46 protein-coding genes, 3 pseudogenes, 2 riboswitches and 2 other annotated features (2 of these 53 running past the window's edge) are annotated in these 57,671 nt (G+C 32.6%); of the genes and pseudogenes, 35 read left to right on the top strand and 14 right to left on the bottom strand.

Annotation, left to right across the window (positions count from 1 at the left end; genetic code table 11):
* On the bottom strand, nt 1–298 hold the 5' end (the start) of the coding sequence (locus CPG45_RS04390) for an IS110 family RNA-guided transposase (RefSeq protein ID WP_096230805.1). 896 nt of this gene lie to the left of the window's left edge; 298 of the gene's 1,194 nt are visible here — the first part of the coding sequence; it begins with the start codon at nt 296–298; the stop codon falls past the left edge of the window.
* A gap of 291 nt (nt 299–589) precedes the next feature.
* Between CPG45_RS04390 and CPG45_RS04385 the strand changes: the two genes are divergently transcribed.
* The 8 genes from CPG45_RS04385 to CPG45_RS04350 all read left to right on the top strand — a co-directional run bounded on the left by CPG45_RS04385 (nt 590) and on the right by CPG45_RS04350 (nt 11,077).
* Nucleotides 590–949 (top strand): LysM peptidoglycan-binding domain-containing protein, encoded by a 360-nt coding sequence (locus CPG45_RS04385; protein ID WP_096230804.1) that lies wholly within the window; start codon nt 590–592, stop codon nt 947–949.
* 196 nt (nt 950–1,145) lie between these two features.
* Nucleotides 1,146–2,486: a PhoH family protein gene (locus tag CPG45_RS04380; protein ID WP_096230803.1), complete on the top strand. Its 1,341-nt coding sequence runs from the start codon at nt 1,146–1,148 to the stop codon at nt 2,484–2,486.
* Nucleotides 2,487–2,709: 223 nt separating this feature from the next.
* Nucleotides 2,710–4,500 (top strand): sensor histidine kinase, encoded by a 1,791-nt coding sequence (locus CPG45_RS04375; protein WP_096230802.1) that lies wholly within the window; start codon nt 2,710–2,712, stop codon nt 4,498–4,500.
* A gap of 20 nt (nt 4,501–4,520) precedes the next feature.
* Nucleotides 4,521–6,170, top strand: coding sequence for a response regulator transcription factor (locus CPG45_RS04370; RefSeq protein WP_096230801.1), 1,650 nt, complete (start codon nt 4,521–4,523; stop codon nt 6,168–6,170).
* Nucleotides 6,171–6,383: 213 nt separating this feature from the next.
* The gene (locus CPG45_RS04365; protein ID WP_096230800.1) at nt 6,384–7,904 is read left to right on the top strand and encodes a sugar ABC transporter ATP-binding protein; all 1,521 of its coding nucleotides are present in this window, start codon (nt 6,384–6,386) and stop codon (nt 7,902–7,904) included.
* Nucleotides 7,888–8,874 carry an ABC transporter permease gene (locus CPG45_RS04360; RefSeq protein ID WP_096230799.1) on the top strand — a complete coding sequence of 329 codons (987 nt, stop codon included), beginning with the start codon at nt 7,888–7,890 and terminating at the stop codon, nt 8,872–8,874. The genes CPG45_RS04365 and CPG45_RS04360 overlap by 17 nt, the downstream gene beginning before the upstream one ends.
* Before the next feature lie 95 nt (nt 8,875–8,969).
* Nucleotides 8,970–10,007 (top strand): arabinose ABC transporter substrate-binding protein, encoded by a 1,038-nt coding sequence (locus CPG45_RS04355; RefSeq protein ID WP_096230798.1) that lies wholly within the window; start codon nt 8,970–8,972, stop codon nt 10,005–10,007.
* A 140-nt stretch (nt 10,008–10,147) separates the two neighbouring features.
* Nucleotides 10,148–11,077, top strand: coding sequence for an aldose epimerase family protein (locus CPG45_RS04350; RefSeq protein WP_096230797.1), 930 nt, complete (start codon nt 10,148–10,150; stop codon nt 11,075–11,077).
* 336 nt (nt 11,078–11,413) lie between these two features.
* Here CPG45_RS04350 and CPG45_RS04345 read toward each other — a convergent pair whose 3' ends face one another.
* Complete coding sequence (locus tag CPG45_RS04345) at nt 11,414–12,259, bottom strand: AraC family transcriptional regulator (protein WP_096230796.1); 846 nt, start codon at nt 12,257–12,259, stop codon at nt 11,414–11,416.
* 147 nt (nt 12,260–12,406) lie between these two features.
* Between CPG45_RS04345 and CPG45_RS04340 the strand changes: the two genes are divergently transcribed.
* The 9 genes and pseudogenes from CPG45_RS04340 (at nt 12,407) to CPG45_RS04300 (ending at nt 26,066) form a co-directional block, all read left to right on the top strand.
* Entirely contained in the window at nt 12,407–15,733 is a 3,327-nt protein-coding gene (locus CPG45_RS04340; RefSeq protein ID WP_096230795.1) for a DUF5107 domain-containing protein, read from the top strand.
* 79 nt (nt 15,734–15,812) lie between these two features.
* Nucleotides 15,813–16,046, top strand: a binding site (T-box leader).
* A 188-nt stretch (nt 16,047–16,234) separates the two neighbouring features.
* Complete coding sequence (locus CPG45_RS04335; protein ID WP_096230794.1) at nt 16,235–16,768, top strand: tryptophan transporter; 534 nt, start codon at nt 16,235–16,237, stop codon at nt 16,766–16,768.
* Nucleotides 16,769–16,971: 203 nt separating this feature from the next.
* Nucleotides 16,972–17,169: pseudogene (locus CPG45_RS17355) on the top strand (D-xylose ABC transporter ATP-binding protein); the annotation flags it as partial.
* A 117-nt stretch (nt 17,170–17,286) separates the two neighbouring features.
* Entirely contained in the window at nt 17,287–17,508 is a 222-nt protein-coding gene (locus CPG45_RS04325; protein WP_231968998.1) for a hypothetical protein, read from the top strand.
* A 470-nt stretch (nt 17,509–17,978) separates the two neighbouring features.
* A complete protein-coding gene (gene glgB / locus CPG45_RS04320; protein WP_096230792.1) occupies nt 17,979–19,931 on the top strand; it encodes a 1,4-alpha-glucan branching protein GlgB in 1,953 nt (650 codons plus the stop codon).
* On the top strand, nt 19,882–21,045 hold the full coding sequence (locus CPG45_RS04315; RefSeq protein ID WP_157732329.1) for a glucose-1-phosphate adenylyltransferase: 1,164 nt from the start codon (nt 19,882–19,884) through the stop codon (nt 21,043–21,045). The genes glgB and CPG45_RS04315 overlap by 50 nt, the downstream gene beginning before the upstream one ends.
* A gap of 18 nt (nt 21,046–21,063) precedes the next feature.
* Nucleotides 21,064–22,203 carry a glucose-1-phosphate adenylyltransferase subunit GlgD gene (glgD, locus tag CPG45_RS04310; RefSeq protein ID WP_096230790.1) on the top strand — a complete coding sequence of 380 codons (1,140 nt, stop codon included), beginning with the start codon at nt 21,064–21,066 and terminating at the stop codon, nt 22,201–22,203.
* 2 nt (nt 22,204–22,205) lie between these two features.
* A complete protein-coding gene (gene glgA, locus CPG45_RS04305; protein WP_096230789.1) occupies nt 22,206–23,633 on the top strand; it encodes a glycogen synthase GlgA in 1,428 nt (475 codons plus the stop codon).
* A 21-nt stretch (nt 23,634–23,654) separates the two neighbouring features.
* Nucleotides 23,655–26,066, top strand: coding sequence for a glycogen/starch/alpha-glucan phosphorylase (locus CPG45_RS04300; RefSeq protein ID WP_096230788.1), 2,412 nt, complete (start codon nt 23,655–23,657; stop codon nt 26,064–26,066).
* 49 nt (nt 26,067–26,115) lie between these two features.
* Here CPG45_RS04300 and gcvPB read toward each other — a convergent pair whose 3' ends face one another.
* The 4 genes from gcvPB to gcvT are packed head-to-tail and all read right to left on the bottom strand — an operon-like array spanning nt 26,116 to nt 30,441.
* On the bottom strand, nt 26,116–27,567 hold the full coding sequence (gene gcvPB, locus CPG45_RS04295) for an aminomethyl-transferring glycine dehydrogenase subunit GcvPB (RefSeq protein WP_096230787.1): 1,452 nt from the start codon (nt 27,565–27,567) through the stop codon (nt 26,116–26,118).
* Entirely contained in the window at nt 27,564–28,907 is a 1,344-nt protein-coding gene (gene gcvPA / locus CPG45_RS04290) for an aminomethyl-transferring glycine dehydrogenase subunit GcvPA (protein WP_096230786.1), read from the bottom strand. The genes gcvPB and gcvPA overlap by 4 nt, the downstream gene beginning before the upstream one ends.
* Before the next feature lie 36 nt (nt 28,908–28,943).
* Nucleotides 28,944–29,327: a glycine cleavage system protein GcvH gene (gene gcvH, locus CPG45_RS04285; RefSeq protein WP_096230785.1), complete on the bottom strand. Its 384-nt coding sequence runs from the start codon at nt 29,325–29,327 to the stop codon at nt 28,944–28,946.
* Nucleotides 29,328–29,340: 13 nt separating this feature from the next.
* Nucleotides 29,341–30,441 carry a glycine cleavage system aminomethyltransferase GcvT gene (gene gcvT, locus CPG45_RS04280; RefSeq protein ID WP_096230784.1) on the bottom strand — a complete coding sequence of 367 codons (1,101 nt, stop codon included), beginning with the start codon at nt 30,439–30,441 and terminating at the stop codon, nt 29,341–29,343.
* Between the two features lie 88 nt (nt 30,442–30,529).
* Nucleotides 30,530–30,600, bottom strand: a riboswitch (glycine riboswitch).
* A 3-nt stretch (nt 30,601–30,603) separates the two neighbouring features.
* Nucleotides 30,604–30,702: riboswitch (glycine riboswitch) on the bottom strand.
* Nucleotides 30,703–30,781: 79 nt separating this feature from the next.
* Here gcvT and lplA point away from each other — a divergent pair.
* From lplA to CPG45_RS04255, 5 genes are all read left to right on the top strand, one after another.
* Complete coding sequence (lplA, locus tag CPG45_RS04275; protein WP_096230783.1) at nt 30,782–31,762, top strand: lipoate--protein ligase; 981 nt, start codon at nt 30,782–30,784, stop codon at nt 31,760–31,762.
* Between the two features lie 222 nt (nt 31,763–31,984).
* Nucleotides 31,985–33,151 (top strand): pyridoxal phosphate-dependent aminotransferase, encoded by a 1,167-nt coding sequence (locus CPG45_RS04270; protein ID WP_096230782.1) that lies wholly within the window; start codon nt 31,985–31,987, stop codon nt 33,149–33,151.
* 176 nt (nt 33,152–33,327) lie between these two features.
* Nucleotides 33,328–35,913: a transglycosylase domain-containing protein gene (locus CPG45_RS04265; protein ID WP_096230781.1), complete on the top strand. Its 2,586-nt coding sequence runs from the start codon at nt 33,328–33,330 to the stop codon at nt 35,911–35,913.
* A gap of 107 nt (nt 35,914–36,020) precedes the next feature.
* Nucleotides 36,021–38,291: a TolB-like translocation protein gene (locus tag CPG45_RS04260; protein WP_096230780.1), complete on the top strand. Its 2,271-nt coding sequence runs from the start codon at nt 36,021–36,023 to the stop codon at nt 38,289–38,291.
* 59 nt (nt 38,292–38,350) lie between these two features.
* A complete protein-coding gene (locus CPG45_RS04255) occupies nt 38,351–39,526 on the top strand; it encodes a M28 family peptidase (protein ID WP_096230779.1) in 1,176 nt (391 codons plus the stop codon).
* Nucleotides 39,527–39,556: 30 nt separating this feature from the next.
* On the opposite strand, the gene CPG45_RS04250 is transcribed toward CPG45_RS04255, so the two are convergent.
* Complete coding sequence (locus tag CPG45_RS04250) at nt 39,557–40,069, bottom strand: ECF transporter S component (RefSeq protein WP_096230778.1); 513 nt, start codon at nt 40,067–40,069, stop codon at nt 39,557–39,559.
* 159 nt (nt 40,070–40,228) lie between these two features.
* Here CPG45_RS04250 and CPG45_RS04245 point away from each other — a divergent pair, with 159 nt between their 5' ends.
* The 3 genes and pseudogenes from CPG45_RS04245 to CPG45_RS18435 form a co-directional block, all read left to right on the top strand.
* Nucleotides 40,229–40,957, top strand: a complete 729-nt coding sequence (locus CPG45_RS04245) for an ABC transporter ATP-binding protein (protein WP_096230777.1) — start codon at nt 40,229–40,231, stop codon at nt 40,955–40,957.
* Nucleotides 40,954–41,700: an ABC transporter permease gene (locus CPG45_RS04240; protein ID WP_096230776.1), complete on the top strand. Its 747-nt coding sequence runs from the start codon at nt 40,954–40,956 to the stop codon at nt 41,698–41,700. Before CPG45_RS04245 ends, CPG45_RS04240 begins: the two co-directional genes overlap by 4 nt.
* Nucleotides 41,701–42,009: 309 nt before the next feature.
* A pseudogene (locus CPG45_RS18435) lies at nt 42,010–42,159 on the top strand (alpha-amylase family glycosyl hydrolase); the annotation flags it as partial.
* 144 nt (nt 42,160–42,303) lie between these two features.
* On the opposite strand, the gene CPG45_RS17350 reads toward CPG45_RS18435, so the two are convergent.
* From CPG45_RS17350 to modA, 5 genes and pseudogenes are all read right to left on the bottom strand, one after another.
* Nucleotides 42,304–42,546 (bottom strand): hypothetical protein, encoded by a 243-nt coding sequence (locus CPG45_RS17350; protein ID WP_231968997.1) that lies wholly within the window; start codon nt 42,544–42,546, stop codon nt 42,304–42,306.
* A 6-nt stretch (nt 42,547–42,552) separates the two neighbouring features.
* A pseudogene (locus CPG45_RS18140) lies at nt 42,553–42,843 on the bottom strand (ATP-binding cassette domain-containing protein); the annotation flags it as partial.
* Between the two features lie 172 nt (nt 42,844–43,015).
* Entirely contained in the window at nt 43,016–43,288 is a 273-nt protein-coding gene (locus tag CPG45_RS04230; protein ID WP_096230775.1) for a hypothetical protein, read from the bottom strand.
* A 53-nt stretch (nt 43,289–43,341) separates the two neighbouring features.
* Nucleotides 43,342–44,022, bottom strand: a complete 681-nt coding sequence (modB, locus tag CPG45_RS04225; protein WP_096230774.1) for a molybdate ABC transporter permease subunit — start codon at nt 44,020–44,022, stop codon at nt 43,342–43,344.
* Between the two features lie 27 nt (nt 44,023–44,049).
* The gene (gene modA, locus CPG45_RS04220) at nt 44,050–44,862 is read right to left on the bottom strand and encodes a molybdate ABC transporter substrate-binding protein (RefSeq protein ID WP_157732328.1); all 813 of its coding nucleotides are present in this window, start codon (nt 44,860–44,862) and stop codon (nt 44,050–44,052) included.
* Nucleotides 44,863–45,349: 487 nt separating this feature from the next.
* On the opposite strand from modA, the gene CPG45_RS04215 reads away from it, so the two are divergent.
* The 5 genes from CPG45_RS04215 (at nt 45,350) to CPG45_RS04195 (ending at nt 50,574) form a co-directional block, all read left to right on the top strand.
* Nucleotides 45,350–45,751: an arsenate reductase ArsC gene (locus CPG45_RS04215; protein WP_096230772.1), complete on the top strand. Its 402-nt coding sequence runs from the start codon at nt 45,350–45,352 to the stop codon at nt 45,749–45,751.
* A 753-nt stretch (nt 45,752–46,504) separates the two neighbouring features.
* Nucleotides 46,505–46,708 (top strand) — a binding site (T-box leader).
* 45 nt (nt 46,709–46,753) lie between these two features.
* On the top strand, nt 46,754–49,198 hold the full coding sequence (gene leuS / locus CPG45_RS04210; RefSeq protein ID WP_096230771.1) for a leucine--tRNA ligase: 2,445 nt from the start codon (nt 46,754–46,756) through the stop codon (nt 49,196–49,198).
* An 85-nt stretch (nt 49,199–49,283) separates the two neighbouring features.
* A complete protein-coding gene (locus CPG45_RS04205; protein WP_096230770.1) occupies nt 49,284–49,985 on the top strand; it encodes an AzlC family ABC transporter permease in 702 nt (233 codons plus the stop codon).
* A complete protein-coding gene (locus CPG45_RS04200; RefSeq protein ID WP_096230769.1) occupies nt 49,967–50,290 on the top strand; it encodes an AzlD domain-containing protein in 324 nt (107 codons plus the stop codon). The genes CPG45_RS04205 and CPG45_RS04200 overlap by 19 nt, the downstream gene beginning before the upstream one ends.
* Nucleotides 50,291–50,364: 74 nt before the next feature.
* Nucleotides 50,365–50,574: a hypothetical protein gene (locus CPG45_RS04195; RefSeq protein ID WP_096230768.1), complete on the top strand. Its 210-nt coding sequence runs from the start codon at nt 50,365–50,367 to the stop codon at nt 50,572–50,574.
* A gap of 30 nt (nt 50,575–50,604) precedes the next feature.
* On the opposite strand, the gene tlp is transcribed toward CPG45_RS04195, so the two are convergent.
* Nucleotides 50,605–50,874 (bottom strand): small acid-soluble spore protein Tlp, encoded by a 270-nt coding sequence (gene tlp, locus CPG45_RS04190; RefSeq protein ID WP_096230767.1) that lies wholly within the window; start codon nt 50,872–50,874, stop codon nt 50,605–50,607.
* Nucleotides 50,875–51,012: 138 nt separating this feature from the next.
* Here tlp and CPG45_RS04185 point away from each other — a divergent pair, with 138 nt between their 5' ends.
* The 5 genes from CPG45_RS04185 to CPG45_RS04165 all read left to right on the top strand — a co-directional run bounded on the left by CPG45_RS04185 (nt 51,013) and on the right by CPG45_RS04165 (nt 57,239).
* Nucleotides 51,013–51,885 carry an aldose epimerase family protein gene (locus CPG45_RS04185; protein ID WP_096230766.1) on the top strand — a complete coding sequence of 291 codons (873 nt, stop codon included), beginning with the start codon at nt 51,013–51,015 and terminating at the stop codon, nt 51,883–51,885.
* An 80-nt stretch (nt 51,886–51,965) separates the two neighbouring features.
* Nucleotides 51,966–52,964, top strand: a complete 999-nt coding sequence (locus CPG45_RS04180) for an inorganic phosphate transporter (protein ID WP_096230765.1) — start codon at nt 51,966–51,968, stop codon at nt 52,962–52,964.
* Between the two features lie 13 nt (nt 52,965–52,977).
* A complete protein-coding gene (locus tag CPG45_RS04175) occupies nt 52,978–53,592 on the top strand; it encodes a DUF47 domain-containing protein (RefSeq protein ID WP_096230764.1) in 615 nt (204 codons plus the stop codon).
* A 217-nt stretch (nt 53,593–53,809) separates the two neighbouring features.
* Nucleotides 53,810–55,450, top strand: a complete 1,641-nt coding sequence (locus tag CPG45_RS04170; RefSeq protein ID WP_096230763.1) for a peptide ABC transporter substrate-binding protein — start codon at nt 53,810–53,812, stop codon at nt 55,448–55,450.
* Nucleotides 55,451–55,616: 166 nt separating this feature from the next.
* Nucleotides 55,617–57,239 carry a peptide ABC transporter substrate-binding protein gene (locus CPG45_RS04165; RefSeq protein ID WP_096230762.1) on the top strand — a complete coding sequence of 541 codons (1,623 nt, stop codon included), beginning with the start codon at nt 55,617–55,619 and terminating at the stop codon, nt 57,237–57,239.
* Nucleotides 57,240–57,666: 427 nt separating this feature from the next.
* Here the strand turns inward: CPG45_RS04165 and CPG45_RS04160 are convergent, their stop codons facing one another.
* Nucleotides 57,667–57,671, bottom strand: partial view of an MFS transporter gene (locus tag CPG45_RS04160; protein ID WP_096230761.1) — the 3' portion only. The gene runs 268 nt beyond the window's last position; 5 of the gene's 273 nt are visible here — the last part of the coding sequence; the start codon falls outside the window, past its right edge; it ends in the stop codon at nt 57,667–57,669.

The following is a 57,671-nucleotide window of genomic DNA, read 5'->3' as shown; positions in this document are numbered from 1 at the left end:
GCTTTCTGATTTCAGTTCCTTTACGCCAACCATCAGTTTGAATAGGATTAATAACATGAATAACAAAACCTTTTTCAACAAGAAAAGAATAAATAGATAACCAATAGTGGCCCGTAGCTTCCATACCAATTTCAACATTATTAACAGAGATGTTAAAGGAAGCAAGCTTATCAAGTAAGCTATCACCACCAACGTAAGAGTTTGGGAAAGAGAAAGCTTTAAAGAGGATTTTACATTTTTCATCAATTAAAGAAGCTACATGATTGTTTTTCCCGATATCAATACCTAAATAAAACATTTTTAATCACCCATAATCAATGTATTTTAGATAGTTCCTCTAAACTGATAAACGTTACTGCCTTGTTCTACATTCGAAGTACTAATCGAGTTAGTCAACATCCAACTTATTCGTAATCAGTTTATCAGACAGAGGTGTCAGTCTTTCAAGTACGAGCTTTCAATCTCAAGGAGTGAACGACAATACTCTATCTAATAACTTAATTATACAATTTTAAGTATAATTTATCAGCTAAAAAAGGATTATAGGTTGCCTTTATTAACCTAAATATATTATACAAGGAGTGATATAATGCCATATTCATATTGCCCATCGGGGAGGTACTACACTATTGGCCCAGGTGATACATTATGGCTCATAGCGCAAAAGACAGGAAGTACTGTTGATGATATAATAAAAGCAAATCCCGGCATAAATCCCAATAATCTACAGATAGGTCAAGTAATATGCCTTCCGCCTATAATACCATATGGCAAAACACCTGAGTGTCCTACAGGTGTTTACTGGGAAGTTGCTCCTGGTGATACATTGTACAGTATTGCACAGACCGTTGGAACAACGGTGGATAAAATATTAGCACTAAATCCGTATGTAAATCCAAATTATTTGCAAGTTGGGCAAGTAATATGCCTGCCAATACCAGGAAAATAATATATGATTTTACCTGCATTCTGCAGGTTTTTTTATCAACTTTTTACATAAAAGTAAATTAAATATTGCTTTGTCCGGATCATATAATAAATACATTTTTACAATGATTTAACATATAAATATATTAATCGAGATTAATAAATGATAAAATTATAATAAAGGTACATATTACTTTTTTGCATAAGGGGGTAATTCCTTGAAGAAGAAATATATTCTCGATACTAATGTCTTATTACACGATCCAATGTCAATATATAACTTCGAGGATAATGAGGTGATAATTCCGGCAGTCGTTGTTGAGGAAATAGATGACAAAAAGAGGTATCAGGACGAAGTCGGCAGAAATGCGAGGCATACTGCGAGAATTCTTGATGACTTAAGAAAAAATGGGAAACTTAATGAAGGCGTAGATCTTGGAAATGGTGGCACTTTAAAAATCGAGTTAAACCATATCTCTATGGATTCTATAAGACAGCATTTTGTTGATGTAACTAATGACAACAGGATACTTGCTGTTGCACTTAATATATATCTTGAAGAAATGCGTAAAGATGATCCCATGCCTGTAATCCTTGTGTCAAAAGATGTTATTATGAGAGTTAAAGCCGAATCTCTTGGACTCACTTCACAAGATTATCTATCAGACAAGATTGTTAATTATGATGAACTATATACGGGATTTATAACTGTAAATGTTCATCCATCTCTTATAGATTCTTTTTATATAGAAAAATATTTAAATAAAGATGATATAGAGCAGTTAAAATATATACAAAATATTTATCCTAATGAATATGTCATATTTAAAGATATATTTGGTAGCAATAAATCTGCCGTTTCAAGATACAATGCTACGGACAATACCTTTGAACATCTTTATTCGCCTGAATCCATATGGGATGTCACACCGCGAAATGTCCAACAAAAGATGGCGATAGATCTTTTACTAAGAGATGATATACCTATAGTAACATTAACAGGCAAAGCAGGGACAGGTAAAACTTTGTTAGCACTTGCCTGCGGGCTTTTTAAGACACAGGATGAAAGAAAATACAATAAATTATTGATTGCGAGGCCTATAGTTCCAATGGGAAATGATATTGGGTATCTTCCAGGTGATAAAGATGAAAAATTAAAGCCATGGATGAAGCCGATTTATGATAATTTTGAATATCTTTTTAGAGGAAGGAAAAGCAGCACAAATATAGAAGATATAATAGCAGGAATAAAAAATATTGAAATAGAAGCTCTCACATATATAAGGGGTAGAAGCATACCAAAGCAGTTTATTATAATAGACGAAGCTCAAAATTTAACACGGCATGAAATAAAAACCATAATATCAAGGGTAGGAGAAGAAAGCAAGATAGTGCTAATAGGAGATCCAGAGCAAATAGATAACCCGTATCTTGATTCGACAAGTAACGGCTTAACACAGGTTGTAGATAAATTCAAAGAGTATAAAATTGCAGGTCATGTGACATTGATAAAAGGCGAAAGATCGGAAGTTGCAGAACTTGCGGCTAAAGTCCTTTGATAAAAATGGTATATATTGATGTATACCACTTTTTTTAATTTATATGTTAACGTAAACACAATTTAATGTATGCAAAGAGGACCTCAAAAGTTATTTTAGTATAGGATTTATCATATTTTTTGCAATAAAAGCAGGAATTCGCGAATCTAATATAGAATATATAATTATTATTAGTGAGTTTTTAATGAGATTAAGGATTTCATTATAGGCAGGTGTAAGTTTATTGAAATTAAAATTAATAAGGATTAAACATATTAGAAATAGGATTGCTATATACTATTCATTGCTTATAATTTTAATTATAATAGCGATTAGCTTCACAATTATTACAATTTTTTCAAAGCAGTTTATTGATTTGACAAATAATATAGTCGAGCAAAAGATGAGCATTATTACACGGGACATTGATAGAAGGCTGAATGATGTAAAGACTTTATTTACTTATATAAGAAATGACCAAAATGTACAAAATTTAATGGCTATGAGGACGTATACAGACGATGATGAAAAGAGTAAAGCATTAAATATTTCAAATATATTATCAAGCAAATACTTATATGGAAATAGCCTTGTAAGCAATATTATAGCAGTAAGCGCTGATAACCATGTATTAAATCCACTCTATTCAATAAAACAATATAGAGATATGATAATAGATAATAAGAATTATAAAAATTTTGTTAATGGTGATTATTTTAGCAGATTTTCTACACCTATTACATTTCCAACGGATCAAGAAGAAAACATGACTATCACATACTATGCAGAGTATTTAAGCAATAAAGACTACGGTAAACTTGGCTATATACTGATTAATCTAAAAAAAGAAGATTTATTTAGTGATATCAAACCATTTTGTACTGATACATTCGATGCAACATTTATAGTTGATAAGAGCGGTCAATTAATATATAGTATAGGTGATATACCTTACAAGCATGATATTGCAAAAATTGATAAAATGGATACTACGGTGATAGGCAACAGTGTTAACTCAATAAATATTAATAATAAGAATTATTTGGCATATAGTAAGGAATTAAATGGTTATCCCGACTGGCTTGCAATAGGACTGGTATCAAAACAAAGGCTTACAGAAAAATTGTGGTTAATGAATATGATAATATACGGAATAGGTATTTTGTGCATAATTATGGTTGCGATTATAGGTTTTCTTATTTCTAAAAAGATTACAGACCCTATACTAGATATTGGAAATGCTATGAAGAAATTGGAAGATGGTGTATGGCCGGAAAAAGTAAAGGCAAATACAAATGACGAGTTAAAACACCTTGCAACGGGTTTTAATAGAATGGTTGAAAGCATAAAAAGTTTAATAAATGATATATATAAAGAGCAGGAGGAGAAGAAAAAAGCTGAGGTGATGGCCTTACAGTATCAGTTAGACTCACTGCAATCACAGATAAATCCCCACTTTATGTATAATACTTTAAATTCGATAGAATATCTTGCCCTTAAAGATGGAGCAAATGACATAAGAGAAATGATACAGTCATTTAATATACTTTTAAGAGCCAGTATGTCAGTTGGAAAACAATTTATTACTATTGAAGAAGAAATCTCTTTGGTTAAAAGTTATCTAAAAATACAAGAATGCAGATATGATAAGATAGCAGATTTTACCTATGATTTACCTGAAGAACTTAAATATAAAAAAATTCCTAAACTTATACTTCAGCCACTTGTGGAGAATTCGCTATTTCATGGTATTGCACCAAAGGACTCACATGGTACTATCATTGTTAGATTTAAATGTGTTGATGATAAAATATCTGTTGCAGTTATCGATGATGGAGTTGGGATGAGTGAAGATGAAATACAAAATATAATGAAAAACGTGCCATTGGAGAATAAAAGAAGTTTTAATAAAATAGGTTTAGTAAATGTTGATGAACGGCTTAAGCTATATTATGGCGATGAGTTTAGATTGAAGATATTTAGTAAAATCGGTATTGGTACATGTATTAGTTTCTATATTCCAAATATAGAATAATTTGAGTAGGAGTGATTACTTTGTATAAAGTAATGGTTGTTGATGATGAAAAACCTGCAAGGGAAACACTCAATTACCTCATTGATTGGGAAAAGACATCTTTTGTGATTGTTGACAGTGCAAAAAATGGCAAGGAAGCCCTTGATAAATACATTAAGTATAAACCTGACTTAATAATAACAGATATACAAATGCCTGTAATGGATGGACTTGAGTTTATAAGGGAAGTGCGTATGTTAAAAAGAAACCAGAAGTTTGTTATCTTGAGTTGCCACGAAAACTTTTATTATGCAAAAGAAGCTATAAAATTAGGTGCCAGTGACTACCTTTTAAAGGATCTGCTGACATCCAATGACTTATATGAACTTTTAGAAAAAGTAAAGAGGGAACTTGAAGAGGAAAAAGAAAAATTTACGAATTACAATAAAGTGGTGTTTGACACAAGTGATTATAATTATAAGGAAGAATTAAAGAATATTGCACTTAAGTCTCTAACTTTTGAAAATATGACGATGGAGGAAATGAATAACTATATTGACAAATTCAATCTGAATTTTAGAACGAGTTATTTTTTAGTTTTATGTATATTTATTGATGATTATAAAAAATTAACTGAAGAAATGAAATATACTGAATTAAAGATATTTAACTATCAGATAAAAAAAATTATAAATGAATCCATAGATGGCTATTTTGGCGGTGAATGTTTCTACAACGAAAATGGACAATTTGTTGCCATTGTTTGTTTGGAAAGCATTACGAGTCAACTTAAGTTTTATGCAGACAGTCATACAATATGCCAAAGAATTAGGAAAGGTATGACAAAATATATGGACTTAAAGCTTACAATCGGTGTTAGCGAAAGCTTTCATGATCTAAAAAATATCAATAAATACTATAATGAAGCATTAAATGCTGCAAAACTTAGAATTTTCATGGGAAAAGGTAAAACGATATTTTATAATACCAATATTGCAAAAGTGTCAAACATAGATATGGGTGCTTTGGACAAAAAATTGGATGAACTTAAAGAGCTTATTGATAAAAGTGATATTGAGAAGACTAAAAAAGAAGTTGAAGTTCTTTATAACAATAATTTAAGTGGTTTTATGCAGTATAATTATTTAAAATACATTAATTCTTGCTTGTTTAATATCATCATGGAAAACTGTAAAGAACATGGCATAAATTATATAGACCTATTTGAATGCAATTATTTGCCTGTGGAAAAACCTGATGAGTTTGAAACTGTACAGGAAATCTGTGAATGGTTTTCTCAAATATTGGTTAAAATGATTAATTTACAGCTCAATAAGGATGATAAAAAATATAGTTTTAGAATTAAGGAAGCAATTGAATATATCGAGAAAAACTATAACAAGGATATAAGCCTTGAAGAAATATCTGATGAAATAGGACTCCATAAGGGGTATTTATGTAGATTATTTAAGCAGGAAACAGGTGTAAATATAACAGACTATATAATTAATTATAGGATAGAAAAAGCAAAAAAGCTTATTGTTACAACTAATGATAAACTATATGAAATAGCTGAAAAAGTTGGCTTCTCAAATGCACAATATTTCAGTCTAAAATTCAGAAAAATAACAGGTAAAACTCCTATTGAATATAGAGAAAGCTCAAATATCCGCAAAGCTGGCAATATATAAGTGCCAGCTTTTTAAGTTAAAAAAGTATAAGAAATGTTAATATTATATAATTTTTATTTTCATCTTTGGTTAATATAAGATAAAAAAAGTTAAAATATTAAATTCCACTTTTTACTATACTATCATAAAATAATATCGTAATAAGCAAGTATTAATAGTTAAAGGATTACTTAAAAACTATTGTCAAAATAAAAACCTAAAAGGGGGGAAACCATGAACAATACTCTTGAATTTAAGAATATAACAAAATATTTTCCAGGTGTTAAAGCACTAGACAATATTAGCTTTACAGCATATGGAGGTGAAGTTTTAGCACTGCTCGGCGAAAATGGTGCTGGAAAATCAACATTATTAAAAATCCTAAATGGAGATTATCAGCCAACATATGGTCAATATTTGTTAAATGGGGAAGTAAAACATTTTAGTACTCCGAATGAAGCAATAGAAGCAGGCATAAGTGTTATTTATCAGGAAAGACAAGTATTAAAAGAGCTTAGCGTGGCTGAAAACATTTTTTTAGGTCATCTACCAATAAAAAGCAACAAGTTAATTGATGTGAAAAAGCTGTATGATGATACACAAAAAGTAATTGATGAATTCGGATTACCTATTAATCCAAGGTCAAAAGTAAAAAATATAAGTGTCGCACACCAGCAAATGGTCGAGATAATGAAATCTTATATAAGGGAATCAAAAGTTATAGCATTTGATGAACCGACAGCTAGCTTATCAGATAACGAAATCGAGATACTTTTTAAAACAATCAGAAAACTTAAAAAAGAAGGAAAAGTTATTTTGTATGTTTCACACAGGATGGAAGAATTAAAAGAGATAGCTGATAAAATTGCGATATTTAAAGATGGTAGATTAGTAAAAGTAGTTGATAATGGTGAACTTACTGAAAGAGAACTGATTAAATTGATGGTTGGACGTGACCTTGGGGATATTTTCAATGAGCTTGATAGAAATAAAGATATTGGTGAAACATTACTTGAAGTTAAAAACATCAGTTCTGATTATATCAGAAACATATCTTTTTCTCTTAGAAAGGGTGAAATACTTGGTTTTTCAGGGCTTGTTGGTGCAGGAAGAACAGAGGTAATGAGGGCAATTGTTGGTGCTGATAGATTAAGAGGTGGTGAGATATACCTAGATGGTAAGAAAATAGTCAATCATTCACCGAATGATGCGCTTGAGAATGGCATTGTATTGGTTCCAGAGGATAGAAAAACACAAGGAATTATTCCTAATTTAAGTGTCGGTAGAAATATTACTATATCAATTATGAAAGAAATCTGTAATAAATTTGGGTTTATTAGTAATGCAAAAGAAACTAAAATTGCTGAAGACAATATCTTGAATTTTAAAATTAAAACACCTGATCAAGATAAAAAAATAGTAGAACTAAGCGGTGGAAATCAGCAAAAAGCTATTGTAGCAAGGGGTCTTGTAACAAATCCGAAAGTATTGATACTTGATGAACCAACAAAAGGTATAGATGTAGGTGCAAAATCAGAGCTTTATCATTTAATATGTGAACTTTCTAAAAGAGGAATGGGGATTATAGTTATCTCTTCTGAATTACCGGAAGTCATTGGACTATGTGATCGTATTATAGTCATGAAATCAGGGAAAATAACCGGTGAAGTTTTAAGAAAAGATGCAAGTGAAGAAAGAGTATTATCATTTGCTATGTTAGAAGAAAGTGGGGATCTATATGAAGAAAAAATTTAGTAATTTCTTTTCATATGTACCAGCTGATAGATTAGGGCTGATTATCGCGCTAATTGCTATTATTGCAGTATTTTCGATACTTAATAATAATTATTTTAGTACAACAAATTTAATGAATGTCCTTGTAGCAGCATCCGTAACAGGTTTAGTAGCAATTGGTGAAACATATTTAATTATAGCACTGCTTATTGACCTATCTGCTGGTTCTGTTGTTGCTTTCGCGAGCGTATTAACCGCAGTATTGTTACAAAGAGGTTTTAGCTTCTTTCCAACAGTAATAGTAGTATTGATTACTGGCGCATTGGTCGGCATAATAAATGCTTATGCAATAAATAAAATTAAATTAGAACCATTTATTGCAACACTAGCAACAATGTCTATAATGAGAGGATTTGCATATATCCTATCCGGTGGTTTGCCAATATATATCATGGATCAAATAACTATTAATTTCGGGAAAAACAAAATAATGGGTATACAAATTCCTGTTATAATATTAATACTAGCATTTGTTATATTTGGAATAATATTGTCAAAAACGAGATTTGGAAGAAGTGTCTATGTCATAGGTGGAAATAAAGAAGCGGCAAGATTAGCCGGCCTAAATCCTGAGCGCATTACATTAATGCTATATATAATAACAGGGGTATTGTGTTCGATAGGTGGTATTGTTCTTGCAGCACGAATGAGTTCCGGACAGCCTGCAGCTGCTAATGGTCTTGAATTTGATGCAATAACGGCAGCTGTTTTGGGTGGTGCAGCAATGAGCGGCGGTGTTGGAACCATTTTCGGCACTGTACTTGGTGTTTTTATACTTCAAGGATTTAATACAGGATTAATTATGCTGAATGTACCGGTATTTTGGCAGTATGTAGCAAGGGGCTTACTCTTATTAATTGCTCTAACATTTGACTACTTCAGAAAACAAAGTAGAGAGAAAAAGCTATTGGAAGCTAGTATAAAGGGATAATGCAGTAAAATTTTTATAAATACAAAAATAAGAATAAAGTTTTCCCTAATTAAGGGTGAATTAAATAAAAAATATAAAAACGAGGAGGATTATCTATGAAAGGGAAAGGTTTATTGCAGCTTGGCATTGTCATGATCTTAATAATTTCGCTACTTGTTGGGTGTGGATCAAGTAATGGAGGCAAAACAAAAAATAACCAATCCTCATCACAAACATCTGATAAAAAGAATATTGTTATCGCTGGAATTTATAAAGCAGGTGATCAAACTTGGTTTATAAATGAAGGGAAAGCGTCTGAGGCTGCTGCAAAACAAATGGGTGCAAGTAAATTCATGTTTATTGATGCAAAGATGAATCCAGACACATATTTACAGGACATAGATAATGTAATTGCGCAAAAGGTGTCAGGAGTATTGACATGCACACCAGATCAAAAGCTTTCGAAGGCAGTAGTTGATAAACTTAAAGCTGCCAACATACCAGTAATAGCAGTAGATGATGCATTGCAAGATGAAAACGGCAATAAATTAGTTCCATGGGTGGGTATTGATGCATATAACATTGGAAAAACAAATGGTGAATGGATGGCAAACTATGCAAAGCAAAATGGTTTGGACAAGGATAAAGAAGCTGGACTTCTTATATTAACAATGGATACGGTTTCTAGCTGCGTACCTAGAACAAAAGGTGAATTGGAAAAGTTTAAGGAAATTATACCAGATTTCCCAGATTCAAGAATATTTAAAGCAGATTATGATGGGCAAACAGAGAAAGGATTTAATGCGGCTGCACCTATATTTACAGCGCATCCTGAAATTAAAAAGTGGATGGTTATGACAGCTAATGAGGAGGGAGCTGTTGGTGCAACAAGAGCATTGGAACAGGCAGGATTGGATAAACAATCAGTAGTAATTGGAATGGGAGCATATATGGCAAAAGATGAGTTTAAGAAACCATATTCAGCAATGAAAGCTGCAACATATTTTTCAGCTGATGATGTAGGAGCAACAGCTGCTAAAGAGATGATGAATTATTTACTGTATGGCACACCTATTCCTAAGGAAGTTGCTGTAAAAGCTATTATAGTTACAAAAGATAATTACAAACAAGTTATGGGGAAATATGCTGATTAGTTAAATAATAGTATAAAAAGGCATATATAGTATAAAACATTATATGCCTTTTTAATATCTAAAAAATTAATAAGTTTATTTAAAAGACGATATTGCAAATTTATGTAACGTATAAATAAAAAAAGAAAGGAATAACTCGCATGATAGAAAAGACCATTTTTAAAGGTACAGAAGCGATAAAATTTGAGGATGATATCTTAAGAGTTTTAGTTTTACCTACTATTGGAGGCAAGATAGCTTCAATATATAATAAGAACAAGGACTTTGAGCTCCTTTTTCAGAACAAAGGAGATGCATATATAAAAGCTAAAATTTATGATGATTTTTCAAAATTTGATGCATCTGGTTTTGATGACGCATTTCCGACAATCGATAAATGTGTTGTTAGATATGATGGTAAAGATGTTGTATATCCAGATCATGGCGAAGTATGGTCGTCAAGTTTTAATTATGAAGCGGTTGGAGATATATTAAAGCTTTGGTTTGATAGTGTTATACTGCCATATAGATACGAAAAGACCATATCAATTGATGGAGAGAAATTAAATATTCATTACAATATAAAAAACAATAGAAGAGAAGCATTTCCATGCATATGGGCAATGCACTGCTTAATAAATTGCGAAGAAGATATGGAAGTAAATTTTCCTGATGGTACAAAAGATGTTGTGAATGTCCAGAAAAGCAAAAGGTTAGGGGCTGTCGACACGGTACATAGCTATCCTGTAACAAAGGACATAAATGATGAGGAATACCATCTCGATAGAGTGTTACCGTTAAGTTCAAACAATACAGAAAAATATTATGTAAATGATAAAGTTATAAACGGATACTGTAATGTTTATTATCCTTCTAAAGATGTAAAATATGTAGTCGAATTTGACAAAGAAAAGCTTCCATATTTAGGATTTTGGGTGACAGAGGGAGGATTTAGAGGAGACTATAACTGCGCATTTGAACCTACTAACGGATTTTATGACAGCATAGATATTGCAAAGAATAAAAATAGATTATTCTATCTTGAAGGTGGAAAGGAATTAGACTTTGACATTAAGATTAGTTTAAAATAGTTATATTGCAAGATATTAATTTTTATAAAAATTTTATACATTTTTCTGTACTTGCCTCTGTCGTTTGCGACCTAGTTTTAATGCCTTATACCGTCTTTTAGGCATGAACTTAGCCAATACTGGATTGTTTTTGGTTTAATGTACCAATTAATATATTTAACTATTAATTCTGGATAATATTGAAAATGGCACTTTTATATCCCTTTGTTATTGCTAAAATAATTTGACAATTAATATAATTTTATATTAACAATAAATTTATTATCAGGAAATATAATCTGAGAAAAATATGGAGTTTTTGACTAAATTAATTTGATAAATGACGGTAACTTTAATTTAAAAAGACGTCTTTCTAAATTCAGTTGGTGTCATTTTGTTATGTTCTTTAAAATTTGTGACGAAATTGGACTCGCTATTATATCCCACCTCATTTGCGATTTCTTTTATGCTCATCTTTGTGCTTTTTAAAAGGGTTTTTGCTTTATTTAAACGTATCATAGTCAAATACTCATATGGCGAATACCCTGTTTCTTTTTTAAAAACCCTGCTGAAGTGAAATGGGCTCATAGATGCATGCTGTGATATCGTATCTATTGTAAGTTTATCTTTGTAGTTAAGCCTGATAAAGTTTATTGCATCTTGAATTTGATTTGATTTAAGATCATCTGCTGCATTTGTTTCGCTTGATATAAACAATAATTCTGTCAGCATTCTCTGTATATAGCATGATACAAGGGCTTCATTGGGGATTTTTGAATTTTGGTAATCCTCAATAATCTCTTTTAAATATTTTGGAATAATTATAGAGCCATTTAAAGGAAATACGACTCCATATCTACTATACAAAAGGTCAAAGAATTCTTTACTCATGTTTCCATCAAAATGTATCCAGTATGTCTCCCACTTTTTAGTTGTATATGCATGTGGCTCATGACAATTGAGTAAGACAACATCATTAGCCTTAGCTTGAAATGCTTTTTGGTCAAAGAATATTTGGCCCTCACCATCTTTTATATACATTAAAAGGTAGCTATTATAATTATTGCGCTTTACAGAATATTTGTCATCGCAGTAGAAATGCCCTGCACAGATAAAATAAAAGAACAATGATTTAGCTAAGCTACTAGGTGTATGAAAATATGCTTCTGAATTTTCAAGGACGCCTTTTTCATTAACATGCATTATATACAATCTCCTTTATAGTAAACGATATTTAAACAGCAATATTTATAAAAACTATGGCAAGAATCGATAATGATAACTTAATAAATATATTATAAAATATAAATAGAATTTAAGCAATATTTATAAATTAAGGAGGTATTGATGATGAATGATAATGCTGTGGTAAAGATGTGGGAAGAAGAAGTCGAAATACCCACATATCCAATAGGTAAACCTAATAAAAATCCGATGTTTCTTGAAAAGCGTGTATATCAAGGAAGTTCAGGTAAAGTCTATCCATATCCGGTAATTGACAAAATTTATGATGAGAAAGTCATGAAGAAATATAAGATCGTCTGCCTTGAAAACGAGTATTTATTGATAGAAATAATGCCGGAACTTGGCGGTAGAATATATAGAGCACTCGACAAAACTAATAACTATGATTTTATTTACTATAATAGAGTTATTAAGCCGGCTCTTGTTGGCCTTGCGGGGCCTTGGATTTCTGGCGGTATTGAATTCAACTGGCCACAACATCATAGACCAAATACATTTGGACCTGTAGAGTATTACCTAAAAGAAAATGAGGATGGCAGCAAGACTGTTTGGGTGAGTGAAATAGATAAAATGTACGGTACAAAGGGTATGGCAGGTTTTACACTGTATCCCGGAAAAGCATATCTTGAAATAAAAGGACAGCTTTACAACAGGACAGAGTTCCCACAGACATTTTTATGGTGGGCAAATCCCGCAGTTGCCGTAAATGATGATTATCAATCAGTATTTCCTCCGGATGTCCATGCAGTATTTGACCATGGTAAAAGAGATGTATCGAGATTTCCTATAGCAACAGGAGAATACTACAAAATCGATTATTCAAAGGGTGTTGACATATCAAGGTATAAAAATATTCCTGTGCCTACATCATATATGGCATACCGCTCTGATTTTGATTTTGTGGGTGGGTATGATCATTCAAAGAAAGCAGGTATACTTCATATTGCTGACCATCATGTTTCACCTGGGAAAAAGCAGTGGACATGGGGAAACGGCGACTTCGGTAAGGCCTGGGAGAGAAACTTAACAGATGAAGATGGACCATATATAGAACTTATGACAGGTGTTTATACAGATAATCAACCGGATTTTTCGTGGCTTATGCCTGGTGAAGAAAAGACATTTAAGCAATATTTTATGCCATATAAGGAAATAGGTATTGTAAAAAATGCTACTATAAATGCTGCGGTTAATTTAGAAGTTAAAGACAACAAGGTATATGTTGATGTGTATGCAACACAGGTTTTTGATAATGCTACCATAAAGCTTGAGGGTGTGAATAAAATCTATTTAAATACAACAATGAATTTGAGTCCTGTAAAACCTTATTCTAATGTAGTAGATGTGGATGATGAATATTATAATTTAAAAATCACGGTTTATGATAATTTAGGAAATCTCCTTGTAAGTTATAAACCAATCAAAGAGGAGATAGAGAAGATACCTGATCCAGCTAAAGCAATACCGGAACCTGCCGAATTAAAGACGAATGAAGCATTATATCTTGCAGGGTTACATCTTGAGCAGTATAGACATGCAACATATGAACCAGATGATTATTATCTTGAAGGACTAAAAAGAGATCCAGATGATATAAGGATAAACAATGCATATGGGCTTTTGCTTTTGAGGCGTGGAAAATTTGAAGAAAGCGAGAAATATTTCAGACGGGCAATTAAAAGCATAACAAGGCATAACCCAAATCCATATGATGGTGAGCCATACTACAACCTTGGCCTTTCACTTAAATTTCAAGGGAAATTTGATTCGGCATATGACGCCTTTTATAAAAGCACATGGAATAATGCATGGCAGAATAGTGGATATTTCGCATTAGCACAAATTGCCTGTGAAAAGAGAAATTATTGTTTAGCACTGGATTTTATAGAAAAGTCAATAATAAAAAATTATCATGATATTAAAGCGAGAAATTTAAAAACGGCTATATTGAGAAAACTTGGTAGACTTGATGAAGCTAAGAATTACGCATATGAAACGCAAAAAATAGATTTGCTTGATTTTGGAAATAGAAATGAACTATATCTTGTATCAATGCAAAATAGAGAAAATGAAGAGGCTGAGATAATATTAAATGAGTTAAATAGAATTATGAGAGATGATGCATATAACTATATAAACTTAGCACTTGATTATGCAAATGCATATCTTTATGATGAAGCAATAGAGGTTTTGAAAAGATATGTAAGTAATATTGATGAAGATAATGTTAACCCGATGGCATATTACTATATAAGCTATTTTGAAGCACAAAAAGGTAACAATGATAAAGCTTTAGATTACGCTAAAAAAGCTGCAAGTGTTAAGTATAGCTATTGCTTCCCAAATAAAATAGAGGATATTAAAGCATTAAAGAATGCGATTGAGATAAATCCAGATGATAGCTTTGCATATTATTATCTTGGGATGCTGTGGTATGACAAAAAGCAATATGAAGATGCAAAATGGTGCTTTGAAAAGTCCATTGAAAAAAATCCGAGCTTCCCTACAGCGCATAGAAATCTAGCATTGTATTACTACAATAAAGCCCATGACCACGAAAAGGCTTTAAAACATCTAGAAAGGGCATTTGAGCTTGATAAAAAGGATTCAAGAGTTCTTTTAGAGCTTGACCAGCTTTATAAAAAATTAGGCTATGATGTTGATTTTAGGCTTAAAAATTTAGAAGATAATATAGAGCTTGTGGAAGAAAGAGATGACCTATATATAGAATATATAACATTGATAAATCAAAAAGGCGAATTCGATAGAGCGCTTAAGCTATTAGAGGTGAGAAAATTCCACCCATGGGAAGGTGGAGAAGGAAAAGTTACTGGTCAATATGTTCTATCACATGTTGAGATAGCTAAAAGATATATTGAAAATGGTGAGTATAAAAATGCAATAGAAGAGCTTGCAAAAGCTAAGGTTTATCCGGAGAATTTAGGTGAGGGTAAGCTTATAATCGCACATGATAACAATATTAACTATTATTTAGGATGCTGTTATGAAGGCCTTGGAGAAAAGGTCAAGGCAAGAGAATATTTTGAAGAAGCAACTATGGGCATGGAAGAGCCAGCAGGTGCAATGTATTACAATGACCAACCTGCAGACATGATTTTCTATCAGGGTTTAGCATATTTGAAGCTTGGAAATGATGATAAAGCAAAGTCAAAGTTCAATAAGCTTTTAACTTACGGTGAGAAGCATATATTCGATGATGTAAAAATCGATTATTTTGCTGTATCACTTCCAGACTTCTTGATATTTGATGAGGACTTAAACAAGAAAAATCAGGCATTTTGTTACTACTTGATTGGACTTGGGCATCTTGGACTAGGGAATAAGGACGATGCAGTAAAATATTTCAAAAAGACACTTGAGATAGACAAAAATCATATGGGTGCGTTAATTCACATAAAATTGGCAGAGTAAAAAAGTACAAGCAAAAATTAAAAAAATCTATTGACAAAGATATTTAATGTTATATAATGGTATTAAATAAAGAAATATTTTTTGTTCGATGAACAGGAATAGTAGCAAAAGTGATGAATATAAGCGATTCGGGGATAGTGGAAGCCTGATTATTATAGCTTTTGTGAATGGGCCTGCGAGATGCAAGGTGAAATTATAGTAGCCGAGCCGGTAAGCACCGTTATATGTGATGCACATGTTTGTGTGCTTAATGAGATAAGACATGTGTCTTAATAAGGGTGGTACCGTGAAAGTAAAGCCTTTCGCCCCTACAATGGGGTTGTAAGGCTTTTTTATATTCATTTTTTATATTCACAATTTATTTCAAAATGATTATAAAATTGAATAATAATAGGGCAGTGGAACAAAGTATTGTCCCATGTCCTATAGCTGAATAAAAATGGGAGGTTGGGATATCGGAAAAAGAACCTTCACCTGTCATATTGAAAGGAGGTGAAAGAAGTGGAATCAAGGAAGACATTGAGAGAATTTATTCTTTGCGCACTTCTTATGGCGTTAGGCTTAGTACTTCATTTTATAACACCGGCATTTATGTTTAATATGAGACCTGACTTTATGTTGGCTATGCTTTTTATATCATTGATGATCGTTGACGATTTGAAAGTCGACTATGTTACAGCGATTATTGCAGGAATTTTTACAGCCATTACAGGATCAATGCCTGGCGGACAGATTGCAAATCCGATAGATAAACTTGTTACAGCAACTATATTGATATTATTAATAAGATTACTAAAGAATAGAATAAATGATGGAATATTAGCAGCAATTGTTGGAATAATTGGAACTATAATATCAGGTGCAGTATTCTTAGGAGTTGTATCTATTGTTGCCGGATTACCTAATAACAGTGCTTTTACTGTATTAATGCTTACTGTAGTACTCCCGGCAGCAGCAATAAATACAGTTGTTACAGTTATAGGTTATTATATAGTTAAACAGCTATCAAGGTCAACATCATTAGCAAAGAAATAAAAAATCTTGTATTAAGATTTAATAAAAAAATCCTCTTAAAATTAATAAGAGGATTTTTTTGATTTACGTAGAATTAATATATATCTTAATACGAAAAATGTTTAATATTTTTTTGTAAAATATTTTTTTGTAAGCTATTATTACATAAGGATATTGTAAAGAAAGGGGTTTTATTATATTATTGAAAACGATAAAATTATTTATTAAATTTATTAAGTATAATAAATAACAATGCTAAAACATAGTATGATGAAAAGTATGTTAGGGAATTACGTATAAAAACGCCATCATTAAGACAGAGAATTGGAAACTTAAGCGTAGGTAACTAACAAAAGGTTGTTCTTGGAAAATGGCTAATGTCGAACCCGAAAACACTTTTTCTTGATCCTACAAGGGGTATAGTGCAAAAATGAGATATACAATGATATTTGCATTGCTTGGAATATGGATAATATTGACATATAGTAGGTATTTTTATAATATCAAGGCTTAATGCAGCTACAAAAAGTGCTGGGAATTTGTTTGAACTTGATGCGATAGCATCCGCTATAATTGGTGGCGCAAGTACACTTGGCTGTGAAGGTACTGTCCCTGGTGGGATACTTGGTGCATTAATTATGGCAAGCATAGATAATGGAATGAGTCTTATGAATATAGATTATTCTATATTAACGATTGTAAAAGGACTTGTTCTTGTATTAGCTGTATGGGTTGATATATCAACAAAGAAAAGAGGATAGTTGAATAGCTATAGATATAGTATGTACTGAAATTTTTTTAATTAAAAAATTTTATTTTAAAGACCTTAAAAGGCCTTTTTTATTTTTTGTGCAAACAATTTCTAAAATTTAAGCAAAAAAATTTTTTACTGGAATGAAAATAAAAACGATAACTCATATTATTTGGTATTGACTAAATTTTAAATAATGATATACTATATTTAAGAATGAAATTTGTACAATTTATAAATTCAAATTTTGTTAGATTATAAAAATTGTTGCTTTTTATCAAACTTAATTTACGCTATTAAATATACCATTAATTGTAATAATTGATTTCTAAAATACATATAAATCTAACACAGAAAATTCCGACATATGATTAATTAACAAAAATTTGACGTATTAATAACACAATATAAAATTTTAAATGATATCTTATAATTAAAAGGTATATTCAATAACTTAGGACAATTTGAAGGGGTGAGAATATGAAAAACAAAAGCAATACTGTAACTTCAACTATTTATGCATCTGACATAAAGAAATTTCTAAGGGGAGAAAACTATGAGTCATACAAGATGCTTGGAAGCAGATTTTTAAATTACAGAGGGAAAGATGGTGTAGTGTTCTGCGTGTGGGCACCGAATGCTGAAAAAGTTGGTGTTGCTGGTGATTTCAATGGCTGGAACGCAAAAGACCATATGATGTTACCAGTAAAAGATGCTGGTATGTGGTGGAAATTCATTGAAGGTTTAAAAGAAGGAGACCTCTACAAATATGAAATACATACAAAGGACGGGAGAGTAATACTAAAAGCAGACCCGTACGCATATTTTTCTGAAGTGAGACCACATACTGCATCAATTGTTAAAAATTTACCACAATATGTATGGCATGATGATGACTGGATGCTAAAAAGAAAGACTGTTAACCTTTATGAAAGTCCTATAAACATATATGAACTGCATCTTGGCTCATGGAAGCGTAAAGATGACGGAACACTATATAATTACAGAGACATAGCAAATATGCTTGTACCGTACATAAAAGATATGGGATATACATATGTTGAATTTTTACCACTATTAGAACATCCGCTTGATATGTCATGGGGATATCAAGCGACAGGATATTTCTCAGTAACAAGTCGTTTTGGTGAACCGGAAGATTTTATGTATATGGTTGATTTGCTACATCAAAATGACATAGGCGTTATTATGGATTGGGCACCAGGACATTTTTGCAAGGATGAACATGGACTTTACTGTTTCGATGGGACATATCTATATGAGTACAATGATATTTCATTAAGAGAAAATGGCGATTGGGGAACGGCAAATTTTGATATAGAAAAACCCGGTGTACAAAGTTTTCTCATATCAAGTGCTCTATTTTGGCTTAAAGAATATCATATTGATGGCCTCAGGACAGATGCTGTATCAAATATACTCTACCTCAAAAATAGAGCTGGAAGTCCCGATAATAATAATAAAAGTATAGTAGAATTTATACAAAAGTTTAATAAAGTTGTATTTGAAAAAATCCCAAACCCCCTAATGATAGCAGAGGAATCCAGTGCGTATCCACTTGTTACATATCCTGCATATCTTGGAGGACTTGGTTTCAACTATAAATGGGATATGGGTTGGATGAACGATACCTTAAAATACATGCAATTATATCCAGATGATAGAAAATGGAATCATAATCTTATAACTTTTTCAATGATGTATGCATATTCAGAAAACTTTATTTTACCATTTTCTCACGATGAAGTCGTCCATGGGAAAAAATCGCTGCTTGATAAAATGCCTGGGGAGTATGATGAAAAATTCGCCAATCTCAGGCTTTTATATGGATATATGATATGCCATCCAGGGAAGAAACTACTCTTTATGGGAGGTGAATTTGGGCAATTCATCGAATGGGATTTTCAAAAACAGCTTGACTGGTTTCTATTAGATTATCCTATGCACAAGAATATGCAAAAGTATGTTAAAGATTTAAACCATTTATATCTACAGAATGAAGCATTATGGCAACAAGATCATAAAGATGAAGGTTTCTTATGGATTGATGCAAATAACAACAATCAAAGTATCATATCTTTTATACGTTATGCAAAAGAAAAGCAAGATTTCCTTATTACAATATGCAATTTCAGTAAAGTACACTATGATATATATCGAATTGGAGTACCAGAAAACACAGATTATATTGAAATACTAAATAGCGATAATAGCGAGTATGGCGGCAAAGGAGTTTTAAATAGCGGCACTATAAAGTCATATAATAAACCTATGCATGGCAAGCCCTATAGTATCGTTATAAAAATCCCAGCTCTTTCAACACTTATATTAAAACCATTAAATAATAAAAGAGGTGAAATTGATGAAAAAGGAGATAATAGCGCTGATACTAGCAGGAGGACAGGGGAGTAGGCTTAAATCGTTAACAAAAAATAATGCGAAACCTGCTGTAGAATTCGGTGGTAAATATAGGATCATAGATTTTACATTAAGCAATTGTGCTAATTCTGCGATCGATGTTGTCGGTGTATTGACACAGTATCAGCCACTTATCTTAAATTCCCATATAGGATTAGGCATACCTTGGGACCTTGACAGAGTAAATGGTGGTGTAACAATACTACCACCGTATATGTCAGATACCGGTGGCAGTTGGTATAAAGGAACGGCCGATGCTGTTTTGCAGAATGCACATTTTGTTGATAGATACCAACCAGAATACCTTCTTGTACTATCAGGTGACCACATATATAAGATGGATTATCTCAAGATGCTAAATTATCACAAAGAGAAAGGTGCTGATGTAACGATAGCAGTAACACAAGTTCCAATAGAGGAAGCAAACAGATTTGGGATAATGAATACGGAAGATGACTTTAGAATATATGAATTTGAAGAAAAGCCAACTAAGCCTAAAAGTACATTGGCTTCTATGGGCATATATATTTTTAAATGGAGCAAATTGAAGAAAGCTTTGATAGAAGATGCTAAAGATGAAAATTCTGCACATGATTTTGGCAAAAACATAATTCCAACTATGCTTAATAACGGCTTTAAAATGTATGCATATTTATTTAAAGGATACTGGAAAGATGTTGGTACAATAGATAGTTATTGGGAATCTAGCATGGACCTTTTAAGGGAGGACGTGCACACTAAAATCAACAGCAATGAACTTAATCTTTTTGATGATGATTGGAAAATCTACAGTTCTTCATTGGCATATCCACCACAATATATTGGAAGCGATGCAAATGTGAAAAATTCACTCATTGTTGAGGGATGTATTGTACTCGGAAATGTCGAGAATTCTGTATTATCATATGGTGTTAACGTAGGTAAAAATTCGGTTATAGAAAATTCTGTAATAATGTCAGATGCAATAATTGAAGATAATGCTTATGTTGTAAATAGCATTGTCTGTTCTAAAGCAAAGATAAAAGGAGGCTCAAAAGTCGGCAGTAATAGAAATATAACGGTTGTTTCAGAGAAAAAAACCGTGGATGGTGAATATGTAAATGAATAGTTAGAGAGGGGTATTACCATGTTAAACAATTATATAGGAATATTAAGCTTAAACGAAGATGAAAGCGGGATTAAAAGTCTTACTTTAAATAGACCATTAGCATCCATACCGATATTTGGCAGATACCGCATAATAGATTTCGTTTTATCAAACATGGTGAATGCAGGTATAAAGGCTGTGGGAATATTTGGGCAATATCATTCTAGGTCACTTATTGACCATCTTGGGACAGGAAAACCGTGGGATCTAAATAGAAAGGTAGGAGGATTATTCATATTCAATTATTCATTGAATAATCCACCAATAAGTGATGTTAAATTATTTAAAAATAATATGGAGTTTTTCTACAGAAGCAAGGGTGAGAATGTTATATTAGCAACTTCAAGGATGATTTGCAAAATTGACCTTGAAAAAGTGGCACAGTATCATGAAAAATCCGGTAATGATATAACGATTGTGTATAAGAGCGTAAAGGGTGACGATGATACATTTTTAAATTGCGATGTTATAAATATGGATGATAAAAAAAGGATTTTAAGTGTTGGAAAAATCATTGGATTGAACCGCAATGTAGATATCTCTATGGAGATATTTATAATGAAAAAGGATATTTTAATCGATTGTATTTATAAAAGTATTGAGAAAAGTGGTTATGATTCATTAAAGGATTATATATACAGCAATGCAGAAAATTTAAATATAGGTGGTTATGAATATAAGGGATATTTAAGTTGTATTAATTCTATTAAATCGTATTATAAAACGTCTATGGAAGTTCTCGATACTGATGTTATGAGAGATTTGTTTTTTAAGAATGGAAGCGTATATACAAAAACAAATGATTCACCGCCTGCGAAATATTGTAATGGATCTGATGTCAAAAATTCTATTATATCTAATGGATGTGTAATTAAAGGAATTGTAAAAAACAGCATTATATCAAGAGCTGTTAAGATAGATGAAAATGCGGTTGTTGAAGATTCTATAATATTTGGGAATTGTATAATCGAAAGAGATGTTGTACTAAAAAACGTCATTCTTGATAAAAACGTCATTATTGAGGAAGGAAGGAACCTCATAGGTGACAAGAAGTTTCCGATTGTTATAGAAAAAGGCGAAATTGTAAAAAATTTACTCAAAAAAGTAGGGGGAGCATAAACATGAAGGTTTTGTTTGTCACGTCTGAAGCATATCCTTTTGCAAGAGTTGGGGGACTTTCGGATGTATCCTATTCACTTCCGAAGGCCTTGAGGAAAATAGGTGTAGATGTTCGTGTTATGATGCCTAAATACGGAGAGATACCGAATAATTATAAAAACAAGATGAAGCACCTTAAAAATTTTAATGTACCAGTCGGCTGGAGAAATCAATATTGCGGTATAGAATATATTGAGTATGATGGTATTCCATTTTATCTTATAGATAATGAATATTATTTTAAAAGACATGGATACTACGGATATTATGATGATGGTGAGCGTTTCGCATTTTTTAGCCGTGCTATACCTGAATCAATCTACTATTTAGATGATTTTATTCCCGATATTATCCATTGTAATGATTGGCATACGGGTATAGTTCCCGTGTTATTAAAGGCACATTATAGAAATAGTCCTGTACATAGTAAGATAAAGACAGTATTTACGATACACAATTTAAAATATCAGGGTATTTTCGGTAGGCAGGTAATAGGTGATCTACTTTCACTTAGCGATGAATACTATGATGAGCAAAAACTGAAATATTACGACGGAATATCCTTTATGAAGGGCGGAATAATCTATTCTGATAAAGTGACGACAGTTAGTAAAAGCTATGCAGATGAAATAAAGAGTCCCTTTTATGGAGAAGGACTTCATGGTCTTCTCCAAGGGATTGGAAATAAATTAGTAGGTATTGTGAATGGAATAGACTATGAGATGTACAATCCAAAGACGGATAAAGCAATATACAACAATTACGAAATTGATAGCATAAATGAGAAGCTAAAGAATAAAATTGAGCTACAAAGAGAATTAAAACTTAATATAGATTTTGATATACCTCTATTAGGAATCGTGACGAGACTTACGGGTCAGAAAGGCATTGATTTAATTACAGCGGTAATTGAAGATATTTTAAAATTAGATGTGCAAATAGCAGTACTTGGCACAGGAGAAAAATATTTTGAGGACATATTCAGATATTATTCTAGAATATATCCATCCAGATTTTCCGCTAATATTTATTTTAGCGATTCAATGGCAAGGAAGATATATGCTGCATCAGATATGTTTTTGATGCCATCACTTTTTGAACCTTGTGGAATAAGCCAATTAATTGCTCAGAGGTATGGAAGTTTGCCAATAGTAAGAGAGACAGGTGGACTTAAAGATACCGTTAAGCCTTATAATCGTTATACAGGAGAAGGAAATGGATTTTCCTTTGCTAATTACAATGCACATGACATGCTTAATGTAATAAAATATGCCCTTGATATATTTAGAGACAAAGGAACATGGACAAAGATTATAAGACAGGCTATGAAGAAGGACTCGAGTTGGGATAGCTCCGCTTTAGAGTATAAAAATTTATACGATAATGTCTAGTGAAAGGACAAGGAGGCTACGATGAATTTTGATAAAGAGAAGATAAAAAAAGATTTTAAAAACAGCTTGATATCGCTTTATGCAGAGGATGTCAAAGAGGCCACAAGAAACCACAAGTATTATGCACTATCAGAGGTAATAAAACAATATACATTTGAAAATTGGATGAAAACAAATAAACATTATATATATGACGATGTTAAGCAGGTCTATTATTTTTCCGTAGAATTTTTGCTAGGAAGGTTATTAGAGAGTAACCTTATAAACCTCGGGATAAGGGATGTTTGCAAAGAAGCTCTACTGGAAATGGGTATAGATCTTGATGAACTCCTGCAAGCTGAAAAAGATGCAGGTCTTGGTAATGGTGGCCTTGGAAGGTTAGCTGCTTGCTTTATTGATTCAATGGCATCTTTAAGTATTCCAGGGCATGGCAATGGAATAAGGTATAAGTATGGATTTTTTAATCAGAAGATTGTTAATGGATATCAAGTTGAAGTGCCTGATGACTGGCTTAAAGACGATTATGTATGGGAAGTCAGGAGAAGTGACCAAGCTTTGAAGGTACGCTTTGGTGGGTATCTTCGAATGGAACAGGTCAATGGAAAATTGAAAGTATACCACGAAGGATATGAAACGGTTCTTGCTGTACCATTTGATATACCGATTATCGGTTATGGCTGTGATACAGTCAATACATTGAGGCTTTGGAATGCTGAGCCTATTGAGAGAGAGTTTGACCTATCATCCTTCTCATCAGGTGATTATATAAAAGCAATAGAGTATAAATATTCGGTTGAGGCAATTACACAGGTTTTATATCCAGATGATTCAAACTACAACAATAAATTTTTAAGGTTAAAACAAGAATATTTCTTTGTAAGTGCAGGTGTACAAAGCATAATAAGGACATTTAAGAAGAAAAAAAGGCCAATACAGGATTTGTATAAATATGTTGCGATACACATAAATGATACGCATCCGTCACTTGTCATACCTGAGCTTATGAGGATATTGATTGATGAAGAGGACCTGTCATGGGAAGAATCATGGAACATAACAACAAAAGTAGTTTCATACACTAACCATACCATAATGCAGGAAGCATTGGAGATATGGCCAGTCGATATGGTGAGGTCACTCTTACCCAGGATATATTCTATAATAGAGGAAATAAACAGGCGCTTTATAATTGAGATTTTGGATAAATATCACGGTGATACGGCACTTGCCGATAGATTATCCATAATAAAAGATGGATCTGTTAAAATGGCATTTTTATCTGTCGTCGGCAGTCATTCTGTCAACGGTGTTTCAAAGCTTCACACAGATATACTTAAAAATCAAGTTTTATCAGATTTTTATGCTATTACACCAGATAAATTTAAGAATGTCACGAATGGAATAACACATAGAAGATGGCTTTTAAAGATTAATCCTGACCTTGTAAATCTAATAGATGATGCAATAGGTTCATCATGGGTAAAGGAACCTGAGAAACTAATAGAGCTTAAAAAATATTCAAAAGACTTAGGATTCCAAGATGAGATCGAGAACGTAAAATTTAAAAACAAGCAAAAACTTATTAATTATATAAAAGAAAGATATTCAATTGACATAAATCCTGACTCCATATTTGATGTACAAGCAAAGAGGCTTCACGCCTATAAAAGGCAGCTTTTAAATGTTTTTCACATAATGTTTCTATATAATAGATTACTAGAAAACCCTAATATAGATGTATATCCAAGAACATTTATATTTAGTGCAAAAGCGGCACCTGGCTATCATCTTGCAAAGCAGATTATAAAACTAATAAATACTGTATCATACAAGATAAACAATGATAAGATAATTAAAGATAAGATTAAAGTAGTTTTTCTAGAAAACTATGGTGTGTCATTGGCAGAGAAAATTATGCCGGCTGCAGAAGTAAGCGAACAGATTTCTACTGCATCAAAGGAAGCATCAGGAACAGGAAACATGAAGTTCATGATGAATGGTGCAATAACATTGGGTACACTTGATGGTGCAAATGTTGAAATCAAAGAGGCGGTAGGTGATGACAATATAGTCATATTTGGCCTTAAATCTGAGGAAGTTTTAAATTTCTATAAAAATGGCGGATATAATTCTATGGACCTTTATAATAGCGACGAGAGAATTAAAAAGGTTGTAGATGAGCTGACAAATGGATTTTTTAACGTATCTGGAAATGAATTTATGGAAATATATTATCATTTACTCAAATACAATGATGAGTTTTTTGTTCTTAAAGATTTCGACTCATATGTAAAAGCACAAGAGATCATAGACAAGCTGTACCGTGATAGAAAAAGATGGAATGAGATGTCGATAATCAATATTGCATGTTCTGGCAGGTTTTCAAGCGATAACTCTATAAAAAAATATGCAGATGAAATCTGGAATGTATAGAAAACCGGCATTATATTATTTGCCGGTTTTTAGGCTAACTTATGAGTGCTTATTTAGAATATTTAAGCACCGGTTTTCTTGCTGCTTTTACTTCATCAAGCCTTCTCATATAGGGTTCATGTGGCGCTTCTTTGAGTGATTCTGGATTTTCCTTAGCTTCTTTTGCGATAGATTTCATAGCATCTATAAATTCGTTTAGCGTTTCTATACTTTCGGTTTCTGTTGGCTCAATCATAAGTGCGTTGTCTACTATGAGTGGGAAATATATTGTCGGTGGATGAAATCCATAGTCTATTAATCTTTTTGCTATATCCAATGTCGATATATTGCTTTGCTTATCTTTAATCCCGCTGAAGACAAATTCATGTTTACATACACAATCAAAAGGAAGGTCATAATAAGCTTTAAGCATTTCTTTTATATAATTGGCATTAAGTACGGCTGTTTCACTGGCTTTTTTAAGACCTTCTGCACCCATTGAAAGTATATACGCATATGCTCGTACCATAACACCGAAGTTGCCATAATAGCTTCTTACCTTTCCGATTGTGTATGGTATATCATAATTTAAAACATATTTATCATTAACTTTTTCAACGACAGGAACAGGTAAGAAATCTACTAAATCGCCTTTGACACCGACGGGACCGCTTCCTGGACCACCACCGCCATGGGGTGTTGAGAAAGTTTTGTGGAGATTTAGGTGCACTATATCAAATCCCATATCACCCGGTCTTGTAATACCCATATTAGCATTCATGTTCGCTCCATCGTAATACAAAAGTCCACCAGCATCATGAATTAAGTTTGCTATTTCACAGATGTTTTTCTCAAATAGACCTAATGTGTTAGGATTTGTAAGCATTAGCCCGGCGACTTCATCATTTAAAACAGCTTTTAATGAGTCAATGTCAATTAAACCGTCCTTACCAGACTTTATTTCAACTACATCAAAACCTGCTGTTGTTGCACTGGCAGGATTTGTACCATGTGCTGAATCAGGTACTATCATTTTCTTTCTTTTATGATCACCACGGTTTTCAAAATACGCCCTTATTATCATCATTCCAGTAAGTTCACCATGTGCACCGGCAGCTGGCTGTAGTGTAACTTTGTCCATTCCAGTTATCTCTTTTAACATATTCTGAAGATTATACATAAGTTTAAGCGCGCCCTGTACTGTATTTTCATTCTGTAATGGATGTATGTCTGTAAAATCTTTTAAATTTGCTATATCTTCATTAACCTTTGGGTTGTATTTCATTGTACAGGAACCAAGTGGATAAAATCCCTTATCAACACTGTAATTTTTATATGAAAGATTTACATAATGTCTGGTTAACTCAAGTTCGCTAACCTCTGGAAGATCTAGTTCATCTTCTCTCAATAAATCCTTTGGGATCATATCATCTAGACTAGTCTCTTTTACATCTAAAGGTGGAAGAGAATATGCAGTATGACCTTTTTTGGAGACTTCAAATATCAATTTATCATAACTCATGCTATTCCCTCCAATATATTTACTAATTTGTAAATTTCGTCTTTTGTCCGCTTTTCTGTGACACATAGAAGCATAGTATCTTTATATTTCGGATATACTTTTTCTAAATTATATCCGCCAAGTATATTATATTTAAGCAGGATTTCATTTATTGAATCAACACTTGTATCGCATCTTAACGCAAATTCCATAAAAAATGGTTTTTTAAAGACTGGCTTAAATTTGCCAGAATTAACAAGGGTGCTAAAAGCATAATGAGCCTTATTTAAACACTGTGACGCAACATCATAAAGTCCTTTTTTGCCAAGTGCTGTCATGTAAACTGCGGAAGCCAAAGCATTTAGCGAATTATTTGTGCAGATATTTGATGTAGCTTTTTCCCTTCTAATATGCTGCTCCCTTGCCTGAAGTGTAAGCACGAAGCCTCTTTTACCATCAACGTCACTTGTTTCACCGATTATTCTTCCTGGCATCTTTCGCATAAGCTTATTTGTTGTTGCCATAAATCCTAAGTGTGGTCCGCCGTAATTTAGCGGATTTCCGAGAGGCTGACCGTCGCCGACAGCGATATCTGCACCAATCTCACCAGGTGTTTTCAATAGTGCTAATGATATTGGATCAACATACATTATTAAGAGTGACTTGTTTTTGTGTACTATCTCTTCAACCTCTTTTAAATCCTCGATAATGCCAAAAAAGTTGGGATTTTGCACTATTAATGCTGCAACGTTAGAATTTAATGATGATTTTAGTGCATCAAGATCGATAGTACCATCACGGTCTTCAAGTTCAACTAATTCGACGTCGCTAAATCTCATGTATGTTTTTAAAACATTTTTTACCTCTGGATTTACATTTGAAGATACAACAATGCTTCTTCGATGTGTTACACTTACAGCCATTTTTGCCGCTTCGCTGCATGCTGTTGCACCATCATACATGGACGCATTTGACACATCCATTCTAGTGAGATTGCATATCATCGTCTGATACTCAAAAATTGCCTGTAATGTGCCTTGGCTTATTTCGGCCTGATATGGCGTATAGGAAGTATAAAATTCTGGTCTTGACACAATATGCTTAACAACTGATGGGATATAATGGTCATATACACCAGCGCCTAAAAAGCATATAAGCACATCTGTGGACACTATCTCATTTGTTAATTGATTTATATTGTTTAAAAGTTCTGGCTCTGATATTGGCTTATTTAAATTTAGATCCCGCTTTAAGCGTATTTTTTCTGGTATATCTTTAAATAAATCATCTATTGAATTAGCGCCTATCGCTTTTAGCATTTCATTTTGTTCATCATTTGTTGCTGGAATATATGGAAACATGATGTCACTCCTTTCATTTATTAATGTTTTTTTGAATTATGCTTCATTTTCACAGTATTCCTTGTAATCATGTGACGACATTAAGTTATCCAACTCGCTGCAGTCATCTAATATAAGACATATCATCCAGTTATCGTATGGGGCACTGTTTAATAATGAAGGGTCATCGATTAGTGCTTTATTTATTTCAATAACTTTTCCACTTATAGGTGTATAAACATCTGATGCAGCCTTGACGGATTCTACAACACCAAGTGTATCACCTGCATTAAGCAGCGTGTCGATTTCAGGTAATTCAACATATACGATGTCACCAAGGGAATGCTGTGCAAAATCGGTTATCCCGATGTATGCTTTGTCATCTTCAACCCTTACCCATTCATGGTCTTTTGAGTAATAAAGTCCTTCTTCAATCTTCATAATAAAATACCTCCTATTTTTTGTAATTTTTCTTATAAAAGTTTTTGCCTGTCAATACTGCTTTTAAAGGCTTTTTTCTTATAAGTATTTCTATCTCATTGCCAACTTTGGCAAATCGAGAGCCAATCAATGCAAGACCAATGTTTTTATTTAATGTCGGTGAAAAATATCCAGTTGTAACAAAACCTATAATATCGCCATTTATTGCTACTTCATAACCATGCCTCGGTATGCCGTTGTCTATCATTTCAAATCCAATAAGCTTTCTTTTTATTCCATCTTGTTTTTGATTTTGTAATGCATTTTTGCCAATAAAATTTTTATCAAATTTAACAAAGAAACTGAGTCCTGCTTCAAGTGGCGATATATCCTTAGAAAGTTCATTGCCGTAAAGTGGCAATCCTGCTTCAAATCTCAAAGTATCCCTTGCACCAAGTCCTGCAGGCGTAAGACCTAATTCTTTGCCTTTTTCCATTATTTGCTCCCATATAAATGGTCCATATTCATTTTTCGCATATATTTCAAATCCATCTTCACCGGTATATCCTGTCCTTGAGACAAGGCATTTTACACCCTTTACGTGTATTTTTTCGAAACAGAAAAATTTTATGTTATCAAGATTGTAATCTGTCAAAGATTGAAGTATTTCTTGAGCCTTTGGACCTTGTAAAGCTAATTCCGTTATATTATCAGATATGTTTTCGATTTTCATATTGTATCCATTTTTATTATCAAGTATCCAGTTATAATCCTTATCAGTATTGCTGGCATTTACAACTAACAGAAAATCATCATGTGAAAATTTATAGACTAAAAGGTCGTCTACAGTCCCACCGTTTTGATAACACATAGGTGTGTATATAACTTGATTCGATGCAAGTTTTGATATGTCATTGGTAACTAAATATTGTATGAATTTTTCGGCATCGGGACCAGTAATTTTTATTTCACCCATATGTGATACATCAAAAAGGCCTGCTTTTGTCCTTACAGTTTCATGTTCTTTTAATATTCCTTCGTATTGAACAGGCAATGCCCAACCGGCAAAATCAATTATTTTGCCGCCATATTTTATATGTGTTTCATAAAGAGAGGTTTTCTTTAAATTATCCATCAAAATCATTCCTTTCATATTGTGTCAATGAAATATCACGCTTTCGTACTAAAAAAGAGGAATATGAAGACATAATGTCATCATACTCCTCTGTATGTTTACCTGAGAGATTCTACACTATTGTGTATTGCTCCTTCGGTGCCATAAGGCTTTCCAGAGACCCATCAAATAGCGATTGATTTGCCTGAGAGATTTTATGAAATTATGACATATTTCATATTGCTCCTTCGGCCACCTATGGGTGTCTCTCGCTATTTTCATCTGGAAATATTAAATTTTACACTACTAATATATTATATTATAATAAAAATATTAGTTCAATAATGATGGAGGAATTTTTATGCTGTACATATACAATAAGAGTACAAATCCATATTTCAATTTGGCAACAGAGGAGTACCTTTTAAAGAATTTTGATGAAGATATATTTATGCTTTGGAGAAATGCTCCTTGTATAGTTGTCGGCAAAAATCAGAATACCTTATCTGAAATTAATTTAAACTATGTGAAAGATAATAATATTATAGTAGTTAGAAGATTATCAGGCGGTGGTGCTGTATTTCATGACCTTGGAAATCTTAATTTTACTTTTATCCTAAAAGATGGCAGTGAAAATTTCAGCGATTTTAAGAAATTTACAATACCTATAATAGATGTTTTAAAAGGCCTATCTATTGATGCTAAATTTGAAGGAAGAAATGACATAACAATAGATGGAAAGAAAATTTCAGGCAATGCCCAATATAGCTATAAAGGCAAACTACTACATCATGGTACACTACTATTTTCTTCGAATATGGTGGATCTGTCCGCAGCATTAAATGTCAAACCGTCGAAGTTTGAAGGGAAAAGTGTTAAATCGGTTAAGAGCAGAGTGACTAACATAGAAGAGCATTTAATAAAACCTATGTCAATAGAGGATTTTATAGACTTGATTATGAAACACATTATAAAACAATACGGAGGAAATAACCTTTATGAATTTAATGAATCCGATATAAAGTCGATTGAGAAATTGACAGAAGAGAAATATAGCACATGGGAATGGAATTTTGGAGCATCGCCTAAGTACAGTTTTAAAAATGAGAAAAAATTTGATGGCGGAAATGTGGAATTGTTTCTCAATGTTGAAAGGGGAATTATAAAGGATGTGTATTTTTATGGTGACTTTTTCAGCAAAAATGATGTATCTGAAATAGAAAAAGCTTTAATTGGTATAAGGCATAAAGAGGATGATATAAAAGGTGTGTTAGAAAGTTTTAAAATAGAAGATTATTTTTCTAATATAAGTGAGAAAAATTTATTAGAATTATTTTTTTAATTTATATGGATTTTACATATTTACAAAATAGACTTTTATAATATAAAAAAAATTGTACAAAGGTAAAACATGATGTTTCTCAACTATGTCTACTCATGGTATCATTTCCTTTCAATAAAAGAGCTAAAAATATTTATATCATACAGTTATTTGAAATGTAGAATTTTTTGTATTAATATAGAAAATATATAATATTAATAATAATGAAGTGAGGGAGTTATTATGAATTACGAAGACAGAGTTGCAAAACGTGCGAAATCAATTGAGATATCTACAATAAGGTATTTCTTTAATATGGTAAAGGATGTTCCAGGGGCCATATCCCTTACAATAGGTGAGCCTGATTTTATTACACCAAAGCACATAGTGGAAGCTTGTGTAAAATCACTTAATGAGGGGAGAACAGGTTATACTGTAAATCCTGGACTCATAGAGTTAAGAGAAGAGATAGCTAAATATCTAAAAAAAAGGTATAACATTAGTTATAAGCCTGATGGAGAGATACTTGTCACAATAGGTGCAACAGAGGCAATTTATATAGCTATAAATACCCTTGTTGAAGAAGGCGATGAAGTATTAATACCAGAACCGTCTTTTGTCGCCTATGACCCATGTACAAAGCTTGCCGGAGGCAAATCGGTTTTTGTTCCTACATATGAGGAAGATAATTTCATATTAAAAGCAGAGGTTTTAGAAAAATACATAACTAATAAGTCAAAAGTTTTAATACTTCCATACCCGAATAACCCAACAGGTGCAGTATTACCATATGAAGATATGATAAAAATAGCTGATACTGTAAAGAAACATGATCTAATCGTAATAACGGATGAGATATATTCTGAGCTTGTCTATGGCGGATTTAAACACACAAGTTTTGCATCATTACCAAACATGTGGGAAAGAACTATTACTATTAACGGATTTTCGAAATCTTATGCTATGACAGGCTGGAGGCTTGGATATATAGCTGCACCAGAGTATTTTATAAAACATATGACAAAGGTACACCAATATGATGTGACAGCAGCTTCTACACAGTCACAGTATGCTGGTATAGAAGCAATGAAAAATGGCGATAGTGACATAGAACATATGAAAGAGGAGTATGATAAAAGGAGAAAGTTCTTGCTCCGCAGTTTGAGAGATTTAGGCTTTTCTTGTTTTGAACCAAAAGGTGCATTTTATATATTTCCTTCTATTAAGAAAACGGGGCTTACATCAACTGATTTCGCAAAGAGATTGCTATATGATGCAAAAGTTGCAGTAGTACCTGGTAATGCATTCGGTGAACATGGTGAGGGGTATATCAGAATGGCATATGCTACTTCTATGGATAATCTTAAGGAATCAGTAAAAAGAATAGAAAAATTCATGAAGCAGTTTTAAATATGAATTAAATGTAGCATGGAGCTATGATTAGTATATGTTCCATGCTTTTTTAATTATTGATTTATATATTCTTTATTTTTTCTTAATAATTTTGACATAAGGTATGTATATAATTTATGATATAATATGATATGGTATAATATTAATATAACTATTTTTTGAGGGGATATGTTATGGAAAATAACACAAACGTTAAGCGAAGTGATAGAAATAAAAGGACAAAAAAGAAAGGTACTGTTAAAAAAGTATTTACCGCTATCTTTTGGACTATTTTAATCGTATTTTTAGCAGGCGTTGGTGCTGTTGGTGGAAAAGTATTAGCAATCATTAAAAACACACCGCCACTATCACAGGATGCATTGACAAAGATGAAGCAATCGTCAATTATATATGTCAAAAATGATAATGGTGAATGGGATAAAGCGGCTATCTTACATGGTGCAGACAATAGATTATGGGTATCAATTGATAAGATTCCAAAAAATCTTCAAAATGCAGTTGTTGCAATAGAGGACCAAAGATTTTATAAGAATAATCTCGGCATAGATCCAAAGAGGATCGCTGGTGCATTGGTAACAGATTTAAAAGCAGGTGGTAAACCTGTTGAAGGTGCAAGCACGATAACACAGCAACTTGTAAAGAATACTATGCTTTCAAACGAAAAAACTTTAACAAGAAAAATACAAGAAGCAGTATTGGCTTGGAAGCTTGAACAGAAATACTCAAAACAGCAAATACTTGAAGCATATTTAAATACCATTTATCTTGGTGGCCCCCATATAAATGCGTATGGTGTGCAGGCAGCAGCGTTACAATACTTTGGGAAGGATGTCAGCCAGTTAGACCTTGCGGAATCTGCCATGATAGCTGGTATTACGAACAATCCTTCTATTTATTCACCGGATTCTAATAAAGAGCAAGCAACTGAAAGGCAGCATCTTGTATTAAGTGAAATGCTTAAACAAGGATATATAACACAAGATGAATATAATAAGGCTATAAATGAGAAACTTAATTATTCTTTTAATAATCTAAATCTTACGAACTATAACCATAAATCCTTCATTGACAAAGTTATAAATGATGTAGCAAGTTCTCTTAGCCAAAAGCTGAATATTTCAAATGGTGACGCATTAAATATGATATATAACGGCGGACTAAGGATTTATGCAACGATGGATCCAAAAATACAGTCAATAATGGAGGATGCATTTAAAAACCCAAAGTTGTTTCCTGTTGATCCAACGAGAAAAGAAGCAGTGCAAGGTGCTATGGTCATTATGGATTGGAAAACTGGGGAAGTAAAGGGCATAGTTGGTGGAAGGGATACAAATGACTTTAAGGTAACTACAAGGGGACTAAATTTGGCTACAGATTCATATAGACAGCCTGGATCGTCTATAAAGCCTTTGACTGTATATGGTCCGGCACTTGAAAGCGGCCTTACTGCCGCAACGGTTGTCGATGACGTGCCAACTACATTTCAGGTACCGGGGTCAAAACCATATACACCACACAATTATGAAAGTAATTATTATCATGGGCTTGTAACTTTAAGAGAAGCTATAACAGATTCACTGAATGTACCGGCGGTACAAGTGGTAAATAAAATAGGCATAAATGTCTCTGCAAATTATGGAAAAAAATTTGGACTAAATATAACAAAAGATGATATGTACCTTCCTGCCCTAGCACTTGGAGGAATGACAAAAGGTATATCACCACTTCAAGAAGCTGCAGGATATGGTGCGATTGCAAATAAAGGAATGTATATAAGCCCTATTACATTTACAGAGGTTAAAGATGCACAAGGTAAGACTTTAATTGATAATATACCAAATAAGCACGTTGTTTTAAGTGAACAAAATGCATATATATTAAGATCAATGATGCAAGATGTCATTAATCAAGGTACAGGTACAGCGGCTAGACTACCTAATATGGCTGTTGCTGGGAAAACTGGTACTTCAGAAGGATCAGGAAATGTATGGTTTTCTGGGTTTACACCGTACTATGTCGGAACTGTATGGATGGGGTATAAATCAGGCAACATACCTGTAAAAAATTATGGTTCTCCTGTCGTCGGCGGTACATTCCCTGCAAATATGTGGAGAACTGTAATGCTACAGATACATCAAAACCTTCCCCCAAAAGACTTTACAGATAAGCCGTCTGGAATAGTATATGAAACAGTATGTAAGGATTCCGGAGATTTACCGACAGACCTATGTAGGCAAGACCCGAGAGGTGACAGGACATATACTGAAATGTTTGTTGATGGCACACAGCCAACAAGCTTTTGTACGGTACACGTCACAGCCAAGATAAATACATTAACAGGAAAACTTGCATCACGGTGGACATTGCCATTCCTTGTAAAAGAAGAGGTATTTATCAATCCCCCAGGCAGGACACCGGAACAGAATGCACATGCCGCAGATGGCAAATACGTTGTACCAACGGCCGTTGATGATAGCAGCCAAAGACAGCCTAGTGACAATCAAAATGGCAATCCATCCGGAAATGATAATGGTGGTACAGCACCTGTGAATGGAACGGTACCAGGTAATACTAGCGATAACACCGGGCAGAATAACAGTAATGGAAATAACAATGGCACAAATACTAATGGTGCTCAAAATAGTTCCGATGGACAGAATAATGGTGTGCAAAATAATACAAGTGGAACTACACAAAGCAAAAGTAAGAATAACCAAGGAATTGGGCAAAATATATTAAATTCAATACTTGGTAATTAGACAAAAGGCTATACTTATAAAGAAGTATAGCCTTTCTTTCTTATTATTGTTAACTAATTTATTTAAATTTGTGATATTATATATGTAAGGAAATGGAGGTATATATTGTGAAAAAAGTTTATTTATTGTTTATCATAATCTTTACTTTATTCATTTACGGATGTAATTTTTATACTCCAAGACAAGCAATTACTCCTCCAGTACATACACAAACAAGGGCATTAAAGAATGATAATTTACCGATTTATTCGATAAGGGGAAATGATGAAAGGTTTTTAGATACAGAATTTATAGGGAATGATACAATCGCAACTCTTATTTATAAGAATAAATTGGTGTATATTGGATTTTATCAAAGTGGGAAACTGGTCAAAGAAAGAGAACTAGGCAAAGAACCCAATTATAGAATTATATCATGCAATAATAAGCGGATACTTTTAAGAAAAGGAAATGACGAGTTATTGCTATTTGATAGTAACTTAAGTTTAATTTTAGACATTGATATGGCGAACAACAAAAATAATAATGTTTATATTAATGGCATTTTATCTCCAGAATCTGATCTTCTCGTTGTATCAAATATTTATTATGATAATAAAAGCCAAATAAAGAAGGGTATGCTTAAAATATATGAAAATGAAAAACTTAAATACAGTAATGAAAATGTAGCACCATTAATATGTAATTTCAGCAAAGACGGAAAGAAGTTTCTTTATATTGATATAAATAATCCTAGTAGATATGATATGTACGTAACGGATACAAATGGGGTAACCTTAAATAAGTATACTATTGATAATAATGCAAATAATGTCTTAAACAATAAAGACATTAATGAAAATGCTTGGTTATCAGTAGATGGGAAAACAATTTTATTTACTACTAACAATTCTAAGACAACCAGCTCTGGAAAATTGTATATATATAAAGAAGATGGGACACATTACGAATATGTGGTATACGGTGGCAAGTATTATATTAATGATGATGGAAGCAAGATAATAACAGGCAATTATGGCGTTACATATATATACAAAAATAATAAATTATCAGATAGTATTGTGGTTAACTATGGAATAATAAATGATGTTTTCTTTTCAGGAGAAAAAGCATATTTTGCTATAAATGGGACTACTGTTCCTAAAAACAATGGCAAGGATTATATAGGTGTGATGAATGAAAATGGAAGCCTGATATGGACATCAAAAACATATGATATTATAGCTATATTAAAATTTTCGAAAGATGGGAAAAGGCTGTTAGGTCAATCATCAAATGGAATATATGTATATGATTATTCAAAAGGAAGTGTTGATACTATTGTTAAGCCAGTTAATGGTAGGTTCCCGGAGAAAATTTGGCAAAAGAATATCGGCTTAGATTATGGTGGAAAAGCACTAATAAAGCTTGATGAGAGTGAAAATATTTATATTGCACATGATAATATGCTAGAAAAGTATAGCAAAAATGGCAATAGATTCTGGATTAACAATGTAAAAGGAAATATTGAAAACTTAGCAGTATCGCAAAATGGAGAATCCTTAATTTCATCAAACAATAATGGGGTATTTGAAGTGATAAAATTCGATAAAAACGGCATGATTACTGCACATAAATACATTAAAAAAGGACACTCAGTAACGTCACTTGCTATATCTACAGATGGAAAACATTTTGCATATGCTGTATCAACACCAGATGATAAAGAAAATGGCTCATTTATTGACCTTTTTAACGAAATGGGTTACATGTTGTGGGAGCAGAAGTTAAAAGGTGATGACGTTTATAGTTTAAATATTATAAAAGAATATGTATCAGCAAGTTATAATGGTAAACAAAATGGCTATATTGTCATAGGTCTTGATGGAAATGTAAAAATTGATAAACGAGATAATGATAAAGAAGTATATATAAAACAATCTGATGATGGCAATACATTTTTTACTAAAACGAGCTCTGGTAATAGATTATATAATAATAGTAAAATAATAAATATTGCTTTAGAGAATAATCTAAGTATTAGGAATTCTTATATATCTGATAATGGTGATGCATTTATTGAAGGATATAATATGAAATCGGGTAAATATGAACTCACTTTCATAAATGGATTCAAAGTAGCAAAAAAGGTATCATTTGACTGGATCATAGAAAAAGCATGTGAATCAGACGACGTCAGATACATTGCGATATTATCTAAGGAATACGAAAATATATTAAATAATGCTAATCGTGTCACATTATATGATTTAAAGGGAAATGTGCTTTACAATTATTACACAAAAACGGGTATTAGTGATATAGCGATTAGTGATGATGGCATGTACCTCTATATGTATTCTTGTGATGGAAATGTATATAGATTTAAAAACAGGTAAAAATTATTGAAGGAAAACTAATATCGGTGTAGAAATATATATGTAAGGGGGCGTTTACTATGAAAAGTTTAGATTATCTAAAAGAGCTTTCAAAATTTGAGCATCGTGGTTCTGCTACGAAAAACGAAAGAAAAGCTGCTGATTATATTGCAGGCGAGTTAAAAGACATGGGATACGATGTTATAAAACAGGAATTTATGACAACCCGCGATAATCTTTATATTTTGCCATTGCAGTTTGGCATCCTACTTTTTGTAATGGGTGCTGCTTCACTTGTATATGATGAATATCTCAATATTATAGAATTCATTATAAGCCTTCTTGCTATAGGTCTTTTATTGTTAGAACTTAGCGGTAAATATTTTGAAACAAGTTTAATGCCGCGGCATCTATCTAAAAATGTCTTTACTAAGTTTGAGAAAAATAATAAAAAGAAAATATTTGTCTCTGCTCACTATGATACGCAAAAGGGCAGTATAATGTTTAGCCCGAAAATAGTTGATAAACTTAACACAATTTACAATATAGGATATTTTGGATATGCATTGATTCCGGTAGGTATCATTTTTGAGCTTTTTCACTTACATTTAGTATCATATATCATTCAAGGAATTGGTCTTACAATAACCTTCTTTATGATTGTATTTATGCTCATATGTGAGATAAGTGGGAAATATACTAATGGTGCAAATGATAACGGATCTGGGACGGCACTTGCAATGGCCCTAGCAAATTATTATATCAACAATAAAAATGATTTTCCTCAAGATGTAGATATAGTATTTTTGTTTACGGGAAGTGAGGAAACCGGTGAAAGAGGTATGAAAAATTTCCTAAAGCGGCATAAAAAGCTTTTAAATGATGATACACTGTTTATCATACTTGATAATCTTGGTGCAGGAAATTTAACGTATCTTGAAGGAGAGGGCATGATATTTTATAAAAAAGCTGGTGAAATTCTTCTTAATGTTGCAGATGAAATGAAAAATCAGTATCCGAACGGATTAGTACAAAGAATGAAAAACCTTCTTTTACCGACGGATGCCCTGCCTGTTATGGCAAACGGATTTAATGCAATATCATTTCTTTCAATGGATGAGAAAGGAAGGTTAAAAAATTATCATTGGTATACAGACACGCTTAATAATGTTGATACAAAATTGCTGAGGTATGAAGAAAGTTTTCTTATAGAATACATTTTGAGAGTTTCAAAAAGAATAAGCGAACATAATTAAAAGAAGTATAATTGAGTAGGAGGATTTCTCCTACTCAATTGTTTTTTTAAAATAATTACTTAGAATAAATACAAAGAATAATCCTATGATGCCACCGATAATTGCTGTTATTAGTTGTGGTAATGTGAATGCTTGTACAATCTTTAATGGCACTTTGACATTAAACCATAGAAGTATGTATTTTACAGATGCTGCTAACCATAGGAATTTGACAATTGCGCCAACTGCCATTCCAATGATATTATTTTTTATCGCTGAAAAAAGTAAGACATATATAACATTTCCTATCATAATGAATGGAATAAGAATAGGGAAACCCATGAGTCCTACCAAGAAGGCTATGATCGGTGTTAAAAGGCCTATTGATATACCCGACCATATGCCAACAATCCCACCGGCAATGATTAGCATAGCGTTAACAATGGAACCTGTTATAAGCTGTGGCATCTTTATAAATTGAATTATGATTGTGACAGCCAATAAAATCGCTGTCCTTGTGATAAATTTTGCATCAAATTTAAATGATGGTATACCATTATTCATAGTAACACCTCCTTTTATTTCCAAATACATTTTATCACTATTTTTTTCAAATGTTAATAGAAATATTAATGAGTTTAGAATGATTATTGACTTTTAATATTATAGGTACTACAATATAATATTGTAACAACTGTTACAATATTATATAGAGGTGTTAGAATGAACGAAATAAAATTTATAAACGTAGGTTATAAAGATGCAGAGAATGAAATTCTAAAGGGGATAACTATGGAAATCCCGGCTGGATATATCCACACTATAATAGGTCCATCAGGTGCAGGAAAGTCAACATTGATTAAACTTGTCAATAGGTTAATAGATCCAACAGAAGGCAGAATTCTAATTGATAATACTGACATAAGAGATATTAACATAATAGAGCTTAGAAGAAGAATTGGAATGGTATTTCAGCAAGCATATTTATTCGATGGCAGTGTTGCTGATAATATTAAATATGGCCCTATGTTAAAAGGAATTAATAATATCGATGTAAAACATTATTTAGATATAGTCGGACTTGATGCAAGTTATATGAATAGAAAAGTTGATGATTTATCAGGCGGTGAAGCGCAAAGGATTTCAATTGCTCGGGCGCTGGCAAACGAGCCAGAAGTATTGTTGCTTGATGAACCAACATCGGCACTTGATCCAGCGTCGACCCAGATTATAGAGGATCTAATAATGAATTTGAAAGACAAACTTAAGCTGACAATCGTGTGGATTACACATAATATGGAACAAGCAAAACGTGTTGGGGACTATACGATATTTATAAATAACGGATGTCTTGTGGAATATGGTGTGACAAAGGAATTTTTTGCAAATCCGAAGAGCGAGATATCAAAGCTTTTTATAGATGGAAAGCTTACAAAGGGGGAAGTCGCATGAGTGTATTGTCATTAGCATTATCATCAAGCCTTGTTCTTATATCAATATTTGTATCATATTATCAAAAACTTGGTGTTGAAAAAGAGGTTATAATTGGCACTATAAGGGCAGTAATCCAGCTAACAATAGTAGGGTATATTTTACATTATATATTCGCGGCAAATAATGTAATATTTACACTTGCTATGGTATTTGTTATGATAATCGTTGCTGGGAATAATGCAGCAAAAAGAGGTAAAGGTATACCATATGTATTTTATTTTATAACGATATCAATAGCAATCGGTGCTGCAATCACATTAGCTGTCCTTCTATTGTTTGGCAGCATACATTTCAGACCACAGGAAGTAATACCTGTATCAGGAATGATTATTGGGAATGCCATGGTTTCATCGGGATTAACAGTATCGAGGCTAAAAGATGAGATGAAAAATAGGAGACATGAGATTGAAACATATTTATCACTTGGAGCAAGCTCGAGGCAGTCAGTTCAAAAAATATTGAAGATTGCGATTAAAACAGGCATGATGCCTTCAATAGATAATATGAAGACACTTGGCATAGTACAACTACCTGGAATGATGACAGGACTAATACTTGGTGGTGTCGATCCTGTAAATGCGGTAAGGTATCAAATAATGGTGACATTTATGTTGGCATCAACGACAGCAATCGCATGTTTTACCGTGGCTTTCTTATCATATACACGCTTCTTTACGAGAAATCATCAGCTTGTGTCATAAGGTTGCCATGGGACATTGCTGTTGACGCAAAATAAAAATATAAAGTAAAACTTTTTAAGAAGTTTGTATCAAGGGAAAATTTACCTATGGTTTGCTACTTTTTCATTCAACTTTGTTAACTTTTTTTACTTTCTCTCTGTTATTACTGTCTTTCTTTTTGTTTGAAGGAGGATGTCTTTGCAGTCTTTTTAATTTCTTTTCTAATTTTTGCAGCCCTCTTCTTCGGATGACGGTAATGGTTTGTAGTAAATACTTGTACGGATAAGGCTTAATAAATCTACCTGTTCAGCAATTGAAAGCTCTATAGCAAATTATTCTAAAATAGATCCAATGTTGGGCACAATCGATGTATTAAAAAACTCATGGAGGATGCTCACAAAAGAAGAATAAAAGTTATACTGGACGGTGTATTCAATAAAACAAGCGAGTATTTACTTTAATAGATACAGCAAATACCTTCAATTTAATCCTTTTTATTTCAAGTTTTCTTCATACATGGTGAATTTATTAATTGTTGCTTTTTTAGAGTTTTTAAAGCTGTCAATTTTTAAGGTTCCGTGTCTAAATATAAATAAAAAGAATATATTTCAACCGTATTGCCCGTCAAGCACTTTGATAAAACCGCATTATGGTTTCTCCTTTGTCTTCACCTTTTTCAGCTTTAAAAACTTTATCACCAAGCTCTGCTTCACATCGGCAGTGTGTAACCAATACAAAAGGTATATTCCACTGTCCATGAAGTTCTTTTATTTCTTTACGCAGCCTTTCCCTTAGCTTCCTGTCCATAGCTGAAAGGGGTTCATCCAGCAATAACAAATGAGGCTTTGTTATAAGTGTTCTTGCCATAGCTACCCGCTGTCTTTCTCCGCCTGAAAGCTGAACTGGATATCTTTCAGCCAGATGAGATATATCAAATTGTTTAAGTATTTCATTGAGTTGCTTTTCTTTTTCTTCTTTTAATAAATTTTTTATTCCATAAAGAATATTATCTTTTACTGTTAAATGATTAAAAAGCGCATATTCCTGAAATATATATCCAATACCCCGTTTGTATGAAGGAAGGTTGATTCGCTTCGATGAAGAAAAAAGAATTTTTTCCCCTAATATTATCTCTCCCCAATCCGGCTTATGAAAACCTGAAATACATTCTAAAACAGTTGTTTTACCAGATCCTGAAGACCAACAAGAACCAAAATTTCTTTATCAACCAATAAGTCAACTTTAAGAACAAAATCTTTCCCATCCCATTAACTTAGCAGTCCCGGCAGCCGTTCTCCCCAAAAAGATCAAGGGTTTTTGAACCTTTAAAATATTTTCAATTGTTTTTAAGTGGAAGTTCCAGTATCTCTCCAACAGAACCATGAAAATCATTTAATAAATCAGTAAATGCCTGTCCATAAGAACCTTTAAATTCTGCCTGCATAAGTCTTTCTTTACCCTTTAAAAGGACATAATCTGTACGTTTTGTAGCGCCAATGGCATCTTTAGGAGATAGTATACAGGCTTTAACCTCTACATTTTCTTTTAATAGTCCATTTTCATCAACGATTTTTCTAAACTTAGACTTTAAATTATTATAAAAACTCATAACTGATACCCCTTATTTTATTGAATAATGTATAATTCACGATTTAGTACCTTTTATTGTCTTTCTTTTTTTGTATAATATAAAACTTTTTTTCTTGATAACCAGTTCAACCAAAAAATCAATCCAAAGGAAAATAAGATAATCACAACAACTAAGTAGACAGCAGTTTTGTAATCCCCACTTTCCACTGCAAAATAAATTGCCATAGGAATTGTTTGAGTCTTGCCTGGAATATTACCTGCAGTCATCAATGTTGCTCCAAACTCACCAATGGCTCTTGCAAAGGAAAGAACAATACCCGATAGAATACCAGGCCAAGCAAGAGGCATCGTAACAGTGCAAAAAACCCTCAACTCGTTTGCACCTAAAATACGAGCAGCCCGCTCCTGCTTTATATCTACGCTTTCAAAAGCTGCTTTGGCACTTTGGTACATTAAAGGAAATGCGACTATGGAAGAAGCAATTACAGCGGCCCACCAGGTAAACAGTAATTGACTGTTAAATATTTTCCTAATGAGAAAACCTAAAGGTCCATATTTACCAAAAAGAATAAGTAGAATAAAACCCGTAACAGTTGGAGGTAAGACCATTGGGAGAAAAAAGATGGCTTCAATGATTTCTTTTCCGGGAAAGTTTTTTATAAAAAACAGGCGGGAAAAAAAGATACCAGCTATAAAGGATATAAGAGTAGCTATGATGGCTACTTTTATTGACAGAAGTATAGGATATATCATTTGCCCCACCTCTTTTTGACTTTGGATTTATTGTTTCTGGTCTAAAGGTACAAATCCATATTTTTTGAAAATTTCTGATGCTTCCTGACCTTTGAGATAGTTTAAAAAATCAAGAGCTGTTTCTTTTTCTTTGCTGTTATTTATAACTGCTCCTCTAAAGAAAATAGGAGGACAGGAATTTTCAGGTACTTCTGCAGCAACCCTAATCTTATTATCATTTGTAGCATTTGATTTCCATATAAATCCAGCATCAACATTTTCTGTTTCTACATAGGTTCTGACTTGCTGTACATCCTTTGCAAGAATAAATTTAGAATTTACTTTTTCAAAAAGTCCTAAGCTTGTCAAAGCTTTTTTAGCCCATTCACCACCAGGTACGACAGCAGGATCTCCAATGGCAATTTTATTAACTTCCGGTAAAGCAAGGTCCTCAAAGCTTTTTACTTTCTGGCTATCTTTTGGCGTAATAAGAACCAATTTGTCTGATAAAATCTTTTTTTCTGTTGCTTTATCAATTAAATTTTCACTTCTTAAAGTATTCCACTGTTTTTCTCCAGGACCTAATAATATATCACAGGGTGCTCCCTGTTCAATCTGCTGTTGGAGGGTACCAAGACCTGCAAAATTGAAAGAAATTTTTACATCGGGATGAAGTTGGCTGTATTTTTTTGATATCTCCGGCAGTGCATCGGTGAGTCCTGCTCCTGCAAATACCATTATATTTTTTGAATTTACCGTTTTATTGGAAGGTATATTTGCCTTTTCCTGACTACAACCTCCAAAAAGTAATAAAGTCAATAATCCACATACCAATATAGATATCCATTTTATATTTCTCATCTCATTTTTTCCTCCCTTTATTAATTTCATTTTCTCACGATATCTCCGCTTTTCTTCGATTTCTCATTGCAACAAGAATCCTTCGTTGTTAATGTACAAATTTTAAGCATCCTTGTTATTGGCTAAAAGTCCATAGCTGACTTTCACCGACAAGTTATCGCCCATGCCGGACAAACATTAGCAAAGGTGCCTATCTATGTAGATAAGCACCTTTGCTAATTAAGAATAAATATTTTTCTATATTGTTAATAAATTAAGGCCTATAAACGTTTAAAACATTTATAGGCCTCCATGCCTGTTCAAAATTAAATTATTAATCCTTAAAATTTATTATACTATTCTATATTTAAAATGTCAATACCCTTTTGATATTTGCCTGTGTCGGTTAGTTATAGGTTAGTCATATAACTAAAATAATTGACTTTAAATAATTTATAACATATAATATAAAAACATAGTTCACGCAAAAAAATTAGGAGGCGCTTTAATGAAAAAAACAGTCGCTTTTGTATGTACAGGTAATTCATGTAGGAGCCAAATGGCAGAGGGATTTATGAAATATTATGGAAGTGAACTTTTTGAATCTTTTAGCGCTGGAACACACCCTGAAGAAGAAATAAATCCGAATGCCATTCTTGTTATGAAAGAAGCTGGCATTGACATAAGCATGCAATACCCGAAATTGTTAAAAGACATTCCGGATAAATTAGATGTTCTTATAACAATGGGTTGCAATGTTGAGTGCCCATATATTCCATGCAGATTGAGAGAAGACTGGGGACTCGATGATCCCAAAGGGAAGCCTATAGAAGAATTCCGAAAAACGAGAGATATAATAGAAGAAAAAGTAAAAGAACTAATACTAAAAGTAAAAAATAATGAAATATAGAATTTTATAAATTAGTTTTTTATATGCCCTAAGAGCAAATTAAAATATGTTCATATAAAAAAATAGTTCGGTTTATTTATATTCGCCGTACTATTTTTTATTACAGGGATTTTAATTTGTTTTTTGTACTACTTAAGACCAATCGGCTATACATATCGCCCGAAGAAATCTGAGGCTTTTTCGTGATCGATGGAACCTAGTTTTTGGAATTCGTAGGTTAGGCTTTTGTGAGAGGTTTATCTTTTGTACCTTTTTCAGGTTTTATTCAGAATTTTCATCTTATTTAGCTTTATCGCCTCTTGGTATTTTACCGCTGGACTTTTAATTTACTTGGTTAAGTGTAGATAAAGGAATAATATATAAAAAGCCGATTACCATAATGGAATGAAAAAATAAGTGTTATATTTGTATTATTTATATAATTGGAACTGGAGGTGTTATGAGGTTAATCATTACAAATTCTATGATTTTAATGATGTGTGATTAGCAGTCTTTGAATATATCGAATCTTGGTACAACCGAAGAAGGATTCATAGAGCTATTAATTACAAGACCCCCCCAAGAGGTTTATGAAACTGCTTTTCTAATGGCATAAAAAATTAAACTTTTTGTGTCTACTCTATTGACACAAGTCCATTATACAAGGTGCTCTGAAAATTAGGCACATCAATAAATTACAACCCCCAAAAATCAAGTGATAATTATGTTGCATTTACAATATTTTTGTAATAAAATACTATATAAGTATATATAGTAAATGCTATGATATGGAGTATTAGGATAAGATGTGTTAAAGAGAGCCTTTGGAAGGTGTGAAAAGGTACCATCGATGCTGAACTCGCCATTGAGCATACATACTGAAATATAAAGTATGTACGGTGACTGCCGTTATAGGATTTAAGTGGACTTATGTCAATAAGAGTGGTACCACGGAAGGTATAGTCTTTCGTCTCTTGAAGATGAAAGGCTTTTTTATTCTAAAAAATTGATAGGAGTGAGATTATGACATATTCCAGAGAGGTTGATAAAAAGTGGCAAAAAAAGTGGGAGGAAACGGAGTTATACAAATTTAATCCCAAAAATATTGATAAAAAGTTATACTGCCTTGAGATGTTTTCATACCCATCTGGTGCGAAATTACATGCAGGACACTGGTATAATTATGGACCAGCAGATTCTTGGGCAAGAATGAAAAGAATGCAAGGTTATGAAGTGTTTCATCCAATGGGATTTGATGCATTTGGACTTCCAGCTGAAAACTATGCGATAAAGACAGGAATACATCCAGAGGATTCGACACTTCAAAATATAAAGACAATGGAAAGACAATTAAAAGAGATGGGTGCGACATTTGACTGGGATTACGAAGTTGTAACATGCCTTCCAGAGTATTATAAATGGACACAGTGGGTCTTTCTTCAATTATACAAAAAAGGACTCGCATATAGAAAAAAAGCACCTGTAAATTGGTGTCCCAGCTGCAAAACTGTTCTTGCTAATGAACAGGTCGTCGAAGGCACATGCGAAAGATGCGGAAGTGAAGTAACAAAAAAAGATTTAACACAGTGGTTTTTGAAGATAACTGATTATGCCGAAGAGCTTTTAGAGAAGCTCGACGATCTTGATTGGCCTGAAAAGACAAAGATGATGCAAAGAAACTGGATAGGTAAATCTGATGGTGCTGAAATAGAATTTAAAGTTGATGGAAAAGAAATATCATTTAAAGTATTTACAACAAGAGCAGATACACTATATGGTGTAACATATGTTGTTTTGGCGCCTGAAAATGAAATAGTTGATGAAATTACGACAGAAAAATATAGAAGAAATGTCGAGGATTATAAAGAATATGCGAGAAAGCAGAGCGAAATAGAAAGGCTTTCAACGGAGAAAGAAAAAACCGGTGTATTCACAGGTGCCTATGCTATACATCCTATTACAGGTGAAAAAGTGCCGATATGGATAGCAGATTATGTCCTTGCAACATATGGTACAGGCTGTGTAATGGCTGTTCCCGCACATGATGAAAGGGACTATGAATTTGCTAAGAAATATGATTTGCCAATAAAGCGCGTTATAAAGGGTAATGGAGATATTGATGATAGCCTGCCATTTGTAGAATATGGTGAACTTATAGACAGCGGAGAATTTACCGGAACTAAATCAGAGGATGCAAGGATTAAAATAATTGAAAAGCTTGAGAAAGAGGGTAAAGGAAGTTTAAAAATAAACTATAGGTTAAGGGACTGGCTTGTATCAAGGCAAAGATATTGGGGTGCGCCGATACCTATTATCCACTGCGAGCAATGTGGATTAGTACCTGTTCCTGAAGAAGATTTGCCAGTATTGCTGCCATATAATGTAAAATTTACGCCTGATGGTGAATCACCACTTAAAAAGAGTGACGAGTTTATGAATACGACATGTCCTAAGTGCGGTGGCAAGGCGTTAAGGGATCCTGATACACTGGATACCTTTGTCGATTCATCATGGTACTTCTTGAGGTATCCTGACAATAAAAATGATAAAGAGCCATTTAATAAGAAGTTGATCGATAAAATGCTGCCTGTTGATAAATATATCGGTGGTGCTGAACATGCATGTATGCATCTCCTATATGCAAGGTTTGTAACAAAGGCTTTAAGAGACCTAGGATATCTTGACTTTGATGAACCATTTAAGTCTTTGGTACATCAGGGTATAATACTCGGCCCTGATGGAAATAAGATGAGTAAATCAAGAGGAAATACAATATCACCTGATGAATATATAGACGAATACGGTTCAGATGTGTTTAGAATGTACCTCATGTTTGGTTTTGCATTTACAGAAGGTGGGCCATGGAATGACGATGGCATTAAAGCTATGTCAAGGTTTATCATGAGAGTTGAAAGACTTATAGATAAATTCCTGCAAAATAAAGATAAACCGAGCAAGAGTGGCATTGGCAGTGATGAAAAAGAACTTAATTATGTAAGAAATTACACTATAAAGAGTGTGACAGAGGATGCAGAGAAGTTTCAATTTAATACAGCAATTGCACGACTTATGGAGCTTGTAAATGCATTATATAAGTATGATTCAGATGTAGAAACTAAAAACATAAAGCTCTATGAAGATGTAATTACAGATTTAATAAAGCTACTGGCACCATTTGCGCCACACTTTTCAGAAGAAATGTGGGATAGAATGAGTTATGAATACTCTGTATTCAATCAGAGATGGCCTCAATATGATGAAAAAGCTCTTATTAGAGACACAGTTGAAATTGCGATACAGGTAAATGGCAAAGTTAGAGGAAGACTTGAAGTTCCATCAGATGCAAATGAAAAAGAAATACAGGACCTCGCACTATCGGATGAAAATGTAAAATCATATGTAGAAGGAAAAGAAATAAAGAAAGTTATTGTCGTCAAAAACAGGCTTGTAAATATTGTTGTGAAGTAATTCGGCAGGGGAATCCCTGCCTATGATTTAAACATTAGGTTATTGGCAATTAACTATATAAAATAACTAGTGATTGGTGATATAAATGATAATTGACAATGAAGTCAAGAAAGATATAAGCGGATTTAAAAGTGCGTTTCCGATTGTACTTGGATATTTGCCTATAGGGTTTGCATATGGACTGCTTGGTGTTAAAAGCGGTTTTTCAATAACACAGGTTATGGCATTATCGCTTTTTGTTTATGCGGGATCCGCACAGTTTATTGCAATAAGCCTTCTTAGTGCGGGAACAAATGTGATAACATTAATCATTACAATATTTATAGTAAATTTAAGGCATTTTCTGTACAGTACATCACTTTCACAGTACATGAAGCGGATAAAAAGAAATCATATACCGTTGCTCTCTTTTTTTATAACGGATGAGACATATGCTGTTGCTATTACAGATTTACAAAATAGTGATAATTACGATGAAAGGTATTTTTATCAGTTATTCTTTATGTCATATGCTGCGTGGTGTACGGCGTCATTTATTGGAGCTATCTCTGGCACGTTTATAGATGGTTCAGCTAATGTTGGATTAGATTTTGCATTGCCTGCAATGTATATTGCACTATTGATGATGCAGATATCCGGGTTTAAAAAGATGTTTATAAGCATATTTTCAGGTTTTTTATCAATAGTTTTAATGTATATATTTCCCGGAAATATAAATGTTATAATTGCCGCCGTAATAGGGGCCGGAATGGGGGTTTTGCTTGATAAATGGGTACGAAATTCTTAATAGGTGTAGTTGGTATGTTTCTTGTTACATATATGCCAAGGTTTCTGCCTGTATATGGATTATCAAAAATAGAACTACCACAATTTATAAAGTTTTTTCTCGAATATATTCCTGTAGCTGTTCTTTCAGCATTGCTATTTCCAGCAATTTTTATGAAGAACAATCATCTTTTTATAGGCTATCATAACATATATTTGCTTGCATCCATCCCTACAATTATTGCTGCATATTTTACAAGAAAATTATTTTCACCAGTCATTATAGGTATTATAAGCTATGTATTAATATCATTTATAATTAAATAAGTTTAAATATAATATTAAACAGTTTCCAAATGCTATTGTACTTGCTTTATCAAGTAGGAGTGCTTATATTAATTATGGTAATTAAGGCAGTATTAGGTATAAACCTATATTTTTTAAGCAAAACGATAAATGGCCTTATGATAGATAACTGCGATACCAATCCAAATGATGCAAGAATATACCTTCTTTATTCAAAAATTAATGATGGAATTGGCAATAAGGAGATGGCGGAAAGTTCTTTAAGACATATGAAATATTTAAGAACAGAATTAGGCAGCCTTTGAATAATTTCAAAAACTGCCCTTAAGTTAATATTAACGATCTTTGTTTATACCATTTCCATCTTCTGTTTCGTCAACTATTTCGTCCCTCATACCGTGGATGCTTTCAAGCCTGTGACGATTTTTCTCCTTTATTCTCGCAATTTCTTCAGGAGATAATTCTTCTGCATGTACTTTTAAATAATCTTCGGCTTCTCTGTAATTTTCAATTGTGTCGTGTATCATGTCCTGTAATTTTCCTACATTATCTGAACGGTCATCTGGTTTTGGAGGCTTTGAAATATGACCGCTTTGATTAGCCATAATAATCACACTCCTAAAATAATTTCTCATATTTATTTTGAACTGTATATTTAATAATATGTATTGAAAAAAATAGAAACAGAATATAAACTTATAATATAAATAATTGCGTGAAAAATATTTTAAGAGGTGTGTAAATTGTATAAATTTGAAAAATATAATGATAAATTTGAAACAATAAAATTAACCGATGTCAATAATGAATCATTTTTTGAAGTAGTACCTGAACGTGGCGGCATAATAACAAGATTTAGTTATAAGGGTAATGATATCTTATACCTTGATAGAGAAACATTATTAGATACCGAAAAAAATATAAGAGGCGGGATACCAATATTATTTCCTATTTGTGGCTATCTTGCAGATGGAAGGTATAGGATAAATAATAATGAATACAAAATGAGGCAACATGGTATTGCAAGATTAAATAGATGGGAAGTATTAGATAGAAATATAGATAAATCTGCGTCAATTACATTAAAATTTTCGAGTAATGATGAGACAAAAAAGGCATATCCATTTGATTTTGATGTAATTTATACATATAGCCTAAAGGATGGAACATTAAGTGTACTTCAAGATTATATAAATAAATCTAATGTAGATATGCCTTTTTATGCAGGATTTCACCCGTATTTTTACATAATGAATAAAAACAATATTGAGCTTAATATAAATTCAAATCAATATTATGATACCATTGACAAGGAAATACATAATTATAATGGAAAGCTTGATTTTACGAAGCCTGAAGTGAATATTATATTTAGCGATGCTTCCGGTACATCAGGTATTTTTGACAATGAGAGAAATATTAAAATATCACTCTATTATGATAGCATATTCAAATATGTAGTTATATGGTCTTTAATAGGCAAAGATTTTATATGTTTAGAGCCGTGGATGGCAAAACCTGATTCAATGAATACAGGTAAAGATGTGCAAATATTAAAACCAGACGAGAATTTAAAGGCTACATTTAGCATCAGCTGTTCAATAAATAATGTTTAATCCTGTTTAAATGACGGTACATTAACATTTTGTTATATTACGACATATATAATGTACCATATTGTTAATGAGGTGACAAAATGGTTTTATATTATATTGTTATTGTATTTATTTTTATATATATTTTTATAACAGGTTTTCATGATGAAGGAAATCTTATAGCTACAATTATATCATCAAGATCTATAAGTATTAGAAGTGCATTTGTTACAGCAGCAACAGCACAATTTTTGGGGACAGTAATATTGGGCACAACTGTTGCATCGACTATGGGAAAGGATATAATAAAATATAAATATATAATGACAAATTCTAGGGATGTATATATTATGATATTTGCAGGACTACTTGGCGCGGTTATCTGGAACCTAATTACATGGCTTCTCGGCATACCATCAAGCTCTTCACATGCGTTGATAGGAGGAATAATAGGGCCATTTATAGTTCAATACGGGGTGGATTCCATAAACATTTATGGAATTTTTATAAAGGTTGTATTACCACTTTTTTTGTCACCAATTATAGGATTTTTAATAGGATATATAGTGATGAATATAACAAGTAATATATTAAGAACGACGGGACCGAGTATTAATAAAATTTTAAAAAAGTTACAATATATCACCGTATTTATATTAAATGCAGGACAAGGTGCAAATGATGCACAAAAAGCGATGGGTATTATAGCCATTATTATGCTTGTTGGAGGATTTACGCAGAGTTTTAAATTGCCGTTATGGACAAAGGTTGTATCAGCTTTGATGATATCTTCAGGACTAATTTTTGGAGGACTCAGGATGATTAAAAGTGTTGGGACTAAAATATACAGAGTTAAACCATTTCATTCGTTTAATGCACAATTGTCTTCTTTATTTATCGTTATAACTGCTGCAATAATTGGCGCACCTACAAGCGGAACACAGATCGTAAATTCATCTGTATTAGGAGTTGGTGTGGGGGAGAGGCCAAAAGCTGTCAGATGGCAATTTGCAAAAAGTATGGTAATGGCATGGATTGTTACAATACCGGCTTCATTCTTAGTATCATCATTAATTTATCTGGCTGTAAAGTTCACTTAAAGGAGGTCTTGGAATGGGAATTTTAAGTTGGCTATTTTCAAAAGGCGTCGATTTTTATAAACTCCTGCAGGAACATTCTGATTTGACATTAAAAGGTGTACAGGCACTTGTCACGTTTATGAAAACTGGTACGGAAGAGGACGGAAATAATGTAATACAAATAGAAAAATTAGCAGATAGAAAGAGAAAAGAGCTTATTGATGAACTTGACAGCACATTCATTACACCTTTTGAAAGAGAAGATATTTATGCACTATCAAGTGCGATTGACAATATACTTGATTACTGCGAAACGACTGTTAAGGAGATGGAAATATATGAACTTAAACCAACAGAGGAACTTAAAGAAATGATAGATGTTATATATAAAGGTACAGAACTGATCAATAAAAGTGTATATAATCTTGATAAAGATAAAAAATTGTCAATGGAATGTGCTCTGAAGGCTAAAAAGCTTGAAAATGAGATGGAATCATACTACAGAAAATACCTTGCAGAGCTGTTAAAGAAGGATGACATTAAATACATCCTAAAAATGCGTGAAATATATAGGCATTTAAGCAATTGTGCAGATAAAATGGATTTAGCAGGTGACATACTTGGTCATATACTTGTTAAGGATATATAAAGACAAATAATGAGTGCACACCAATTCATAAGGCATACATGTATAATTGTGTGCCTTTTAAATTTATGATTTTTAGTTTATGATAAAGGATATTTAGATAACGTTATAGTAAATTATATGTAATTATTAAAAATTATTAATAAAGCAAACAATTTTCTTTGAATTAATATTCATATGATGATATAATTTTAATGAATTGTACATGGGGGGAACACACATGAAGAAATATTTGGTTTGCTTTCTTGCATTAATTATTTTAATAACAAGCGTTTTAGCAGGTTGCGGTAATAATGGTACTAAAGTATCATCAAATCAAACAGGACAGACTTCACAAAAATCTGATAAAAAGGTACTGCATTTAAATCTTGGAGAAGAACCACCAATGCTTGATCCTCAAAAATCAACAGATGGCGTTTCTTTTCAAATACTTAATGCTGTACTTGAAGGTTTAGTAAGATTGGATTCAAATGAAAAGGCTAAAAAAGGTTCAGGGCTTGCTAAAGATTGGGAAGTTTCACCAGATGGACTTACATATACTTTCCATTTAAAAGATGATATTAAGTGGAGTGATGGAAATCCAATAACAGCACAGGATTTTGAATATTCATGGAAGAGAGCACTTGATCCAAAAACAGCATCGGAATATGCTTATATCATGTACCCAATAAAAAATGCCGAAGCGTATAATTCGGGAAAAGCAAGTGCAGACTCTGTCGGTGTAAAAGCCTTGGATGATAAAACATTGAAAGTTGAGTTGCAGGAACCTACGCCATATTTCTTAAGCTTGACTGCTTTTATTACATATTTGCCTGTTGAAAAGTCTTTTGTTGAAAAAGTTGGTGATAAATTAGCATCAAGCCCGGAAAATTTGGTATACAGCGGTCCATTTGTACTAAAGACATGGAATCATGAGCAGAATATAGTTATCGTTAAGAATGATAAATATTGGGATAAAGATAATGTTAAATTAGATGAGATTGATTTTGACATGATAAAAGATTTAAATACAGCGGCACAGAGTTATGACTCAGGTCAGTATGATGAAATCAATATAAGTGGTGATTATGTCGCCAAATACAAAGATAAAGTACAAACACATCCAAACGGATTTACGTATTTTCTTGGTTTTAACAATTTAAATTCGGTATTTAAAAATGCAAATATAAGAAAGGCATTTACTATTGCTATTAATAGAAAAGCATTTGCTGATAATGTATTAAAAGATGGTTCTATACCTGCATATGCATTTGTGCCGAATGGTATAACCGGTTTAAATGGAGAATTCAGAAAAGAAGCAGGTGAAAATCTTTTTAAAGAGGATTCCAAAGAAGCAAAAATACTCCTTCAAAAAGGAATGAATGAATTAAATATAACAAAATTACCTAAGATAACATTACTTACAGATGATACAGATGTGGCAAAAAAAGAGGCACAAGCAATACAGCAGTTTTGGAAGGATAATCTTGGTGTAGAGGTCACAATACAAAATGTTGCATATAAAGTTAGACTTCAGATGTTTTCAAAACAGCAGTATGATGTTTGTCTTACAAGATGGGGAGCGGACTACAATGATCCTATGACATTTTTAGACCTCTGGACAACAGATGCTGGTAACAATAATGTAAAATATTCAAATCCACAATATGATAAATTAATAAAAGAAGCAAAGATTACAAATGATAACAAATTGCGCATGGATAAAATGAGGGAAGCGGAAAAAATTTTAATGAATGACATGCCTGTTGGTCCTTTATTCTACTCTGCAACTGCATATGTGCAGCAGGATTATGTAAAAGGATGGGTTAGACATCCAGTAGGTGTTGATAGCGATTGGAAATGGACATATATAGAAAAGTAAAGATTAGTAACTAATTTTATGGGGCATAATTTTATATAGTCCCGATACCAAATGTAAATTTCGTGCAAAGGGGCACTCTGTTATAAAGGAATGCCCTTATTTTTATATTTAAATAAACAAACTTAATATAATTTAAAAAACCAATAAATAAAGAGGAGGCTGTATTATGCGTTTTGTTACGCGAACTTTAATTGCTATTTTAGTGTTATCAATTTTATTAACAGGGTGTGGCAAAAGCGCTAAAGACATATCGACGACAAACACCAATTCAAATGTCAAGCAGGTGCTACATTTAAGCCTTGCAAATGATCCACCTATGTTAGATCCACAAAGAGCAACAGATATGACATCATTTAAGATTTTAAATGCAGTATTAGAAGGATTAGTAAGAATAGATAAAGACGGAAAAGTGGAAAATGGCTCAGGTTTAGCCAAGGATTGGACAATCTCTCCGGACAAACTTATATATACCTTTCATTTAAAGGATAATATCAAGTGGAGTGATGGAAATCCTATAACAGCACAAGACTTTGAATATTCATGGAAAAGAGCATTAGATCCAAAGACTGCATCAGAATATGCTTATATTTTGTATCCTATTAAAAATGCAGAGAAATATAATTCAGGTAAAGCATCTGCTGATGATGTCGGTGTTAAAGCACTTGACTCTAAAACATTACAAGTTACACTCGAGATGCCTACACCATATTTTTTAGGGCTGACATCATTTATCACATATCTTCCTGTTGAGAAATCATTTGTAGAAAAAGTCGGTGATAAATTAGCATCAAGCCCAGATAATATGGTGTTTAGTGGACCCTTTAAATTAAAAGAATGGAACCATGAACAAAATCTAACATTGGTAAAAAACGAAAATTACTGGGACAAAAATAATGTTAAATTGAGTGAAATAGACCTTGATATAGTGAAAGACTTAAATACCTTGGCACAAAATTACGACACCGGAAAATATGACGAAATAGGTGTAACAGGTGATTATATTGACAAATATAAAGGACAAGTAAAATATGCTCCAAATGGCGAGGTTTATTTTGTAGCATTAAATAATACAAATCCGATATTTAAAAATGCAAATATTAGAAGGGCATTTAGTTTGGCGATAAATAGGAAAGAGCTTGCGGACAATGTACTTAAAGATGGTTCTTCACCAGCATATGGCATAGTTCCAAAGGGCATACCGGGTGAAAAAGACGAATACAGAAAAGAAGTTGGTGACCTATTTAGCGAGGATACAAATAAAGCGAAAGAATTATTAAATGAAGGCATGAAGGAACTTAATATAACAAAATTGCCTAAGATTACACTTTTAGCTAGTGATTCTGATTCCGGCAAAAAGTTAGCGCAGGCATTACAAGAGTTTTGGAAAAAGAACCTTGGAGTCGATGTCGAAATACAAAGTATGGCATTTAAAGTTAGGCTTCAAAGGCTTAAAAATAAACAATACGATATGGCTATAGATGATTGGATTGCAGACTACAATGATCCTATGACATTTCTTGACATGTGGGTTACAAATGGAGGAAATAATGACTCTGGTTTTTCAGATCCTGAATATGATAAATTAATAAACGAGGCTAAATCTACTCCAGATGCTAAATTGCGTATGGATGACATGAAGAAGGCTGAAAAAATCTTTATTGACGCAATGTCGGTTGCACCAATTTATTATTCATCAACATCGTATGTACAAAAGGATTATGTGAAAGGATATGTAAGACATCCGGTCGGCGTATCTGACGAATGGAAATGGGTATATATAGAAAAATAGGTTTTGAAAAATAATAAAAGGGATATAAAGTCAACTTATATCCCTTTTTTATTTTATTTCCAATTACAAAAACTTTTTTTTCATAAAGTATCATATAATAAGGAATAGTGCAGTGCCTCCAATGAACTTTATCTCATAAAAATTAGCTTCTTATTAAATTAAGAAAATTAATAAAAGACATTAAAAAGAGACGGTTTCATTTCGAACTGTTCCATTAATTAATATTTTTACTAATTCTTTATTTCTTTCTGCATGCCGCATAGCAACTTGTTCTTTGACATCTGATAATCTTTTACCGTAAAGTGGGTATTTTGAGAAGAAAAATATTGTTATAAAAATGGAAATGAGTGGGGTTAATGTTATAATAATTTTTATACCAAATAAAGCCGAAGGAGGCTGAGAATCGAATGGCAAATTTTCATTATATTCAGT

The organism is Thermoanaerobacterium sp. RBIITD, from assembly GCF_900205865.1.
Classification (GTDB): domain Bacteria; phylum Bacillota; class Thermoanaerobacteria; order Thermoanaerobacterales; family Thermoanaerobacteraceae; genus Thermoanaerobacterium.
This window is presented reverse-complemented; position numbering and strand designations above follow the sequence as displayed.

What these genes read in the sequence shown, in the direction of transcription:
- CPG45_RS04385 (WP_096230804.1), top strand. Translation starts at nt 590, where the DNA reads ATGCCATATTCATATTGCCCATCGGGGAGGTACTACACTATTGGCCCA.
- CPG45_RS04365 (WP_096230800.1), top strand. Translation starts at nt 6,384, where the DNA reads ATGAACAATACTCTTGAATTTAAGAATATAACAAAATATTTTCCAGGT.
- CPG45_RS04360 (WP_096230799.1), top strand. Translation starts at nt 7,888, where the DNA reads ATGAAGAAAAAATTTAGTAATTTCTTTTCATATGTACCAGCTGATAGA.
- CPG45_RS04355 (WP_096230798.1), top strand. Translation starts at nt 8,970, where the DNA reads ATGAAAGGGAAAGGTTTATTGCAGCTTGGCATTGTCATGATCTTAATA.
- CPG45_RS04350 (WP_096230797.1), top strand. Translation starts at nt 10,148, where the DNA reads ATGATAGAAAAGACCATTTTTAAAGGTACAGAAGCGATAAAATTTGAG.
- CPG45_RS04345 (WP_096230796.1), bottom strand. Translation starts at nt 12,259, where the DNA reads ATGCATGTTAATGAAAAAGGCGTCCTTGAAAATTCAGAAGCATATTTT.
- CPG45_RS04340 (WP_096230795.1), top strand. Translation starts at nt 12,407, where the DNA reads ATGAATGATAATGCTGTGGTAAAGATGTGGGAAGAAGAAGTCGAAATA.
- glgB (WP_096230792.1), top strand. Translation starts at nt 17,979, where the DNA reads ATGAAAAACAAAAGCAATACTGTAACTTCAACTATTTATGCATCTGAC.
- CPG45_RS04315 (WP_157732329.1), top strand. Translation starts at nt 19,882, where the DNA reads ATGAAAAAGGAGATAATAGCGCTGATACTAGCAGGAGGACAGGGGAGT.
- glgD (WP_096230790.1), top strand. Translation starts at nt 21,064, where the DNA reads ATGTTAAACAATTATATAGGAATATTAAGCTTAAACGAAGATGAAAGC.
- glgA (WP_096230789.1), top strand. Translation starts at nt 22,206, where the DNA reads ATGAAGGTTTTGTTTGTCACGTCTGAAGCATATCCTTTTGCAAGAGTT.
- CPG45_RS04300 (WP_096230788.1), top strand. Translation starts at nt 23,655, where the DNA reads ATGAATTTTGATAAAGAGAAGATAAAAAAAGATTTTAAAAACAGCTTG.
- gcvPB (WP_096230787.1), bottom strand. Translation starts at nt 27,567, where the DNA reads ATGAGTTATGATAAATTGATATTTGAAGTCTCCAAAAAAGGTCATACT.
- gcvPA (WP_096230786.1), bottom strand. Translation starts at nt 28,907, where the DNA reads ATGTTTCCATATATTCCAGCAACAAATGATGAACAAAATGAAATGCTA.
- gcvH (WP_096230785.1), bottom strand. Translation starts at nt 29,327, where the DNA reads ATGAAGATTGAAGAAGGACTTTATTACTCAAAAGACCATGAATGGGTA.
- gcvT (WP_096230784.1), bottom strand. Translation starts at nt 30,441, where the DNA reads ATGGATAATTTAAAGAAAACCTCTCTTTATGAAACACATATAAAATAT.
- lplA (WP_096230783.1), top strand. Translation starts at nt 30,782, where the DNA reads ATGCTGTACATATACAATAAGAGTACAAATCCATATTTCAATTTGGCA.
- CPG45_RS04270 (WP_096230782.1), top strand. Translation starts at nt 31,985, where the DNA reads ATGAATTACGAAGACAGAGTTGCAAAACGTGCGAAATCAATTGAGATA.
- CPG45_RS04265 (WP_096230781.1), top strand. Translation starts at nt 33,328, where the DNA reads ATGGAAAATAACACAAACGTTAAGCGAAGTGATAGAAATAAAAGGACA.
- CPG45_RS04255 (WP_096230779.1), top strand. Translation starts at nt 38,351, where the DNA reads ATGAAAAGTTTAGATTATCTAAAAGAGCTTTCAAAATTTGAGCATCGT.
- CPG45_RS04250 (WP_096230778.1), bottom strand. Translation starts at nt 40,069, where the DNA reads ATGAATAATGGTATACCATCATTTAAATTTGATGCAAAATTTATCACA.
- CPG45_RS04245 (WP_096230777.1), top strand. Translation starts at nt 40,229, where the DNA reads ATGAACGAAATAAAATTTATAAACGTAGGTTATAAAGATGCAGAGAAT.
- CPG45_RS04240 (WP_096230776.1), top strand. Translation starts at nt 40,954, where the DNA reads ATGAGTGTATTGTCATTAGCATTATCATCAAGCCTTGTTCTTATATCA.
- CPG45_RS17350 (WP_231968997.1), bottom strand. Translation starts at nt 42,546, where the DNA reads ATGGCAAGAACACTTATAACAAAGCCTCATTTGTTATTGCTGGATGAA.
- CPG45_RS04230 (WP_096230775.1), bottom strand. Translation starts at nt 43,288, where the DNA reads ATGAGTTTTTATAATAATTTAAAGTCTAAGTTTAGAAAAATCGTTGAT.
- modB (WP_096230774.1), bottom strand. Translation starts at nt 44,022, where the DNA reads ATGATATATCCTATACTTCTGTCAATAAAAGTAGCCATCATAGCTACT.
- modA (WP_157732328.1), bottom strand. Translation starts at nt 44,862, where the DNA reads ATGAGAAATATAAAATGGATATCTATATTGGTATGTGGATTATTGACT.
- CPG45_RS04215 (WP_096230772.1), top strand. Translation starts at nt 45,350, where the DNA reads ATGAAAAAAACAGTCGCTTTTGTATGTACAGGTAATTCATGTAGGAGC.
- leuS (WP_096230771.1), top strand. Translation starts at nt 46,754, where the DNA reads ATGACATATTCCAGAGAGGTTGATAAAAAGTGGCAAAAAAAGTGGGAG.
- CPG45_RS04205 (WP_096230770.1), top strand. Translation starts at nt 49,284, where the DNA reads ATGATAATTGACAATGAAGTCAAGAAAGATATAAGCGGATTTAAAAGT.
- CPG45_RS04200 (WP_096230769.1), top strand. Translation starts at nt 49,967, where the DNA reads ATGGGTACGAAATTCTTAATAGGTGTAGTTGGTATGTTTCTTGTTACA.
- CPG45_RS04195 (WP_096230768.1), top strand. Translation starts at nt 50,365, where the DNA reads ATGGTAATTAAGGCAGTATTAGGTATAAACCTATATTTTTTAAGCAAA.
- tlp (WP_096230767.1), bottom strand. Translation starts at nt 50,874, where the DNA reads ATGGCTAATCAAAGCGGTCATATTTCAAAGCCTCCAAAACCAGATGAC.
- CPG45_RS04180 (WP_096230765.1), top strand. Translation starts at nt 51,966, where the DNA reads ATGGTTTTATATTATATTGTTATTGTATTTATTTTTATATATATTTTT.
- CPG45_RS04175 (WP_096230764.1), top strand. Translation starts at nt 52,978, where the DNA reads ATGGGAATTTTAAGTTGGCTATTTTCAAAAGGCGTCGATTTTTATAAA.
- CPG45_RS04170 (WP_096230763.1), top strand. Translation starts at nt 53,810, where the DNA reads ATGAAGAAATATTTGGTTTGCTTTCTTGCATTAATTATTTTAATAACA.
- CPG45_RS04165 (WP_096230762.1), top strand. Translation starts at nt 55,617, where the DNA reads ATGCGTTTTGTTACGCGAACTTTAATTGCTATTTTAGTGTTATCAATT.